Below are 55,462 nucleotides of genomic sequence, written 5' to 3'. Positions count from 1 at the left end.
GGCTGGTGCGAAGCAGCCTGACCTCCGCGCCCGAAGCGGCCAGCGCTTCCCGCGCCTGCGCCAGCTGGCGGCTGCTCGAATCCTCCACCCGATCGCGTGCCTGGACGGCGGCTTCGAGCCTGCGCTTCAGGTCTGCCGCTTCGTTGCGCGCGGCGAGAAGCTGCTGGAGCAATGCAAGTTCGCCGGGGGACTCGATCGTCATCGCGCCCGCCCCGCGGCAAGCTCGGCGACGCGGCCCGCCAGGTGGCGCCAGGTGAAAGGTGCCAGCACCTCCGGTGCTACCCGGGGAGCGGGCAACCGTCCCAACCGGCGTTTGTCATCCAGCCATGATTGAAGCCGTTGCCGCAAGGGTTCGAACGCATCCGGCGAACACACGCCCACCTCGGTATCCCGCAGCAGTCGGGCGGCCGCATCGTCGTCGTGGCCGCCCACGTGCAGGACGGGCACGCCTGCGCCGAGGTATTCATAAAGTTTTCCCGGCACCTGCACCGGATCGTCGTTGGCCAGGTTCACCAGGATGTCGCAGCGACGCTGCAGCAGCAGCGCGCGCCGGTGCGCAAGGAAGCCGAGCAAGCGGACGCTGCCGGGATGCTTGCGGGAGGCCTGCACCAGCTCCGGGGGCACGGCAATGCTGGCCACGTTGAGGCGAGCGCCAGGCACCGCCAGCACGGCATCAAGCAAGTGGCCAACCCGGCGGAAGCTGTAGAAGCTGCCCGTGTAGAGCAGTTCGAGGCGATCGGCATCGAAGTCGTCTCCGGGGTCGCCCTCGCCCGCCTCGTCGAAACTGTCGTCGAAACCCTGGGTCACCAATACACATCGATCCACCGACAGTCCGTGGCGTTCGGAAAGGATGCGACCAGCCGCCAGGCTCGTAACCGTCACGACGTCGGCCTTCTCACAGACGGCCCGTTCCATCCCGTGCGCCCGCTTCAGCCAGCGCCGGGGAGTGTACGGAGCCAACACCGGGTCGCCCAGGTCGGCGATCCAGCGGAATCCACGCTTGCGGGCACGCAGGCCCAGTTCGATCGAATTTGCGGGTTCGTGGGATGTGACCACCGCGTCCGGGTTCACGTCCTTGAGCAGCCGGTCGAGGGACCGGCGGGCCCACGGCATCCATTCGGCGCGTGCATCCGGGAAAAGCCATAGGCCGAGCACGCGCTTTATCGCGTCCGCCAGCTCACCCTTCCAGTTGAGTCCCCTGCCGGAAAACAACAATCGCTCGCGCAGCCTGCCTTTCCAGTTCAGAACAGGGGCAGCGCCTCCCGGGGGCACCGACGACTTGTCGCAGGACTCCGCCAACCCGGCCTGGGCCGGCGCACCGGAGCCTTCGGACGCAAGGGTGCCGGCGGCGATCCGCCGACGTTGCCAGGCCGCGAGCAGCCCCATGAACGGACCGGGAAAGACGCGGTGGATCCGGACGCTGTCGGGCACCTGCGGCAAGCCGCCAGGCCCGTAACCGGGCACGTCGGGTGCCAGCACGTGCACTTGGTGCCCGGCGCGGGCAAGTTCGCGCACCAGGTAGGCCCATCGAAGGGACTGGGGCGACGGAACCGGCGGGAAGTCGTACGCGATCAGCAGCAGGCGCATGCCTAGCCCCCACTCGTACTGGCGCCCGCTTCCGCGCTTTGCCCTGCCTGCATCGCGGAGTGCGCCTTGAGCAGATCTTCGTAGGCCTTGAGTGTCTCCTTGATCGGGCCGGCCTGGACAAGGCGGCCCTGGTCGAGCAGGAGGCCCTTGTTGCACACGTCCTTCATCAGGCCGAAGTTGTGGCTGGCGAGAATGACGATCTTCGCTCCATTGACCCTCGATCGCATGCGATCGCGTGCCTTCTGGATGAATCCCGCATCGCCGGCGCCGATCCACTCGTCCATCACCATGATGTCGTGCTGAACCGCGGTGGCGATGGCGAAGCCCAGGCGCATGCGCTGGCCGGAGCTGAGGGTACGCAGGCGGTGGTTGGATTTGTCGGCAAGTTCGGCGAAGTCCAGCACCGGCTCCACGAGATCGTTCAGCTGTGCAGTCCGCAGCCCCATTGCCATGCCACGCAGGTAGATGTTCTCCCGGACCGTCGCCTCGCCGTTGAAACCGAGCGAAATGTTGAGCAGGGCTTGTTTGCTCCCGACCTCGTCCATCCAGCCGCTGGTGGGGCAATAGGCCCCGGTGAGGACGCGAAGGAGTGTCGATTTGCCGGCACCGTTCCGGCCGACGATTCCGATCCGGTCGCCCTCGTTTGCCTCGAAACTGATGTCATCCAGGACCCGGCGGAATTCCCTTCTCGGCGGATCGAACGCCGCACTGAAAAGGGAAGACAGCCAGGATCGTCCCCCCCGGTCTTCCTGCAGGAACAGCGGCAGGTCAAGCGTGATGTGGTGGGCTGCAAGTCGCGCGGTCGTCTTCATCGGCTCAGACCCACAGCGGCACGAATCGGGCATAGCGCCGGTACAACCACCAGGCCAGGCTCCAGCCCGCCACCGTCATGATTCCCAGGTACCAGTAGGTCGAAGCGAACACCTGCTCGCCCAACACAGGTGCGCGGATGGCCTCGATCATGTGGAACAGCGGATTGATCCGCATCAGCACGCTTCGCATCGACCCCTCCGGCACCAGCGTCGCCTGCCAAAGGATCGGGGTGAGAATGAAGGCGAAGACGAACGTGCTGCCCATCAGTTCGTGCATGTCGGGGAAACGGGCACCGAGCAATGAAACCACCACGCCGATCCAGGCGACGTTCAACAACGCAACCAACAGCAAGGGCAGCACCGCCAACAGGCCACTGGGAACGAAGTTGGGTGCCATCGCCAGGGCGATGGCGAGTAGCGGCAGGGCCGTCAGGAAATAGAAGGCCGCCTTTGCGACGACCCGCATCACGAAGTCGGTGAGCCGGGTATGCCCATCGAGCACGAAGCTCGAGTGGTTCGGGAGCACGCTCGTGGATTCGTTGATCACGGTGGAAAGCAACCTGAACAGTACGAAGCCGATGCCCAGGTGCGGGATGAACGCGTATGGGTCATTGCCGGTCAGGTGGGCGAAGAACCAGCCCACGCCAAAGGTGTAGAGGGCAACGGGAACGAGCAGCCAGAACAGACCCAGCCGCGACCTCCGGTATTTGGTGACGATGTCCAGCCAGCTTGAGTAAGCCCAGAACTCCGGCTCTCGCAAACTACCGCGGAAGTGTTTGAAAAGCATCAGGCCAGCGCCTCGTCCAGCTCCGCCCGCAGGTCCTGCACGTCCTCCACCCCCACGCTCAGCCGCACCAGGTTGTCGGTGATGCCCAGCGCCGCGCGGCGGTCGGCCGGCACCGAGGCGTGGGTCATGATTGCCGGGTGGTTGACCAGGCTTTCGACGCCGCCCAGCGACTCGGCCAGGGCGAACAGCTTGCAGCGCTCCATGAACCGGCGCGCGGCGTCGCCGCCGCCCTTGACGTAGATCGAGATCATGCCGCCGAAGCCATGCATCTGGCGCCTGGCCAGGTCGTGCTGCGGGTGCGAGGCCAGGCCCGGGTAGATCACCTTGTCGATGGCCGGGTGGGTTTCAAGCCACGACGCCAGCTCCAGGGCATTGGCGCAGTGCGCCTTCATGCGCAGGTGCAGGGTCTTGAGGCCGCGCAGGGCCAGGAAGCTGTCGAACGGGCCCTGGATGCCGCCGACCGAGTTTTGCAGGAAGGTCATCTGCTCGGCCAGGCCGGCGTCGTCGCCGACCACCACCATGCCGCCGACCATGTCGGAGTGGCCGTTGAGGTACTTGGTGGCCGAATGCATGACCAGGTGCGCGCCCAGCTCCAGCGGCCGCTGCAGCACCGGCGAGCTGAAGGTGTTGTCCACCGCCAGCCACAGGCCCCGCTTGCGCGCGAACTCGGCCAGGCGCGGGATGTCCACCAGCTTGAGCATCGGGTTGGTCGGCGTCTCGCACCAGATCAGCTTCGTCTTCGGGGTGACCGCCGCTTCCACCGCGGCCATGTCGTTGAGGTCGACGAAACTGAAGTCCAGGCCGGCGCTGCGCCGGCGCACGCGCTCGAACAGGCGGTAGGTGCCGCCGTAGACGTCGTCCATGCAGACCACGTGGTCGCCGCTGTCGAGCATCTCGAGCACGGTGGACGTGGCCGCCAGGCCCGAGGCGAAGGCGTAACCGCGGCTGCCGCCCTCGAGCTCGGCGACGCAGCGCTCGTAGGCGAAGCGGGTCGGGTTGTGGCTGCGCGAATACTCGAAGCCCTGGTGCTGGCCGGGGCTGGCCTGCACGTAGGTCGAGGTGGCGTAAATAGGCGTCATCACCGCCCCGGTGCTGGGGTCGGGTGACTGGCCGGCGTGGATGGCTCGGGTACCGATGCCGTGGGTCTTGCTCATTCTTCTTGCCTCTGGGCCGGCTTACCGGCCTCGGACTGTGGATTATCGGGGAAGGCGCGGGCGCGGCGGGCGGCGAATTATTCGCAGCCGCGCCGGCGCGCCGTCACGGAACGCGCCGGCGCAGGTAGTTGAGCAGGTCGATGCGCGTGATCAGGCCCAGGAACTTCTTGCCGTCCACGACGATCGCCACCTGGCCGCGGTCGAACACCGGCAGCAGCGATTCCATCGGTTCGGTGACCTGCAGCAGCGTCAGCTGGGTGACCATGGCGCTGGCGACGCTGTCCTTGAAACGTTCTTCCTTGCCGTACACGTGCATCAGCACGTCCGATTCGTCGACGATGCCGACGATCGCGTCCCCGTCCATGACCGGAAGCTGGGACACGTCGTACATCTTCATGCGCTGGTAGGCCACGTGCAGCGTATCGTCCGGCCCCACCACCACGGTGTCGCGGTGGGCATAGGGGCGCAGGATCAGGTCGCGCAGGTCGCCGTGGTGTTCACGTTCCAGGAAGCCGTTGTCGAGCATCCAGTAGTCGTTGTACATCTTCGACAGGTACTTGTTGCCGGTGTCGCAGACGAACACGACCACCTTTTTGGGTTCGGTCTGTTCCTTGCAGTACTTCAGCGCGGCGGCCAGCAGGGTGCCGCTGGAGCTACCGCCCAGCACGCCTTCCTTGACCAGCAGTTCGCGCCCGGCCAGGAAACTTTCCTTGTCCGAGATGGCGTAGGCCTTCTTGACGCGCGAGAAGTCGGAGATGTCGGGCAGGAAGTCCTCGCCGATGCCCTCGACCAGCCAGCTGCCGGACTTGGTGCTCAGCACGCCCTCGTTGATGTACTGGGTGAGGATGGACCCGACCGGATCGGCCAGCACCAGCTCGACGTGCGGCGCCACCTTGGCGAAGTAGCGCGACAGGCCGGTCATGGTGCCCGAACTGCCGCAGCCGAAGACGATGGCGTCCATGTCGCCGTCCATCTGCGCCCAGATCTCCGGGCCGGTGCCCTCTTCGTGGGCCGCCGGGTTGTCCGGGTTGCCGAACTGGTTGATGAAATAGGCGCCCGGGGTTTCGCTGGCGATGCGGGCGGCCATGTCCTGGTAGTAGTCGGGATGGCCCTTGGCCACGTCCGAGCGGGTCAGCACGACCTCGGCGCCCATGGCCCGCAGGTTGAAGATCTTCTCGCGGCTCATCTTGTCGGGCACGACCAGCAGCAGCCGGTAGCCCTTCTGCTGGGCCACCAGGGCCAGGCCGATGCCGGTGTTGCCGGCGGTGCCCTCGACGATCAGCGCGCCCGGCTTCAGGTCGCCGCGGGCTTCGGCCGCCTCGATCATCTTCAGGCCGATGCGGTCCTTGATCGAGCCCCCCGGGTTCATGCACTCGAGCTTCAGGAACAGCTCGCAGGGGCCGGTATCAAGATGGCTGGCCTTGACTATCGGGGTATTGCCTACCAACTGGAGGACGCTGGACTGAACCGTCATGGGAATGGGGGGAATCGGGCAGGATCGCAGGGCGGGGATTCTAGCAGCCCGGGCCCATCACCCGCCCGGAGCCGGCCAGCACAGGGTGGCCCGGCCCAGGGGCTGCGACGGCGACCCGACGAGGTGGGCCGCCGCCGCAGCGGTGACTCAGTGTCGGTGTTGGTCGAACATTCGGGTCAGCCGGTCCTTGGCGTTGAGCTTTTCTTTCTTCATGCGCCCCAGCGTGGTGTCGTCCAGCGGCAGGACGCCCAGTTCGGCGTCCAGGACCTTTTTGTCGAGTTCCCGGTGATGGTGGTAGAGCTGCCGGAATTCCGGGTCGCTCTTCATCAGCGCTTCGAGTTCCTGTTGCGGTTGCCCTTCAAACATCGGAATGACCTCCTCCATAAAACGCGAACGCCCCGGCTGGGTAGACCGGGGCGTTGCGGATCGAGACAGGGGTCAGGTCGCTTTCGCGGGCGGCGCCTCCACGCGACGCGCGCACATCCGGAAGGAAGGCGGCACGGTCGGCGGTGGCGTGGTCTGCTTTCATCGGCCTGGCTCGTGGTCCCGGAGGCATCGGGCCCCCGGGAATTTGAACCTACTCCCCCTCCCCGGGGGTCGCAACCACTTTCGTAAGCCTTTGTTTTTAAATCAGTTGATGATTATCTCGACGCGCCGGTTGCGGGACCGGCCGGCCGCGCTGCCGTTGTCGGCCACCGGGCTGGATTCGCCCTTGCCAACGGCCTGCAGGCGACCGCTGTCGACGCCGGCTTCGACCAGGACCCGCATCACCGCCTCGGCCCGGCGCTGGGACAGGGCCTGGTTGGCGGCCTGCCCGCCCTGGCTGTCGGTATGGCCTTCGATGCGCACGCTGCCGCCGCCGCCAAGCAGGCCCGCCAGGGCCCTGAGGCTGGCCTGGGCCGGTGCGGTGAGGCTGGCGCTGCCGCTGCCGAAGGCGTCGCCGCCGAGGGTATAGACCTCGCGGCCGCCCTCCCGGCTCAGCGGCGGCGGGCTGGCGTCGGTGATGTCATCGGCGGCGATGGCGGCCGCCAGCTCGGCTTCCTGGCGGGCCAGCTCCGCCTCGCGGGCCCGGGCGGCGGCCAGCTTGCGGGCCTGGGCGGTTTCGGCCTCGGCGGCCTCCAGTTCGGCCAGGCGCATGGTTTCGGCCTGCTCGAGCTCGCGCTCGATGGCTTCTTCCCGGGCCAGGGCCTGCAGGCGCAGGCGCTCGGATTCACGGCGGGCCCGTTCGGCCTCGCGGCGGCTGGCCTCGAGCATGATCTGGTCGCGCTCGCGGTCGAGCTGTTCGGCCTGGCCGACCAGCAGCTCGGCTTCGGCGGCCAGGCGGGCGGTTTCCAGGCGCACGCCGGCCAGGCCGAGCTTGTGCTCGCGGTCGCGGCGGCGGGCATCGCGGGCATCGGCGATGGCCTGGCGCGCCTGCAGGCGCTCAAGCCGGGCCAGGCCGCCCAGGGACGGGTCGGCTTCCAGGGCCTGCAGTTCGGCGGCCAGGCGCGCCACGGCCTCTTCGTGGTCGCTGGCGGCGGTGGCCGGACCGGACAGGGCAAGGCCGGCGGCCAGCAGCAGGGTCAGCAGTCGGACGGACATGGTCAGCCTCCCCCGTTCATGAGCAGGCGACGGCGCAGGTCGGCATTGCGCGCGGCGGCGCTTTCGACCGCCTGGCGGGCCGTGTCCAGCCGCGCCTTGGCATGGGCCAGGTCGGCATTGGCGGCGGCGGCTTCGGCCAGCCGCAGCTTGTCGGTCTTGCGCCGGGCCTCGCGGGCCGCCAACCACTGGCCACGCGCCTGTTCCAGCGCCTGGGCGGCGTCGCCGCGCGGCTGGGCGGACTCGGCGGCGATCACCGCGCGCTCGGCCGCGGCCAGCGCCGCGTCGATCTCGTCGGCGGCCGCGTTGTTCGCGCAAAACAGCGAAACGGCCAGCAGGATTGGCAGTGCACGATGGATTTTTAACGGCATTAGTGTCATAAGGCGAACTCGCAGGTGAGCGTTTCGGCGAAGCCATTGTAGCCACGCCGGGCCACCCACCGGGACCGAACCAGGGGATGCAAGGATACTGACATGGACATCGGCTACTTCCTGAAGCTGATGACGGAAAAGAACGCGTCGGACATGTTCCTGACTACCGGCGCGCCCGTCTATATCAAGGTCGAAGGCAAACTCTATCCGCTTGGCAATACCGGGCTTCCGGCCGGCATGGTCAAGAAGATCGCGTATTCGCTGATGGACGAGGGCCAGGTACCCGCCTTCGAGCGCGACCTGGAGTTCAACATGGCCATCGCCGTGAAGGACACCGGCCGCTTCCGCGTGAACGTGTTCAAGCAGCGCGGCGAAGTGGGCATGGTCATCCGTGCGATCAAGTCCGAGATTCCGGGCATCGACCAGCTCAAGCTGCCGGCGGTCCTGAAGGACATCGTCATGGAGCAGCGCGGGCTGGTGCTGGTGGTCGGTTCGACCGGCTCGGGCAAGTCCACCACCCTGGCGGCCATGATCGACCACCGCAACGCCAGCACCACCGGCCACATCCTCACCATCGAGGACCCGATCGAGTTCCTGCACAAGCACAAGAAATCGATCGTGAACCAGCGCGAAGTCGGCCTGGACACCCACGCCTTCCACAATGCGCTCAAGAACGCCATGCGCGAGGCGCCGGACGTCATCCTGATCGGCGAGATCCTCGACGCCATCACCATGGAATCGGCCATCGCCTTCGCCGAAACCGGCCACCTGTGCATGGCCACCCTGCACTCGAACAACGCCGACCAGACCCTGGACCGCATCCTGAACTTCTTCCCGGAGTCGGCCCACAAGAACGTGCTGATGAACCTCTCGCTCAACCTCAAGGCGATCATCAGCCAGCGCCTGGTGGTGGGCAAGGACGGCAAGCGCCTGCCGGCCGCCGAGATCCTGATCAACACCCCGATGATCCGCGACCTCATCCGCCGCGGCGAGGTGCACGAAATCAAGGACGCGATGGACAAGTCGCTCCAGGAAGGCATGCAGACCTTCGACCAGTCGCTGTTCCGGATGTACAAGGAAGGCAAGGTCGAACTCGAGGAAGCCCTGCGCAAGGCCGATTCGCGCGACGGCCTGGCCCTGAAGATCCGCCTGTCCGAGGGCGCCACCGGCGAACACGACCCCTACGGCGACATGTACGGCGGCGGCGGCCCGGGCAGCGAAACCCAAGCCTACTGAACCGGCTCAGCTGCCGGCGGGCGCGTCCGGCTGCTTTTCCGGCCGGGCGGCGTCGAATTCATCCAGCGCCAGGCATTCGGCGGTGATGCGGCGGATGGTCCGGTACGGCGCCATGTCCACCCCGAAGCGTTCGGCGTTGTAGACCTGCGGGACCAGGCAGCAGTCGGCCATGGTCGGTACGTCGCCGTCGCAGAAGGCGCCGGTGGACGGGTTGTCGCACAGGGTGTCCTCGAGCGCGTCGAAGCCCACCTTCACCCAGTGCCGCACCCAGGCCTCGCGCTCGGCCTGGGGCACGTTCCAGGTGTTTTCGAAGAACTGCAGCACCCGCAGGTTGTTGAGCGGGTGCATGTCGCTGGCGATCAGCTGGGCGATGGCGCGCACGCGCTGGCGGTCGCGGGCCGTGGCCGGCATCAGCGGCGGCGTCGGCCAGGTTTCGTCCAGGTATTCCATGATCGCCAGGGACTGGCGCAGGATGCGGTTGCCGTGCAGCAGCACCGGCACCAGTTCCTGGGGGTTGAGGTCGCTGAAGGGCGCCTTGTGCTGCTCGCCGCCGTCGCGCACCAGGTGCACGGCCGCGGTCTCGTAGGGCAGGCCCTTGAGGTTGAGCGCAATGCGCACCCGGTAGGCGGCGCTGGAGCGCCAATACGAATACAGCCGGATCGAGCCCGCGTTCATCTGGCTTGCCCCTTGCCTGCCCTGTCTGGGCCAAGCATACGCCGGGCCCCGCGATTTGTGGCAACCCCGGCCCTCAGGCCTTCTGGATGCGCTGCTCGATGGCGCCGAAGATGCTGTGGCCGGCCTTGTCGATCATCTCGATGCGTACGGTGTCGCCAAAGGCCATGAACGGCGTGCTCGGCTTGCCGTCGCGCAGGGCCTCGACCGTGCGCAGTTCGGCGAAGCAGCTGGCGCCCAGCGAGGTGTCCTCGTTGGCGACCGTGCCGGAGCCGACGAGGGTGCCGGCCGACAGCGGGCGGGTCTTCGCCGCATGCGCGACCAGCTGGGAGAAGTCGAACTGCATGTCCACGCCGGCTTCGGGCGCGCCGAACCACTTGCCGTTGACGTGGGTGAGCAGCGGCAGGTGCAGCTTGTTGCCCCGCCAGGCGTCGCCGAGCTCGTCGGGCGTGACGAACACCGGGCTCAGGGCCGAACGCGGCTTGGACTGCAGGAAACCGAAGCCCTTGGCCAGCTCGCCCGGGATCAGGTTGCGCAGCGAAACATCGTTGACCAGGCCGACCAGCTGGATGTGGCCGGCGGCCTCCGCCGGCGACGCGCCCAGCGGCACGTCGTCGGTGACCACGACGATCTCGGCCTCAAGGTCGATGCCGTGGGCCTCGTCGGGCACCAGCACCGGGTCGCGCGGACCCAGGAAGCCGGCGCTGACCGCCTGGTACATCAGCGGGTCGGTGTAGAAACTTTCCGGCACCTCGGCGCCACGCGCCTTGCGCACCCGGGCCACGTGCGGCAGGTAGGCGCTGCCGTCGACGAACTCGTAGGCGCGCGGCAGCGGCGAGGCCAGCTGGGTGACGTCCAGGGCGAAGACCGGCTCGCCGTTCACCGTGTCCGGCGTTCCCGCCTCCAGCGCCTCGTAGACGGCGTTCAGGCGCGGCGCCAGGTTCGACCAGTCTTCCAGGGCCCACTGCATCGTCGGCGCGATGCCGGTGGCCTTGACGGCGCGCGCCAGGTCGCGGGAGACAACGATCAGCGTGCCGTCGCGGCCGCCTTCCTTGAGTGATCCGAGTTTCATGTCAGTTCCGTTGTTGTTGGCGGGGCCGCGGCGTCAGCTGCAGCCCTCGACGTAAAAAACCTGCGGCGGCACGCCGACGCGCCACTGCGTGACCAGGCCGTCCTGGTCGACTTCGAAGACGACCCGTCCCGGCTCGCCGAACTCCGGCGACAGCACCAGGTAGCGGCCGCCTTCGATGTATTTGTGCGGCTGCACTTCCACCCGGCTGCCGAAGGCTTCCAGGATGTCGTCGGCGCGGGCGCCGACGGTGAAGCCACCCGGCGCGGCCGACACGCCCGCCGGGGTCCCGAACACGTCGTAGCGCACGAACTGCGCACCTTCGAACATGAAGGCGATGCCGCCACCGGCGGGACGCGGGTCCTGTTCGATGTAGTAGCACAGGGTGCTGCCGGCCAGGCTTTCCGGCACCAGGCGGTCGCGCCAGGCCTGGCGGACCGCGGCCTCGTCGGCCCCGAACCGGGCCGCACCGAAGCCGGTGAAGTTGACCTGTTCACGGTCGTAGTCGCCCAGCGGCGCCGCCGGGCCGGGTGCCGGTGCGGACCCGGCCGCCGGCGCGTCCGGGGCGGCGGCAGTCACCGCGGCCTGGTTCGCCTCCGGGCCGGATGGCGTGGCCGTCGCGGGATCTTCCTTGCCACCCCCACAGCCCGCCAGGGCCAGGCAGGCGGCGAGCACGGCGCAGTGCGGGAGTCGGCGCATCAGGGAGCCTCCGGGGAGAAATGCTTGCGCAGGCCCTGCCAGCAGGCCTGGTAGTCACGTTGGCGGTGGCCGGCGTCCAGGGCCTGGGCCGCGGGCCGGATGACGCTGCGCGATTCGAACATGAAGGCCATGGTGCCGGTGATCACGTCGGGCTTGGACAGGTCGGCGCTGGACGCCTTCTCGAACGTCGCCGCGTCCGGCCCGTGGCCGGTCATCGCGTTGTGCAGCGAACAACCACCGGGCACGAAACCTTCGGCCTTGGCGTCGTAGGCGCCGTGCACCAGGCCCATGAACTCGCTGGCGATGTTGCGGTGGAACCAGGGCGGCCGGAAGGTGTCCTGGGCCACCAGCCAGCGCGGCGGGAAGATCACGAAGTCGATGTTGCTGGTGCCTTCGGTGTCGCTGGGCGAATGCAGCACCAGGAAGATCGACGGGTCCGGGTGGTCGTAGCTGATCGAACCGATGGTGTTGAAGCGGCGCAGGTCGTATTTGCTCGGCGCGTAGTTGCCGTGCCAGGCCACCACGTCCAGCGGGCTGTGGCCGATGTGTGCGCGCCACAGGCTGCCCTGGAACTTGGCCACCAGCTCGAAGTCGCCCTCGCGGTCTTCCCAGGCCGCCACCGGCGCCAGGAAATCACGCGGGTTGGCCAGGCCGTTGCTGCCGATCGGGCCCAGGTCGGGCAGCCGGAACATGGCGCCGAAGTTTTCGCACACGTAGCCCCGGGCCTCGCCGTCGGGCAGCGAAATGCTGAAACGCAGGCCGCGCGGGATCAGCGCGATTTCCTGCGGCTCGACCTCCAGCACGCCCAGCTCGGTGGCGATGCGCAGCCGCCCCTGTTGGGGAACGATCAGCAGCTCGCCGTCGGCATCGTAGAAATAGCGCCCGTCCATGTCCTTGTTGGCCGTGTACAGATGCACGCCCATGCCGGTGCCGGCCCAGGAGCCGCCGTTGCCGGCCATGGTGAACAGGCCGTCGAGCCAGTCGGTCGGCGCCGACGGCATCGGCAGCGGGTTCCAGCGCAGCTGGTCCGGCGTCACCGGACCGTGGCCGAAATCATTGTGGAAACCCGCATGGGCCAGTTCCGAGAACGGCCCGTGCATGGCCGCCGGCCGGATGCGGTACAGCCAGCTGCGCCGGTTGCTGGCGCGCGGCGCGGTGAAGGCCGTGCCGCTTACCTGCTCGGCGTAGAGGCCGTAGGCCACCTTCTGCGGCGAATTGCGCCCCACCGGCAGCGCACCGGGCAGCGCCTCGGTCGCGAACTCGTTTCCAAAACCACTCTGGTAATCCAGGCTCATGCCGGGCTCCGGTCAGAGCACGCCGCGGCGCATCTGGTCGCGTTCGATGGATTCGAACAGGGCCTGGAAGTTGCCCTCGCCGAAGCCTTCGTTGCCCTTGCGCTGGATAATCTCGAAGAAGATCGGGCCGAACGCGTTCTGGGTGAAGATCTGCAGCAGCTTGCGCTGCTTGGTTTCCGGGTCGGCGTCGATCAGGATGCTGTTCTTGCGCAGGCGGGCGACGTCTTCGCCGTGCTCGGGGATGCGCTGGTCGATGACGTCGAAGTAGGTGTCGGGGGTGTCCAGGAACTTCACGCCGGCCTGGTGCATGGCCTCCACCGAGCTGTAGATGTCGTCGGTGAACAGCGCGATGTGCTGGATGCCCTCGCCCTTGTACTCACGCAGGTATTCGTTGATCTGGCTCTTCTCGTCGCTCGACTCGTTGAGCGGGATGCGCACCACGCCGTCGGGCGCGGTCATGGCCTTCGACAGCAGGCCGGTCTTGGCGCCCTTGATGTCGAAGTAGCGGATCTCGCGGAAGTTGAACAGCTTCTCGTAGTAGTCCGACCACTTCTGCATGTTGCCCATGAACAGGTTGTGGGTCAGGTGGTCGATGAAGGTCAGGCCAAAACCCTTGGGGTGCTGGTCCACGCCCGGGATCGGCGCGAAGTCGGCGTACAGGTCGTCGCGGCCGTCGTCGACCAGGTACAGCATGCAGTCGCCGATGCCCTTGACCACCGGCGCGTCCACGGCGCGGGTGTCGGCGCGGTGGTCCTGGCGCTCGCCGCCGTTGGCCAGCACGTGCTTGAGCACCTCGCCCGAGGGCTGCTTGAAGCGGATGGCGAAGCCGCAGGCCGAGGGGCCGTGCTGGGCCGCGAAATCCGAGGCGAAGGAATCAGGCGATTCGTTGAGCAGGAAGTTGATGGTGCCCTGGCGATACAGGGTGATCGGACGGCTCGTGTGCTTCGCAATGGCGGTGAAGCCCAGGTTGCGCAGGTATTGCGCCATCGCTTCGCCACGATCGGCCGGGGCGGCGAACTCGACGAATTCGAAGCCGTTGATGCCCATCGGGTTTTCGAAGGTGGTGGGCTGCATGCCCAGGTTGGGTTGTGCGCTCATAGGAACCTCCGGCTTGCCGCTTGCATGGGGAAGGCGTCCGTTATAGTTTCATCTGAAACCATTTGCAAGGTGCGCCGCCGCAATGCCTGAACGCGACATCCTGGACCTGGAGCATTTCCTGCCCTACCGGCTGTCGGTGCTGTCGAACCGCATCAGCCAGGACATCGCCCGGCTCTACGCCGACCGCTTCGGCCTGGGCATCACCGAATGGCGGGTGCTGGCCGTGCTGGGCCGGCGCGACGACCTGTCGGCCCGGGAAGTGGCCGAACGCACGGCCATGGACAAGGTCGCCGTCAGCCGCGCCGTGGCCAGCCTGCAGGCCGCGGGCCGGATCGAACGCGACACCCACGGCGGCGACCGCCGCCGGTCCGTGCTGCGGCTCAGCCCGGCCGGCCGGGCCATCTACGAGGACGTGGCGCCGATGGCCCTGGCCTACCAGCGCCGGCTGCTCGAAGGCCTGGACACCGACGAACGCGCCACCCTCGACCGCCTGCTCACCCGCGTCGAAGAGCGCGAAGCCGCCACCCGCGACTAGCCCGACGCCGGAAAGAAAACGGGGCCCGAAGGCCCCGTCTTTCCAATCCGCGTCCGTGGTTCAGCCCTTCGGATGCGTACCACCCGCCTGCGGCTCGCCGATCTCGGCCTGGCCCGGCACGTCGTCCTCGAAATCCTTCAGCGTATCGAGGTGCATCAGCTTCTTGACCAGCGGTGCGATCACCACCATGAACACGCCCACGCCCACGGCGACCCAACCGACCGTCGTGTAGACCTCGAGCACGCGCTCGGGACCGGCGTTGTCCACGCCTTCCGCGCCCGTCGCCGCGGAAATCAGGCCGGCGACGAAGTTGCCCGAGGCCGAGGCGAAGAACCAGGTGCCCATGATCAGGCTGGCCAGGTGCGCCGGCGACAGCCGGTTCATCGCCGACAGGCCCACCGGCGACAGGCACAGTTCGCCGGTCGTGTGCAGCAGGTAGATCAGGAAGATGAACAGCACGGGCGTCATGCCACCCTCGTAGATCGCGGCGGAGCCGGCGACCAGCACCAGAAAGCCCGCGCCGAGCTGGATGACGCCCAGGCCGAACTTGGCCGGCGACGAGGGCTCCAGGCCACGACGGCCCAGGAACAGCCAAAGACCCGCGAAGACCGGGCCCAGCAGCACGATGTAGATCGCGTTGATGGACTGGAACATCGAGGCCGGCACTTCGTAGCCCAGCAGGTTGCGGTCGACCGAGCTGTCGGTGAACAGGTTCAGCGACGAACCCGCCTGTTCGAACAGGGCCCAGAACAGGACCGAGCCGAAGATCAGGTACATGGCCGCGAAGATGCGGTCACGGTCGTGTGCCGGCAGCTTGAACACCGCGGTGAACAGCACGTAGGCCACCAGGATCGCGCCGGCTCCCATCAGCAGGAAACCCACCAGGTGCTGGTACTGGATAAGCACCCAGACCAGGCCGACGCCGCCGATGCCCACCAGGTACAGCCACCATTCCATGCTCAGGCCGGCGGTGCGATTGGCCAGGCGCACGGGGTCCGGGGCTTCGCCCTTGCCCATCAGGGCCGGCTTGCCGATCACGAACACGATCAGGCCCAGCAGCATGCCCAGGCCGGCGGCGCCGAAGCCGTAGGCCCAGCCGTAGGTTTCACCCAGCCAGCCGGCGATGATCGCGCCCAGGGCGGCACCCAGGTTGATGCCCATGTAGAAGATCGTGTACGCCGAATCGCGGCGCAGGTCGGTGCGCGGGTACAGCTGGCCGACGATCACCGAGATGTTGGCCTTGAGGAAACCCGAGCCGACGATGATGAAGCTCAGCGCCAGCCAGAACCAGTTGATGGCCCAGCTGTCCTGGCCACCGCTGCCTTCGATGGCCATCAGGCTGTGGCCGATGGTCAGCAGCACGGCGCCGTAGAGCACGGCCTTGCGCTGGCCCAGGTAACGGTCGGCCAGGTAACCACCCAGCACCGGCGTGATGTACACCAGCGCGGTGTAGGCGCCATAGATGATCGAAGATTCTTCCTCGCTGTAAAGCCAGTGCTTGACGAGGTAGAAGATCAGCAGCGCGCGCATGCCGTAGTAGGAGAAGCGCTCCCACATTTCGGCGAAGAACAGGACGTACAGTCCGCGCGGGTGGCCGAGGAAGGTTTTCCCTTCGGCGGTAGTCGGATGGGTGGCCACTTGGTTGCTTACTCCCCTGGGTAATCAAAGTGAAACAAGGCGCGAAGGTGTAACCGGTGGCGGCGGCCGGCGTCAAACGCCGGCGCCGCCGTTCAGTTTCAGCCGCCTGCGGGGTAGGTGAAGCTCGAGCCCACGCCCAGCGGGATGCCCAGGGCCCAGAAGCCGATCAGGAAGGCGGTCCAGACCACCAGCAGGGTGATCGAATACGGCAGCATCATCGCCAGCAGGGTGCCGACGCCGGCGCCCTTCACGTACTTCTGGCAGAACACCACGATCAGCGGGAAATACGGCAGCAGCGGCGTGATGATGTTGGTCGAGCTGTCGCCGACGCGGTAGGCGGCCTGGGTCAGGTCCGGGGACACGCCAAGCTGCATCAGCATCGGCACCATGATCGCGCCGATCAGCGCCCACTTGGCCGAGGCCGAGCCGACCATCAGATTGACGAAACCCGACAGCAGCACGATGCCCACCAGGGTAAGCGCCATCGGCAGGCCCATGGCCTGCAGCAGGTTGGCGCCCTTGATCGCCATCAGCACGCCCAGGTTCGACTGGCCGAAGGCGTAGATGAACTGCGCGGCGAAAAACGCCATCACGATGTAATAGCCCATGCCCGACATCGCCTTGGCCATGCCGGCGATGACGTCGCGGTGGGTCTTCACCGTGCCCGAGACATAGCCGTAAACGACGCCCGGGATAAGGAAGAAGATGAAGATCAGGCCGACGATCGAGCGCATCAGCGGCGCGGTGAAGGCCAGCAGCGGGTGCGTGCCCGGGGCCAGGGTGGCCGGGTCGGCGCCCCAGGGCGTGCCGGCCGGCAGCAGGGTCAGCACGAACAGCGCGATGGCGATGGCCATCGCCACCATCGCCCAGACCAGGCCCTTGCGTTCCTCCGGCTTGAGCGGGCTCATGGTCGGCATTTCGCTGACGTCGCCGTCCACCGGCGTGGCCTTGAGCCGCGGTTCAATCACCTTGTCGGTGAGGAACCAGCCGACCAGCATGATCAGCACCGTCGAGCTGGTGGTGAAGACGTAGTTGTTGAGCGGGTTGACCTCGTAGGCCGGGTCGATCAGCTGCGCGGCCGCCTGGGTCAGGCCGGCCAGCAGCGGGTCGAGGCTGGAGGGCACGATGAAGGTGGCCGAGAAGCCGCCGGACACGCCGGCGAAGGCCGCCGCGATGCCCGCCAGCGGATGCCGGCCGGCGGCGTAGAAGATCACCGCGCCCAGCGGGATCACCAGCACGTAGCCGGCGTCCACCGCCACGTGGCTGAGCACGCCGACGCCGATCAGGGCCGGGGTCAGCAGCATCTTCGGGGTCACGCCCAGCATCGCCCGCAGCGCCGCGTTGATGAAGCCGGTGTGCTCGGCCACGCCCAGGCCCAGCATCGCCACCAGCACCACGCCCAGGGGCGCGAAGGTGACGAAGGTATTGACCATGCTGGCCATGAAGGCGGTCAGGCTGGTGCCGCTGAGCAGGTTGACGATCTGCACCGGGTCGCCGCTGCGCGGGTCGATCTCGGAAAAGGCCATGTTCGACATCAGCGCCGACACCGCCCAGGTGACCAGCATCAGGATCAGGAACAGCACCGCCGGGTCGGGCAGCTTGTTGCCCAGGCGTTCGACCAGGTCGAGGCTGCGGGTGATCCAGCCGCGCTTGGCGAGATCGGGCGGGTTGGCTTCGTTCATGGTGGCTCCGGGCGGTCGTCGGACAAGGCCCGAAGACTAGCAGCCCGCCCGGCCGGATGCCTCAGCCCGGCTGGCCCAGCACGGTGCGCACCTCGAACAGCTCCGGGAAGAAGGTTAGTTCAAGCGCTTGCTTGAGAAAGCCCACCCCGGAACTGCCGCCGGTGCCCCGCCGGTAGCCGATGATGCGCTCGACCGTCTTCATGTGCCGGAAGCGCCAGAACTGGAAGCTGGCCTCCACGTCCACCAGCTGTTCGCAGGTGGCATAGGCCTCCCAGTGGGTGTCGGTGTCCTCGTAGATGGCCTTGAACACCGGCACCAGGCCGGGCTCGCGCTCGTGCGGCTTCGACCAGTCGCGCTCGACGCAGCCGGCCGGGATGGCGTAGCCCTTGCGGTGCAGGTGGCGCAGGAACTCGTCGTAGAGGCTGGGCGCGTTGAGCACGGCCTCCAGCTGCGCGGTGGCGTCGGGGTCGTGCGAGAACACCTTCACCATGTCGGCGTTCTTGTTGCCCAGCAGGAACTCCACCAGCCGGTACTGCAGCGACTGGAAGCCCGAGGCCGGGCCCAGGATGTCGCGGAACTGCAGGTAGTCGGCCGGGGTCAGGGTCTCGAGCACCGACCACATCTCGGTCAGCTGGCGCTGCACCTGCTTCACCCGGGCCAGGATCTTCTGCATCGGGCCCAGTTCGTCGTTCTGCAGGCAGGCCAGGGCCGCCCGCAGTTCGTGGATCAGCAGCTTCAGCCACAGCTCGGACACGTGGTGCTGGACGATGAACAGCATCTCGTCGTGGTGGGGCGGGTCCGACAGGGGCTTCTGTGCCGACAGCAGGGTATCGAGCTGCAGGTAGCCGCCGTAGGTCAGGCGGTCACGCAGGTCGGTGGTGATGCCCTGCTCCAGGGCTCGTTGGTTGGGGGGCTGGGTCATGGCGGGGTCCGGCGGCGAAAGGGGAAGTCTGTCATGCGATCGCAGCATTTTCCGATATAAACTGCGGCTTCTGTCACAGTTCGGCAGGGGACCCCCCAGGGGGTAGCCCGGACTGGCCGGCAGCTCCGACCCACCTCCGAGGCTCCATACCATGCGCCATCATCCGCGCCTGCACGCCCTTTGTGCGCTGCTCTTCCTGCCGCTGGCCGCCCAGGCGGCCACCGCCGACCTGCTGATCTCCGAAGTCATCGAAGGCAGCAGCAACAACAAGGCCGTCGAGATCCACAACGGCACCGGCGCCCCGGTGGACCTGTCCGCCGGCGGCTACACGCTGCAGTTCTACTTCAACGGCAATACCAGCCCCGGAACCACGCTGGCCCTGTCGGGCACGCTGGCCGACGGCGACGTCTACGTGCTGGCGCCCGCGTCCGCGACGGCCGCCATCCTGGCGCAGGCCGACCAGACCGGCGGCACCTGGTTCAACGGCGACGACGCCATCGTGCTGCGCCGAGGCGGCAGCGCCGGCCCGGTGGTCGACTCGCTGGGCCAGGTCGGGGTCGACCCCGGCAGCCAGTGGGGCAGCGGCCTGGTTTCCACCGCCGACAACACCCTGCGCCGCCTGGCCACGGTCTGCGCCGGCGACACCACGCCCGACGATGCCTTCGACCCGGCCCTGGAATGGGAAGGCTACGCCCAGGACACCTTCGACGGCCTGGGCAGCCACGCCACGAATTGCGGCGGCACGCCCCAGCCCACCGACCCGACCGCCACCGGCAGCGCCAGCCCGGCCAGCCTGGCCGCCGGCGACGACACGGTGCTGACCGTGCAGGTGACGCCCGGCGCCAACCCGGCCAGCACCGGCCTGGTGGTCAGCGCCGACCTTGAAGCCATCGGCGGCAGCGCCGGCCAGGCCTTCCGCGACGACGGACTGAGCGGCGACCTCGTGGCCAACGACCTTGAATTCACCTGGGCCGGCACCGTCGCGCCAGGCACTTCGCCCGGCCCGAAGTCCCTGCCGGTGCAGGTCGCCGACGACCAGGGCCGCAGCGGCGCCGGCACGATCAACCTGTCGGTCGCCATCCGCGTCGGCATCGCCGGCATCCAGGGCCAGGGCATCGGCTCGCCGCTGCCGGTGGGCACCGAGGTGGTGACCGAAGGCATCGTCACCGCGCGCCGCGGCAACGGCTACTTCATCCAGAGCGCGCCGGGCGAAGACGACGGCGACCCGGCCACCGCCGAAGGCGTGTTCGTGTTCACCTCCGCCCCGCCGCCGGCCGACGCCGCCGTGGGCAACCGGGTGCGCGTGGCGGGCCGGGTGAGCGAGTTCTCCCGCACGCCGCATGGCTACCCGTTGACCCAGCTCAATTGGGCCAGCCTGACCGTGCTGGCCACCGGCCAGGCGCTGCCGGCGCCGGTGGTGATCGACGACACCGTGCTGGCGCCGACCGTCGCGCTGGACGCCCTGGGCCGTTACCAGGGCATGCGCGTGGTGCTGCCGGCCGCGACCGTGGTCGGTCCGACCAACGGCTTCGGCGACTTCCACGTCACCCTGCCCGGCGTGCCGCGCCCGGTGCGCGAGCCCGGCATCGCCGCGCTCGACGCCGTGCCGCTGCCCCCGGGCAACGCCATCCCGGTGTTCGACCGCAACCCCGAGCGCCTGCGCGTCGAAAGCCTGGGCCTGGAAGGCGGCAGCGCCTTCAACCTCGATGCCGGCGCGTCGGTGCAGGGCATGGAAGGCATCCTGTACTACGACCGCGGCGACTTCACCCTGCTGCTGGGCCAGCGCGATGCGACCACCAGCGCCGGCGGCGCCCTGGTCGCCGCGGTGCCCGCCGTCGAGGAAGGCGCGGTGCGCATCGCCAGCTACAACATCCAGAACCTCAGCGGCGGTGAATCGGTGCCGCTCGACCGCCTGGCCAAGCTGACGGACGTGTTCTGCCAGTACCTGCGCACGCCGGACGTGGTCGGCCTGGTCGAGATCGGCAACCTCGAAACCGCCCGCCGCCTGGCGCGCGCCATCAACGAGGACGAGTTCGACAACTGCCCGGACAACCCGGCCTACGAGGCCTACCTGCTGTCCACCAGCGGCAGCCAGCGCCTGGGCTACCTGGTGAAGACGGCGCCGGTGGCCGACGGCCAGCCGCGGGTCGAGGTGCGTGGCGTGGTCGAACACTTCGTGGGTGAGCCGCTGGTCGCGCCCGACGGCAGCATCAACCCCAGCCTGCGCCTGTTCGACCGCCCGCCGCTGCAGCTCGACGCCCGGGTCAACGACGGCAACGGCCGCCAGTTCCCGGTGCAGGTGCTGCTCAACCACAACCTGTCGCTGCTCGACACCAACAACCTCTCGTCCAACGCCCAGTGGGGCACGGTCGGCAACCGCTCGCGCGAGAAGCGCAAGCAGCAGGCCGAACGCCTGTCGCAGCTGGTCGAATCGATCCAGCAGGCCGACCCGGCCATGCCGCTGGTGCTGGTCGGCGATTTCAACGCCTTCGAGTTCAGCGACGGCTACGTGGACGTGATGGGCATCATCGCCGGCACGCCGGCGCCCGCCGACGAAGTGCTGCTGGCCGGCCAGAGCGCGGTCACCCGCCCGCTGGTGAACCTGATCGGCACCCGCCCGGTGGACCAGCGTTATTCCTACGTGTTCGAGGGCAATGCCCAGAACCTGGACCACGCGCTGGTGAACCAGGCCGTGCTCGAAGCCACTGAAGCCACGCTCTACCACGCCCGCGTCAACAGCGACTTCGCCGCCGACCTGGCCGCGGACCCGACCGTGCCGGTGCGCAGTTCCGACCACGATCCGCTGGTGGCCGACCTGGTGGTGCCGGCCTTCCTCGACGCCGACCTGGCGGTGCTGGTGGCTGGCCCGTTCGTGCCGGTACACGATGGCCAGCGTGCGCCCTTCCTGGCGCTGGTGGGCAACCTGGGCCAGTCCCGCGCCCTGCGACCGGAACTGGTCGTCCACCTCGACGCGCGTCCGGACCAGCTGCTGGCGGTGCACGCCGAAGGCTGGCTGTGCGATGCGCCGGTCGCCGACGGCGACGGCAGCCGCCTGGCCTGTGGCCGCGAAGAAGCCCTGGCACCGGGCGGTTTCGACCTGCTGCGTTTCGACCTGCAGGCACGCCGCGAAACCGTGCAGGACCAGGTTGGTCTTCACATCCAGGCGCGCACGCGCAGCAACGACACCTACGCCGGCAATGATTCCGACGGCGCCAGCGTGAAGGTGGTCGGCCGGCCGCGGAGTCGCGGCGGCCACTGAGCCTCGCACGACCCTACGCCAGCGAACGGGCGCCTTCGGGCGCCCGTTTCGCTTTCGACCCGGGGGCTGGCTATCATCGGGAAGGTTTCCCACGGAAGGACACGATGTCCCGGATCGCCACCTTCGAGATCGAATACCTCCAGTACCTCGGCCCGGATGGCCGGCTGGTCCGCGAGGACCTGCCCGAGTTCGCCAAGGACCGCCGCAACCTGGTCGAGCTGTTCAAGCACATGCTGATGGTGCGCACCTTCGACACCAAGTCGGTGGCGCTGCAGCGCACCGGCAAGCTGGGCACCTACGCCAGCTGCCTGGGCCATGAGGCCGCGCACATCGGCATCGGCAGCGCCATGCAGTACGACGACGTGCTGGCGCCCAGCTACCGCGAGTACGGCGCCCAGTTCATGCGCGGCGTGAAACCGCGCGACGTGCTGATGTACTGGGGCGGCGACGAACGCGGCAACGACTTCTCGGGCCCGCCCCACGACTACCCCTGGTGCGTGCCCATCGCCACCCAGTGCCTGCATGCGGCCGGGGCCGCGCTGGCGTTCAAGCTGCGCGGCGAACCGCGGGTGGCGGTCACCTGCGTCGGCGACGGCGGCAGCTCCAAGACCGACACCTACGCCGCCATCAATTCGGCCGGCGCCTACACCCTGCCCTTCGTGCTTTGCATCATCAACAACGGCTGGGCGATCTCGGTGCCGCGCAAGGCCCAGACCGGCGCCAAGACCCTGGCCCAGAAGGGCATCGCCGGCGGCCTGGACTGCGTGCAGGTGGACGGCAACGACATCATCGCCGTGCGCGCCGCCATGGACCACGCGCTCAAGCGCGCCCGCAACGGCCACGGCGGCAGCGTGCTGGAACTGGTCACCTACCGCCTGTCCGACCACACCACTGCCGACGACGCCCGCCGCTACCGCGACGACGCCGAGGTCAAGGCCGCCTGGGAACGCGAACCGATGTCGCGCCTGCGCACCTTCCTGATTTCCGAAGGCGTCTGGAGCGAAGCCGAAGAAGCCGCGTGGAAGGAAGAATGCGGAAAGCTGGTGGACATCGAGGTCAACGCCTACCTGGAAACCAAGGTGCAGCCGGTGGAAGCGATGTTCGACTACCTCTACGCCGAACTGCCGGCCGACCTGGAAGCCCAGCGCGCCGACGCGATCAAGTGGGAGGGCCGCTGAGATGGCCGCCATCACCCTGATCGAAGCGATCACCCAGGCCCTGGCCTGGGAAATGAAGGCCGACGACACCGTGCTGGTGATCGGCGAGGACGTCGGCGTCAACGGCGGCGTCTTCCGCGCCACCGCCGGCCTGCAGCAGACCTTCGGCGACCAGCGCGTCATCGACACGCCGCTGGACGAAACCACCATCGCCGGGCTCACCGTCGGCCTGGCCTCGCAGGGCATGAAGCCCGTCGCCGAGGCGCAGTTCGACGGCTTCATGTACCCGATGGTGGACCACATCGTCTGCCACGCCGCGCGCTTCCGCTACCGCACCCGCGGCCGGCTGACCTGCCCGATGGTGCTGCGCGTGCCCTGGGGCGGCGGCATCCGCGCGCCGGAACACCACAGCGAGGCCAACGAGTCGATCTTCACCAACGTGCCGGGCCTGCGCGTGGTGATGCCCAGTTCGCCGCAGCGTGCCTACGGCCTGCTGCTGGCGGCGATCCGCGACCCGGACCCGGTCATCTTCATGGAGCCCAAGCGCATCTACCGCCAGTACAAGGAAGAGGTGCCCGACGACGGCGAGGCGCTGCCGCTGGACGTGTGCTTCCAGCTGCGTGACGGCGACGACCTCACCCTGGTCACCTGGGGCGCGCAGGTGAAGGAAACCCTGGAGGCCGCCGACGAACTGGCCAAACAGGGCATCAGCGCCGAAGTCATCGACGTGGCCACGCTCAAGCCGCTGGACTTCGACACCATCCGCGAATCGGTGGCCAAGACCGGCCGCTGCGTCATCGTGCACGAAGCCGCCAAGACCGCGGGTTTCGGCGCCGAGATCGCCGCGCGCCTGGCCGAGGAATCCATGTACGACCTGCTGGCCCCGGTCGAGCGCGTCACCGGCTACGACACCCATATCCCCCTGTTCCGCCTCGAGATGAAGTACCTGCCGAGCGTGGACAAGATCGTCGCCGCCGCCAAGCGCGCGCTGGCGGCGGGCTGAGGAAACACACATGAGCGACAAGAAGCTGTTCAAGCTGCCCGACCTGGGCGAAGGCCTTCCCGACGCCGAGATCGTCGAGTGGCTGGTCAAGGAAGGCGACGTCATCCGGCTCGACGAGCCGCTGGTGTCGATGGAAACCGCCAAGGCCGTGGTCGAGGTGCCCTCGCCGTTTTCCGGCAAGGTCACGCGCCTGGCCGGCAAGGCCGGCGACGTCATCGAAACCGGCAGCTGGCTGGTCGAGATCGAACTCGACCCGTCCCTGCCCCAGCGCGCCGATGCCCAGGACACCGGGCATTCGCATGGCCACAAGGGCGCCGGCAATCCGGTGCCCAACGAAGAATCCCGCGACGACGGCGACGACCTGACGGTGGTCGCCTCCGACATCGGCGGCGAGATCCGCGAGGAGCCGCAGGACGAAGCTGAAGAATCGGCCGACGCCGGCACCGTCGTCGGCGCCATGCAAAGTTCCAACGCCGTGCGCAGCGAGCAGGCGTCCGTCGTCGGCGGCGTGCGCGCCATGCCGGCCGTGCGTGCGCTTGCGCGCAAGCTCAAGGTCGACCTTTCGCGCGTGAAGGCCACCGGCACCGACGGCGTGGTCACGGCCGCGGACGTCAAGAAGGCGGCGGCGGAGGGCAGCGCCCCCGCCGGTGCCGCAGGCGGGCGCCCGGCGGCCGCTGCCGCCAAACCGGCGCCGTCGCGGGCCGAGGCGCCGTCGCCGGGTCGTGCGGCGCCGGCCCGGTCCGACGCAGCGCTGGACGTCGACGAACCCATCCGCGGCGTGCGCCGCAACATGGTGCGCACGATGTCCCAGGCCCACGCCGAGGTCGTGCCGACCTCGCTGATGGACGACGCCGACATCAATGCCTGGGCGCCTGGCGAGGACATCATGGCGCGCATGATCCGCGCGATCGCCGTGGCCGCCGAAGCCGAGCCGGCGATGAACGCCTGGCTCAACGCCAAGGAAGGCACGCTGCGCCGGCATGCGCGCGTGGACGTGGGCATCGCGGTGGATTCACCCGAAGGCCTGTTCGTGGCCAACCTGCGCAACGCCGAGCGGCTCGAACCCTACCAGGTGCGCCAGGCCATCAACCGCATCCGCGACGGCGTCAAGAACCGCTCGCTGCCACCGGAAGAGCTGCGCGACTACACCATCATGCTGTCGAACTTCGGCGTCTTCGCCGGCAAGTACGCCACGCCCGTGGTGGTGCCGCCCTGCGTGGCCATCATCGGCGCCGGCCGCCTGCACCACGCCGTGGTGCCGGTGCTGGGCGGGCTTGAAACGCACCGCATCATGCCGCTCTCGCTCACCTTCGACCACCGCGCCGCCACCGGCGGCGAGGCCGCACGTTTCCTGCGCGCCCTGATCGACGACCTGCAGAAAGCCCGCTGATGGCCCACCGCAGTCGGCTGGCGGGTTTCATCATCGACTGCGAGGGCGGCTCGCTGGGCCAGGCCGCCGGTTTCTGGAGCCAGGCCCTGGGCCTGCCCGTCACCGATCCCGACGAGGGCGGCCAGGACAAATACGCATGCCTCGATGGCAGCGCGCTGGGCCTGCACATCGAGGTCCAGAAGGTCGCGCATCCGTCGCGCGTGCACCTGGACGTGGAAACCGACGACATCGAAGCCGAAGCCCGGCGGCTGGTGGCGCTGGGCGCGAAGGAGATCTCGCGTCCGCACGACGGCCGCTGGATCGTGCTCGAAGCGCCCACCGGACACCGCTTCTGCGTGGTGCGCGCGCGCAAGCGCCTGACCCGCGCCAACGCCAACGTCCATCCCTGACCGCCGCGCGGCCCGGCCGTCGCGCTAGTCGTCGGCAACCTCGATCCGGTCGCGCCCGCGCCGCTTGGCCTGGTACAGGGCCTGGTCGGCGCGTTCGAACACGGATTCGGTCGCATCGCGCCCGGCCTGGCCGCTGGCGATGCCGGCCGACAGGGTTACCGGCACCGGCAGGTCCGGGTGGCTTGCCACGGTCTGGCGGATGCGTTCGATCACGGTGATCGCGCCGTCCGGCGGCGTCGCCGGCATCAGCACCAGGAATTCCTCGCCGCCATAGCGCACCGCCACGTCGCCGCCGCGGACCGCCTGCAGGATCTGTTCGCCGACCAGGCGCAGCACGTCGTCACCGGTGGCGTGGCCGTGGTTGTCGTTGATGCGCTTGAAGTGGTCGATGTCGAGCACGGCCACGGTGAACTGGCCGCCGCCGGCCCAGAAACCACCCATCGTGGCCTGCTCCAGCCCGCCCCGGTTGAGCAGGCCGGTCAGCGAGTCGCGCCGGGCCTCTTCGGCCAGGGCGGTGTTGCGCGCCTCGAGGCTGCGCTGGTAGTCCTGCAGCTCGCGCGTGGCCAGTTCGCGCTCGGCCAGCAGGCGCTGGGCCTCGAGTTCGCGCTGGCGCAGTTCCAGCAGGGCCACGGCCATGCGCGCCAGCGCGCGCAATGACTCGACCTGTTCCAGGCTCAGGTCGCGCGGCACCACGTCCACCACGCAGACCGAACCCAGCGCGAAGCCGTCGGGCGTGACCATGGGCGCACCGGCGTAGAAGCGCAGGTGGTCTTCACCGGTGACCTGCGGGTAGTTCCGGAACACGGGGTGCTGCGAGGCGTCCCGGACGATGGTGACTTCGTCCGGCCTGCGGATCGCGATGTCGCAGAAGGCGATGCCACGCTCGGTTTCTTCGCCCTTGATGCCGCGGCTGGCCTTGAACCACTGCCGGTCTTCATCAATGAAGGTCACCACTGCCTGCGGCGTGCCGCAAATGGTGGTCGCCAGCTGCACCACGTCTTCGAAGGCCTGTTCGGGCAGGCTGTCGAGGATGCGGTAGCGGCGCAGGGCCTGCAGCCGGCGCTGGTCGTCCGGCGGCGGGCTCCAGCCGGTGGACGGGCCAAGGTTCGCGGTCATCGCACTTCCTCGCTCGCGGAGTCGGTGCAGTCTAGGCCAGGCAACCCCAACGCAATCAAACCGCCCGGCGGAACCGCTGCCCGCGCAGGGCCCAGGCCGCACCCACGACCAGCAGGAAGGCCTTGTAGGCCAGCAGGCTGGCCAGCACCTGCCGCCAGATCGGCCCCGCCTCGATGCCGGTGGCCGCCGTGGCATAGCCCCAGCGCCCGGCGAGGAAGGCCGCCAGGAAGGCCAGGACCAGGGCGGTGACGTCGAAGCGCCGGCGCGCGGCGGTCTTTTCAAGCGTGCGCGGGTAGACCCAGTACAGCACGCCCAGGATCGCGAACCAGGGCAGGAACAGGATCAGGGCGAGGTCGGCGACGTCGGCCATCAGGCACCCTCCTCGACGAAGGCCTGCAGTGCGGATTTCGCCGCATCCAGCGACACCCCCGACGCCAGCGTGCCTATCCGCAGGTCGCCCAGCCACAGGCCGCCGTCCTCTTCGCGCAGGTCGCTGGCACCTTCAAGCTTCAGGCGCGCGACCCGGACCCCGGCGTCACGCGGCGAATCGAAGCCACCGCCGCCCAGCAGTTCCTGGCCGTCGCCATCCACGAGCTTGAAGTGGAAGCGACCGTCCTTTTCCCGGTACTGCTTGAACTGGGGTCGCGCCTGCTTCCCGCCGCCCGCCGACTTCGCACCAGCCTGCTCGCGCAGGTCGCGCAGGCCCACGGCCCGGCGCAGCTCGGCCATCAGGGGCCTGGCGATGCGGCGGGCCTTTTCGCCGCCGGCGCGCAGCACGTCCTCGATATGGTCCGGACGGGCCATCAGCGCCTCGTACTTGTCGCGCAGCGGGGCCAGTTCCTCGTCCAGCCGTTCGTACAGGGCCTGCTTGGCGTCGCCCCAGCCGATGCCGTCGGCGAAGGCCCGGGCGAAGTCGGCCGACTGCGCCGGCGTCGAGAAGGCCTGGTGCAGCTGGAACAGCGCCGAGCCTTCGGTGTCCTTGGCCTCGCCGGGCGCCCGCGAGTCGGTGACGATAGAGAACACCAGCTTCCTGAGCGTGTCGCGCGGCGCGAACAGCGGGATGGTGTTGTCGTAGCTCTTGCTCATCTTGCGGCCGTCCAGGCCCGGCAGGGTGGCGACGTTTTCTTCCACCGCCGCTTCGGGCAGCACGAAGTGCTCGCCGTAGAGATGGTTGAAGCGGGCGCCGAAATCGCGCGCCATCTCGATGTGCTGCACCTGGTCGCGGCCCACCGGCACCGAGTGCGCCTTGAACATCAGGATGTCGGCGGCCATCAGCACCGGATACATGAACAGGCCGGCGCTGACGCCGGCGTCGGGGTCTTCGCCGGCGGCGGTGTTCTTGTCCACCGCCGCCTTGTAGGCATGGGCGCGGTTGAGCAGGCCCTTGCCGGCCACGCAGGTCAGCAGCCAGGTCAGCTCCGGGATCTCGGGGATGTCGGACTGGCGGTAGAACCAGACCTGGTCCGGGTCCAGGCCGCAGGCCAGCCAGCTGGCAGCGATTTCCAGGGTCGAACGCTGCACCCGGGCCGGGTCCTGCACCTTGATCAGGGCGTGGTAGTCGGCCAGGAAAAAGAAGCTTTCCACGCGCGGCTGGCGGCTGGCGGCCACCGCCGGGCGGATGGCGCCGGCGTAGTTGCCCAGGTGCGGGGTGCCGGAGGTGGTGATGCCGGTGAGTACGCGGGTAACGGTCATGGAGTCATCGGGCGAAGGAACCCCGCGAGTTTACCGCGTCGGCGGACCAACCCCGTTCCGGCCGCCGGAACGTTGCATTGCCTACCCCGAACGAGGAGCCCGCCGTGAAGACACCGATCGCCCTGATGATGCTCGCCCTGGCCGCCCTGGCCAGCCCGCCCGCCTGCGCCCGCCAGGCGCCCCTGGTCGACCTGCAGGTGCAGGACCTCGACCTGGGCCACACCCTGCCCTGGCACCCGCACCGCGGCCGCCACTACGTCGAAGGCCGCCCCGGCCACCGCTACAGCCTGGTGCTGCACAACACCACCGGCGAACGGGTCCTGGCGGTGGTGTCGGTGGACGGCGTCAACGCCATCAGCGGCGAGACCGCCGGCACCGGCCAGTCCGGCTACGTGCTGGGGCCCTGGCAGCGGCTTGAGGTGCGCGGCTGGCGCAAGAACCTGTCCGAGGTCGCGCAGTTCCACTTCACCGCCCTGCCCGACAGCTACGCCGCCCGCACCGGCCGGCCCGGCAACGTCGGCGTGATCGGCGTGGCGGTGTTCCGCGAACGCCAGGCGCCGGCCTACCCGTCGTATCCGGCGCCGATCGCACGCCAGGAATCACGCGGATCGGGCAAACCCGGACACGCCAGCGACGCCGCCGCACCGTCGGCGGAATCGAGCCGCATGGACCAAGGCCTGGCCCGCCAGCAGGTCGGCACCGGCCACGGCGAGCGTCGCTGGGACGCCGCCACCACCACCCGCTTCGAACGCGCCAGCCGCTGGCCGGCGCAAACCCTGCAGCTGCACTACGACGGCACCGAAGCCCTGCTGGCCCGCGGCGTGCTGCCGCGCCGCTGGCCGCATTACCGCGACGCGCCGGAAGCCTTCCCGATCGGCTTCGCCCCGGACCCCTGAAGCCCGCGCAAAGAAGAAGGCCAGGCATTCCTGCCTGGCCTCTTCGTGTCGATCTGTCGACAAAGATGCCGATCAGTTCTTGGCCTTTTCCGCCGCTTCCTCGAGCTCGTCGCCGGCCTTGGAGACATCCTTGCCGAAACCTTCGACGGTGTTGCAGCCAGAGAGCGCGAACGCGGCAAGCATGGCCGCCAGCATCAGACGGGTACGGGTCATGGGTAACTCCTGTGGGTGGGTTGCTGCTTGAGTCTAGACCTCGCGGGGGGGCTGTCAATCATTCCCCGCACGTGTTTCACGGATGATTCACGCCCCGGTTCAGTCGCGCATCAGGGTCGACTTGCCGAACAGGCTTTCCACCAGGTCCACGGCCAGCTTGCCGGTGCGGTTGTGGTCGTCATAGGCCGGGTTGAGTTCCATGATGTCCAGCGAACCCAGGCGGCCGGTGTCGGCGATCATCTCCATCACCAGCTGCGCCTCCCGGTAGTTCGGGCCGCCCGGAACGGTCGTGCCCACGCCGGGGGCGATCGACGGGTCCAGGAAATCCACGTCGAAGCTGACGTGCACGTGGGTCTGGTCGTCGATGCCTTCCAGGGCTTCCTCCATCACCCGCTTCATGCCGATTTCGTCGATGTAGCGCATGTCGTAGATGTCGACGCCGTATTCCTTCACCAGGCGCTTTTCGCCCTGGTCCACCGAACGGATGCCGATCTGGCGCAGCACGCCCGGATCGATCGCCGGGGAATCGCCGCCCAGGTGCGTCAGCGACTTCGGGCCCACGCCGCACAGGCAGGCCACGGGCATGCCGTGCACGTTGCCCGAAGGCGTCACGTCGCTGGTGTTGAAGTCGGCATGGGCGTCGAGCCAGAGGATGCGCAGCTTCTTGCCGGTGTCCCTGCAGTGGCGCGCGACGGCCTTGATGCTGCCCAGGGCCAGGCAATGGTCGCCGCCCAGCAGCACCGGCAGGCGGCCCTTGCCAAGTTCGGCCTGCACGGCCTCCATGACCAGGCGGTTCCACTCCACGACCTGTTCGAGATGGCGGTAGCCCTCGGTCGGCGGCAGCCAGGGATTGGCCGGGCCGGCGAGGTTGCCGGTGTCGATGACCTCCAGGCCGCGCTCGTGCAGGGCTTCGCCCAGTCCGGCCACGCGCAGGGCTTCGGGCCCCATGACGGCGCCGCGATGGCCGGCGCCGATGTCGGTGGGGGCGCCGATCAGCGCCAGGGTGCGGGAAAGGCTCATTCGGCGGCCTCCGCCTTGGCCGGCGCCTGCACCGGGCGGCCTTCTTCCTGCCAGCGCAGCCAGCTGCCCTCGACCTGGCGCACCTCGATGCCGGCCTCTTCCAGGATGTCCTGGGCGGTGCCGGCGCGCTTGCCGCTGCGGCAATACACCAGCACCCAGCGGTCGCGGTCGATTTCATCCAGGCGCGCGGCCAGCTGGTCGTGCGGGATCAGCACGGCGCCGGGCAGGTGGCCCTGGGCGAATTCTTCCGGGGTGCGCACGTCGAGCAGCAGGGGCGCGTCTTCGCGCGCGGTGATCTCGGCGACGGCGGCCGGCGACACCGCCGGGCGGCCGGCCAGGGCGGTCATCGGCATCACGAGCAACAGCAGGGAAAGCGGTATGAGGCGACGCATGGCGACGGCTCCTTTGAAACGGGGCCTTACAGGATATTCCTCGCGGTGGCCGGCTGGCCACCCGGCCTCGTTCAGTCGCGCGGGAAGCGCGCTTCGATCTCGGCCGCCGGGGCCGGGCGGCCAAAGTGGTAGCCCTGCAGCTCGTCGCAGCCCATCTCACGCAGGAAGTCGGCCTGGGCCTGGGTTTCCACGCCCTCGGCCGCCACCACCATGTGCAGCTCGTGGCCGACCGCGACGATGGTGCGGGCGATGGCGGCGTCGGCGGCGTTGTCGGGCAGTTCGGTCACGAAACTCCGGTCGATCTTGAGCTTGTCGAGCGAGAACTGCTTGAGGTAGGCCAGGCTGGAATAGCCGGTGCCGAAGTCGTCGAGGGAAAGCGACACGCCCAGGGCCTTTATCTCGGCCAGCCGGCCCTTCACCCGGTCCACGTTTTCCATCAGCGAACTTTCGGTCAGCTCGATTTCGAGCATCCCGCGCGGCACGGCGTGGCGCTCGAGCGCTTCCTGCACGCGCTGCACGATGTCCGGGCGCTGCAGCTGGTGGGCCGAGAAGTTCACCGCCACGGTGAAACCCTCCCTGCCCTGGTCGCGCCAGGCCCGCAGCTGCCGGCAGGCTTCGTCCAGCACCCACAGGCCCAGCTCCGGCATCAGCCCCAGGGATTCGGCGATGGGGATGAAACGACCCGGCGGCACCGGACCCAGGTCGTGGCTGTTCCAGCGCAGCAGGGCCTCGAAACCGGTGATGCGCCGGCTGGTGGCGTCGAGCTGGGGCTGGTAGTGCAGCTGCAGTTCGTCCCGCGTCACCGCTTCGCGCAGGCGCGCACCCAGCACCAGGCGGTCTTCGAGTTCCTGCATCTGCAGGGTGGAGAATTCGCAGACGACGTCCCGGCCTTCGCGCTTGGCGCGGCTCATCGCGGCCTCGGCGCGACGCAGCAGGTCGGTGCCGCTGTCGCCATGCAGCGGCGAACGGGCGATGCCGATGCTGGCCGTCAGGTAGAGGCTGTAGCCATCGCCTTCGATGGGCTGGGCCACGGCCTGGCGCAGCGATTCGGCGACCTCGAGCACTTTTTCACGCGGCGCGTCCGGCACCAGGGCGACGAACTCGTCGCCGGCGAAACGCGCCAGGTAGTCCGGCCCGCCCAGGACGTCGCGCAGGCGTTCGGACACCAGGCGCAGCGCCTCGTCGCCAATGATGTGGCCCATGGATTCATTGATGGCGTGGAAGTGGTCGATGTCGATGAACAGCACCGACAGTTCGGCTTCTTCGTTTTCAAGCAGGCGGCCGATGGCCGTTTCCAGCATCGGGTAGCGCGGCAGCGCGGTCACCGGATCGTGGTTGGCCGCGTAGGCCAGCTCGGCTTCGACCTGGCGACGCTCGGTCAGGTCGTTCTGGATGCCGACGAAGTGGGTGATGCTGCCGCCGTCGTCGCGTACCGGCGAGATGAACAGGTGGTTCCAGAACAGCTCGCCGTCCTTGCGGACGTTGTGCAGGATGACGTTGCAGTCGTTGCCTTCGGCCAGCGCGCGACGAAGGATTTCCAGTTCCGGCTGGCGGGTTTCCCCGCCCTGCAGGAAGCGGCAGTTGCGGCCGATCACTTCGTCCGATTCGTAGCCGGTGAGTGCCTCGAAAGCCGGGTTGACGTAGATGATGGGCAGGTCGCCGGACTGGGCGTCGGCGATGACGATGCCGTTCATGCTCGACTCGACCGCGCGCTGCAGCAACAGCAGGCGCTCCTGGGCCTCGCGCTGCCCGGTGATGTCGTGGGCGATGACCATGCGGCAGGTCCTGCCGTCGAGTTCGACCGGATGGAAGGTGATGTCGGCCCAGAGAAAGCTGCCGTCCTTGCGCCGGTGCCGCCAGACGCCGGCATGGCCCGACCGGCCGCCCTGTTCGCCCAGGAAGGATTCCAGCCGCGCCGCTTCGTCGGGGGCACGGATGTCGAAGATGGTCATGTCCCGCAGTTCTTCGCGGCTGTAGCCGTAATTGGCCACCATCGCGTCGTTGACCGCGACGAAGCGGAAGTCGTCCGCGTCGTAGACCCAGATCGGGAAGGGGTTGAGCTCGAACAACTGGCGGTAGCGCTGCTTTCCGTCTTCGATCTCGGCGATCTGACGGGCGCGTTCGGCTGCGTAGCGCAGCGAGCGCGCCAGCTTCTCGGAGTCGATGTGTCCCTTGACCAGGTAATCGGACGCGCCCGCGGCCAGCGCCTCGCGGTCCACGTCCGGGTTGCCCTGGCCGGTGAGCATGATCACCGGGCGATGGGCGCTGCCTTCGGCCACCGCCATGCGCACCAGGTCCATGCCGTTGTCGGGACCCAGGTGGTAATCGACCAGGTACACGTCATGGCGGGACGCGCGCAGGGCTTCGACGCCTTCCGCCAGCGTGCCCACCCATTCAAGCTCGAACCGACCCTGCGGATAGTCCGCCAGCAGGTCGCGCAGGATCAGGAAGTCTTCTTCGTCGTCGTCGACGACCAGAACCCGGAGCACCCCGTCGTTCAAGAGGCGTCCTCCCCGGCGTCGGGTGGCAGGTCGACAACCTGCAGCCAGTACTTGCCAAGGGTCTGCACGACATCGATCAGGGCCGTGAACGTGACCGGTTTGGAGATGAAGGAATTGACGCCGTCCCGGTAGCTGCGGATCACGTCCTCTTCGGCCTTGGACGTGGTGAGGATGACCACCGGGATCGAGCGCAGCTTCGGGTCGGCCTTGATCTCGCGCAGGACCTCGCGGCCATCCTTGCGCGGCATGTTCAGGTCCAGCAGCACCAGGCCCGGCATCGGATAGGCAATGTCGTCCCCGTACTGGCCGCGGCGGTGCAGGTAGTCCAGCAGTTCCTCGCCGTCGGTGACGAAGTGAAGCGGATTGCTCAGCCGGCATTCGGCGAAGGCCTCCTGGGTCATCAGGCGGTCATCGGGATCGTCATCCGCCATCAGGATCGTGATGGGCTGGCGCGGGCTGTTCATCGCGGGACGGGGTCCTTGGTCAGGCTCGCTCGACTCTACGGTTCCGAGAGCGGAACCGCCAGCCCGTCCGTTCCGGCGGGCTGGCGCGCGGGCAGGCGAATGACGAAGCTCGCCCCCTCGCCCGGCCGACCCTGGGCCTGGATGGCGCCGCGATGCCGCTCCACGATCCTGCGCACGATCGCCAGGCCGATGCCGGTGCCCTCGTAGGCCTGGCGGGCATGCAGGCGCTGGAACGGCGCGAACATCTTGTCGGCGTGGCGGGGCTCGAAACCGATGCCATTGTCGGTAAAACGCAGGATCCAGCCCGGACCGTCCACCCCGTCGTCCACCTCAGCACTCACACGTACCACCGGCGGCCGGTCGGGCGACCGGAACTTCAGGGCGTTCGAGAGCAGGTTCTGGAACAGCTGGCGCATCTGGGTGGCGTCGGCTTCGATTTCGGGCAGTGGTCCGGCCTCGACCCGGCCGCCGCTGGTCTCGAGGCTGGTTTCGAGGTCGTCGAGCACCCCGGCCAGCACCGCGTCGAGCTTCACCTGAGTGAAGGGCTTGCCGCGCGCGGCTACGCGTGAATAGGCCAGCAGGTCGCTGATCAGAACCTGCATGCGGTTGGCCGCTTGGCTGGTCCGGTCCAGGTACTCCCGGGCCTCCGGCGCCAGGGAGCCGGCGTGCTTTTGCTGCAGGCGGTCGGCAAAGGCGCGGATCTTGCGCAGCGGTTCCTGCAGGTCGTGCGAGGCGATGAAGGCGAAGTCCTGCAGTTCCCGGTTGCGCGCATTGAGATCGGCCAGGGTCTGGCGCAGGGTCGCCTCGGCCTGCAGCCGCTGGGTGATGTCGCGTCCGACCGCATAGACCAGGCCGTCGCTCGATGGCGCCGACATCCATTCCATCCAGCGCACGCCCCCGTCGCGGCGCACGTAGCGGTTCACGAACCGGGTGTTCACCGGCTGGCGCCGGCCGTGGTTGCGCGAGCGTTCGCTGGTGGGCTCGGCATCGTCGGGATGGATGAACTCCAGGATCGGGCGCGAGACCAGTTCCTCGCGGCTATAGCCGGTGATGTCGGCCAGCATCTGGTTCACCTGCACCCAGCGCCCGGTCGCGGGGTCGTAGACCACGAAGACTTCCAGTGACATTTCGAAGAAGCGGTCGCGCACCTGCAGCTTGGCCAGCAGCCGCGCGCGCTCGATGGCGATCACGGCCATCTGCGAGAACTGCAGCGCGACCTGCTCGTCGTCCTCGTTGAACTCGCCGCGCAGCTTGTCGCTCAGCTGCAGGATGCCCAGGGTCTTGCCGTCGCTGCCGACCATCGGCACGGCCAGCCAGCCGCGCATCGGCGGATGCCGGTCCGATTCGGGGCCGAAATTCCGCCAGCGCGGATGCGCTTCCAGTTCGGCCTGGGTCATGCGCATCGGCTGTTGACGCTCACCGACCAGGGCGTAGATACCGCTTCCGTCGATGGGCACGTCGTACTCGCGCCACTGCGCGTACTTGTCCGACAGCGACACCGCATTGAGCAACTGGCCGCGGCCATCGGCGGTTTCCACGCTGACCACCGCCTGGTGCGCGCCGATGATCTCCCTCGCCCGGTCCACCAACTGCTGGTATAGCGTGTCTTCGTCGAGGTCGCGGTTGACCGCGATCGAGGCTTCGCTAAGGCGGTGCAGCTGCTGGCTTAGCGTTTCCGCGCCGTCGAGCGCGTCCGACAGTTCGCGCTGGTGCTTGCGCAGCAGGCTGATGTCCTGGGCGATGCCGAACACGCCGGTCACCCGGCCATCGACGATGATCGGCAGGTTGCTCACCCGCATCTCGACCCGGCGGCCGTCGGCCGCGACCCCGGTCATTTCGTAGCTGCGCGCCTCGCCGTGGGTGGCGGCGACGAAGTGCGCACGGACCACGTCGCGCTCCGAGTCCAGCACGTGTTCGTCGAACGGCCGCCCCAGCACGTCTTCGGGGCGCACGCCCGCCACCCGCTGGAACTGTTCGTTGACCTCGGTGAAGCGGCCGTCGAGGTCGAGCGAATAGACCACGTCCGGATGTTCGTCGAACAGCGACCGGAACCGCTGCTGGCCGGCGTTGATCGACTGGAACGCCGCGTCGTGCTCGATCGCCACCGCACACAGCGCCGCAAGGCCATCGATCAGTTCGAGCTCGGCGTCGCGGGGTTCGCGCGCGTCGAGATAGTAAGTGGCGAACGTGGCCACTACGCGGCCGTCCGAGGCCTTGACCGGCGTGGACCAGCAGGCCTTGAGCCCGTGTGGCTGCACCAGGGGCAGGTAGTCGGCCCAGAGCGGGTCGCTGTCGATGTCCGACACCACCACGCGCTCGCCGCGGAACGCCGCCGTGCCGCAGGAGCCGGCGTTGGGACCGATCGCCAGGCCATGGATCGCGGCGTTGTATTCGGACGGCAGGTTGGGCGCGGCACCGACCCGGACATGTTCACCGGCCTCGTCAAGCAGCAGCACCGAACTCAGCGCGCCCGGCATCTGGCGCTCGGCCAGGCGGACCAGTGCCATCAGGTTCTCGCCCAGCGGCCGCCGGGCGGCGATGGCGGCCAGGATGCGGCGCTGGCCGTCTTCCAGCGCCTGCGCGCGCTTGCGTTCGGTGATGTCCTGGACGCTGCCGGCCAGCTTCCAGGGCCGCCCCTGGTCGTCGCGAAGCAGCTGCGCGCGCTCGTGCACGTAGCCGATGCCGCCACCGGGCAGCAGGATGCGGTGCTCGACGTCGAGGTCGCCCTTGCCGGCCACCGTGCGCGCCTGGGCCTTTTGCAGCATGGCCAGGTCGTCGGGATGCACGCGCGCGGCGAAGGCCTCGAAATTGCCGGCGAACTCCTCCGGGCGCACTTCGAAGAGCCGGTAGACCTCTTCCGACCAGTGCAGCTCATTGGCGGGAATATCGAACTCCCAGGCCCCCATGCGCGCGATCTTCTGTGCACGCTGCAGGCTGGCCTTGGCCTGCTGCAGGGCCTCGGACTGGCGACTGGCCTCGGTGACGTCGCGGGCGATGGCGAACATCATCCGGTCGCGCGCCGACCACACCGCCGACCACTGCATGGACACCACCCGCCCGTCCTTGCGCACCACCCGGTTGCGGAAGTCCACCGTGGGCCGGCCGGCCAGGACAGCGGCACCCTCGCGCAGGGTGTGGGCGCGGTCATCCGGATGCGCCAGGTCGAAATGCGCCCGCCCGACCAGCTCGCCCGGCGAAAAACCCCAGACCGACTCCGAGGCCGTCGATACCTGGGTGAAGCGGCCGTTGGCATCGAGCACGCAGATGACATCCAGCGAGTTCTCCAGCACCAGGCGGTTCATCACCAGCGATTGTTCGAGCCGCCGGGAAAGTTCGCGCAGGGCGTTTTCCGCATGCTGCTGGTCCGTGGTGTCCTGGATGGCGCCCGAGGCCGCCACCGGCTCGCCGGCGGAATTGCGCACCAGCATGCCCAGCTCCCGCACCTGCCGGGTTTCGCCGTCGGGATGCAGGATGCGGTATTCGATTTCCAGGTCGGTGGCTTCGCCCGTCTGCAGGCGGTGCCTGGCTTCTCCGAGGCGCTTGCGGTCCTCGAAGTGCACGTGCTTGAGCAGCTCCGGGAAACTCCGGATGGCCTGGCCCGGACCCAGGCCGAAGATCGACTCCGCTTCCTGGGAAAGGTGCAGTTCGCCAGTCGCCAGGTCCTGTTCCCAGCTGCCCAGGCGCGCCATGCGCTGGGCGCGCTCGGAGGCCGCCGTGGCCTGCTGGGCCGATGCCTCGGCGCGCTTGCGGGCGGAAATGTCCTGGAAATAGACCGCCAGGCCCTGAGGGTGCGGATAGCAGCGGGCGACAAACCAGCTTTCGAGCGGCGGGAAATAGACCTCGAACTCGCCGGCGACGCCTTCGCTGACCGCCGCCCGGAAGCGCTGCTCGATGATCGTCCCGACGGCCTCCGGGAAGGCGTCCCAGACGCTCTCGCCGAGCAGTTGCTCGCGCGCACGCTGCATCAGCTGTTCGGCGCGCGGATTGACGAACACGAAGCGCCAGTCGCGGTCGAGTGTGTAGAAAGCGTCGCTGATGCTTTCGAAGACCGAGGACAGTTCCTGCTCGGCTTCGTCCAGGGCGGCGCGGGCGCGCTCGGCTTCGTCCACCTGCGCCGCCAGTTCGCGGCCCCGGCGCTCGGCCACCTCGGCGCGCTCGCGGGCCAGGCCCGCCAGCCGCAGCGCCAGCGCCACCAGGCCGCCGGTGATCAGGCCGGTGAACAGCAGCACGTTGGCCAGCGGCGACGGCCTGGTCGAGTCGGGCCAGAGGCTCAGTTCCAAGGTGGCGCCCGCGCCCTGGATGGACCTGACCAGCGGCGCGGCACCGGCCGGCGGCGTGCCGCGCGCGTACAGAACCTGGCTGCCGTGGCGAAGCAGCAGGGCGTTCTCCGGCGCTGTGTTCTCGAGGACGCGTGCGAACAAGGCCTCGTACTTGACCACCGCGACCAGGAAGCCTTCCAACTCCCCGTTGTGCCGCAGCGGCGCCACCAGCAGCTCGCCGACGCTGCCGTCGAGCAGGCCCATGGGCGGCGACTCCCGCACCCCGCCTTCGCGCCGCACCTGGTCGAACAGGCGTTCGCGCATGGGGTCGAAGTCGAGCCCGCGGCCGACCACGTCCACGCCCTCGCCCGGCCGCGTGCGCTGGCGCAGGACGGTGGCGTCGGCATCGGTCCAGATCAGGGTCACGAAGGCCGGGAAGTCCTGCAGGTAGATTTCCGCGTCGAGTTCGAACAGTTCCCCGCGTCCCGTTTCCTCGCCGGCGTCGGCCATGCGCAGGGCCATGCGCCGCAGCGCGTTGCTGCGATCCCGGACGCCGCTTTGCACCACCTGCTCGACCAGGTCGGACTGGCGCTGCAGCACGGCCTCGCGGCGTGCGGCCTGGTCCCGGTCGATCGCGAACCAGACCAGCAGCGAAACACCGATCGCCGACCCGGCGACCACCAGCGGCAGCCAGCCGGCCCGCTGCGACATCATCCTGCGGTATTCGGAGCCACCCGCGCCCAGCCCGATGCCGATGAGCAGCAGCGCCAGCGAGGTCATCAGCGCCATCGGCGTGGACCCGCCCCAGCCACGCAGCACCGGCACGTGCATCAGGTAACCCGCCAGCACGATCAGCGCGATCATCGCGGTGACGAAGCCACAGGCCCAGGTGGCCGACCAGCGGGTCGGGCTGCCCTTGCCGCCCGACGGGGCCAGGGCGATGCCCAGGCAGGCCAGCAGGAAGGCGATCGCGGTGTTGGGCGCCATGCTTCCGGGGACCACGCCTTCGGCGACGATGCCGTGCCGGACCAGCCATTCGCCGGTTCCCAGCACCAGACCGGTGTATTCCTCCAGCAAGCTGGCGACGCAGAAGATGATCACCGGCGCCAGCGGCAGCAGCGCCAGGTTCCGGCGGCCGGCCGCGAGCAGGCGCAGGGCGGCGGCGATCAACAGCGCGCTCATCGCCGTGTTGAACTGCATCGGCACGTAGTCGGTGCCGCCCTGCACGATATAGGGCACGTGCAGCCACCAGCCGGTCATCACCAGCAGGGCCAGGCCAGCCAGCAGGGCAGTGCAGATGCGCAACGTGCGCAGGGGGCCGGCCTCGAGGTCGCGTGCCATCAGCCAGGCCCCCAGGGCCACGTACGCAAGCGCCGGACCCAGGCCCAGCGCGAGGGGGCCGGACGGCGTGTCGTCGAAGACCGAGAGGATCGACAGCGTGCCCAGGGTAACCAGGAGCCCGCCGAGCGAACGCGCCACCAGCCCCACCGCCGGCGCATTGCCGCCGACTTTGGCGCCGATGCCGATCGCCGCGGCCATGGCCGCCAGCCAGGGCGCGACCGTGCGCGGGCCCTGCCCGGCCGGGGCCGGCCAGGCCAGCCACAGCACGGCCAGGCTGGCGAAACCCAGCCCCCAGGCGAGCAGCATCCAGCTGCGGCGGTCGGCCCGGAAATGCACGCCCGCGCCGGCCAGCAGCGGCGCCAGCAAGGACAGGCCGCCAGGCCAGCCGCCCGGAAGCGCGGCATCCCAGGCCAGCCATTCGACCAGCGCGACAAGCAGGGGCAGGAAAGCCATCGCGAGCACGGCGCGTTCGCCGCCGGGAACGGCGGTTGGCCTGGCCTGGTTCCCGATGCGATCACTCCCCATGCGTGATGCGGGCCTCCCTGGTGCCGGCTCCCGGAATCGAACCGGGGACCTACCGCTTACAAGGCGGTTGCTCTGCCTGCTGAGCTAAGCCGGCTTGCCGGGGATTCTAGCGGGTTGCGCGCGCTGCTAGTCGCAATCGGCGACGCGGGACTCGACGCCGCGGGGCTGGCCCAGGGCCGCCGACCAGTCCAGGCCCGGTTCGGACACCAGGTCGATCCACCACTGCGTGGCCTGTTCGGTGCGCGGTTCGAGCCGCGGGTTGAAGCCCTGGGCGGTGATCTCCTCGCGCCGCTTCTCGGCATTGGCCAGTTCGTTGAACAGGCCCAGGGACACCGTGTTTTCCTGGTCGCCGGCGGTGACGACGTAATAATCGCGCACGCCGCGGGCGGCCAGCTGGCGGGCGGCCGCCAGCGCCTCCTCGCGACTGGCCGCGGCAGGGAGGAACACGCGGTAGCCGCGCACTTCGGTGGCCGGCACTTCCCGGTACTGGATGCGCGCCGCCAGAGGCGTAAGCGCGTTCATCGCGGCGCGCAGCTCCGCGGGCGTGCCGAATGGACCCAGGCTCATGCAGGCCGGGCGCTCGGGCATGGGCAGCGGCACGCTGGCCAGGTCGGCGGCATCGGGCGCCGCGGGAAGTTCGGCCTCGCCCAGCAGCACCAGGCCACCGACGCCGGTTTCAAGCGACGGCGGCGGCGTTTCCACCGGTGCCTGGTGCACCCACCACCACAGGCCCACCGCCAGGTTCATGCAGGCCAGCAGCACCACGATGCTCCGGGTGATCATCGTTCGCTTGCTCCGACCGTGGCGGCGTATACCGCCAGCCCTTCAAGCACCAGCGCCGGCGCCGGCACGACCTCGATTTCCAGCGCGGCGGCGAGGCGTTCGCCGCCGCCGCCACCCATCAGCACCGTCGGCGCCTGCCCCAGCAGGCGCGTGGCTTCGCGCTGGCAACGTTCGACCAGGCCGGCGGCCGCGCCCAGGCTGCCGCCGGCCAGGGCGTCGGCGGTATCGGTGGCGAAGGCATGGGCTTCCCCGCCGGCGAAGGCCAGGGCCGGAAAGCGCGCCGCCAGCGCCGCGCGCATGTGTTCGGGGCTGGGCGCGATGACGCCGCCGCGATGCTGGCCGGCGGCATCGAGCAGGTCGACGGTGAGCGCGCTGCCCGCCGACACCAGCAGCCACGGACCCGGCCCGCGCGCATGGGCGCCAAGCAGCGCCAGGAAGCGGTCCACGCCCAGGCGCGAAGGTTCGGCGTAGGCGATGCGCACGCCGGCTGCTTCGGGCAGGGTGCGCACGCGCTGGGCCGGGCAACCCTGCCGGGCCAGCTGTTCGGCGACGACGGCCGTGGTTTCCGAGCTGGCGACCGAGGCCAGCCAGCAGGTGTCGCCAGGGCGCAGCTGGTCCAGCCAGGGCTGCAGCGTGGCCGGGAAGTCGGTGGCCCCGTGCGACCAGGCCTGCACCGGGCCCAGTTCGCCGGGCCGCGGCCAGGCGGCCACCTTCAGGCGCGAGTTGCCGAGGTCGAGCAGCCAGTTCATGCGGCGCGCAGGCTGGTTTCGCCGGCGTGGCAGCGGCGTTCGCCGTCGGCGGTGCGCAGGCGCAGGGCGCCTTCGGCGTCGATGCCCAGCGCGATGCCGTCGACCGGTCTGCCGCCTTCGTCCAGTCGCACCGCGCGCCCGGCCAGCAGGTCCAGGCGCGCCCAGGTCGCCTGCCAGGGCGCCAGGCCTTCGGTTTCAAAGTTCGCCAGCAGCGGCACCAGCGCGTCGAGCAGGGCGATGCAGAGTTCGCCGCGGCCTGGCGGGTTTGCCGACAGCGAAGCCAGGTCGCACCAGGGCTGGTCGATGCCCGCGCCGGCCGGGGCCGGCATGGCCACGTTCAGGCCCAGGCCAACGACCACCTGCAGCGGCCCGGCGGCGTCGCCACGCAGTTCCACCAGGATGCCGCCGAGCTTGCGGCCGTCGGCCAGCAGGTCGTTGGGCCATTTCAGGCCGACCTGTTCGAAACCCATTGCGTGCAACACCTGGGCGGTGGCGGCGCCCACGGCCAGGCTCAGGCCCTGCAGCGCGCCGATGCCGGCGTCGAAGCGCCGCGACAGGCTGAGGTAAACATGTGCCGCAAGGGGTGACGCCCAGGCGCGGCCGCGCCGGCCGCGGCCGGCGGTCTGGCGTTCGGCCAGCCAGGCCTGCACCCCGGACGGCGGCGCCGGATGGCGCAGCGCTTCGGCGTTGGTCGAATCGATTTCAAAGCGCAGTTCGAGCCCGGCCAGCAGGTCGCGGGTGGCCGGCGCCAGGCCGGCCTGGATGGCCGCGGCATCGAGCAGGTCGGGCGCATGCGCCAGCGCGTAACCGCGTCCCGGCAGGGCCAGCACGTCCACGCCGGCCGCACGCAGGGTTTCGATGCGCTTCCAGACCGCGCTGCGGGTGATGCCCAGTTCGGCCGCCAGCGCCGCCCCGGAAGCCGGGCCCCGGGCCAGGCGCGCCAGCAGCGCCCGGTCGCTCATGCCCGGCCCCGGCGCAGCAGGCGCGCGCGTTCAAAGCGGGGTTCGACCCCGGCGCGCAAGCGCGCGAGGTTGCTGCGATGGGTGAACACCAGGAACAGCGCGATCGCCAGCGCGAACACCAGGCGTTCGGGTCCGGCGTCGGTCGCCAGGGCCAGCGGCACCAGCATCGCACCGGCCAGGATCGTGGAGAGGCCCACGTAACCGCTGGCCACCAGCACCAGCAGCCAGGCACTGATCATCACCACCACCGCCAGCGGCCACAGCACCAGCAGCACGCCGACCAGCGTGCCCGCCCCCTTGCCGCCGCGGAACCCGTGGAAGACCGGATAGACGTGCCCCAGCACGGCCGCGCCGGCCGCGGCATACGGCAGCCAGGCGAGACCGCCGCCAAGCCGAAGCGCCAGCCAGGCCGCGAGGGCCCCCTTGCCGACGTCGACAAGCACGGTGCCCAGGGCGAACTTCCAGCCCTGGGTGCGCAGGGCATTGGTGCCGCCGGCGTTGCCGCTGCCGAGCTGGCGGATGTCGACGCCGCGCAGCTTGCCCAGCAGCAGGCTGCCGGACAGCGAACCGAGCAGGTAGGCGACGAGGAGAAGGATCAGGACGAGCATGCCGGCATTATGGGCCACGCCCTGCGTGATCGTCAGGCACGATCGGTCAGGCCGGCTGCACGGACACCACCAGCGCCCCGGGGCCGGCGTGCGCGCCGACGGCCGAACCGGTTTCGACCAGCCAGGATTGTTCCGGCGACAGGCGCTCGCGCAGCGCGTCGAGCACCCGCTGGCCATCTTCCGCGGCGTCGCAGTGGCCGACCATCAGGCGCAGCTTGCCGGCGGGAACCCGTCGGGCGACATAGGCCGCGTATCGCTCCGGCACGCGGTCCTTGCCAAACAGGCCGCCGACCACGCCCAGCCGTCCGCTTGGCTTGACCCTGGCAATCGGCGTCAGGCCCAGCCACTGCACCGGCGCCTTGGCCCAGGCGGGAATGCGACCGCCGCGCACCGCGTGGCTTATGTCGCGTGCCAGCGCCCAGGTGAGCGTCAGCGGCTTGAGCCGCGCCAGTTCGGCCAGGATCCGTTCCGCGCCGGCGCCTTCGGCGGCCAGTTCAGCCGCACTCAGCACCAGCAGGCCTTCACCGGCCGAAGCATTGCCCGTGTCGAAGACGTGGGTGCGGTCCGGGTGGCCGCGCTGCGCGGCCGTTTCCGCCGACTGCAGGGTGCCGGAAACCGCGCGCGACAGGCCGACGTAAACCAGTTCGCGATGGTGGGAGAGCAGGAATTCGAACTGCCGGCGGAAATCGCCCGGCGGTGGCTGGCTGGTGCGCGGCAGGACCATTTCGCTGCGCATCTTGCGGTAGAACTCCGCGGTGGAAAGGCCAACCTTGTCCAGGTAGTCCTGGTCACCGAAGTTCACCCGCGCCGGCACCATGTGTACGTTCAGCCGGCTCATTTCCTGCTCCGGCAGGTCGGCGGCGCTGTCGGTGATCACCGCCACGCCGGCGGCGCCGGCGGCGGTGCGCGCCTGGGCGTGCATGTCGTCGGCCTTGGTGCTTTCCACGCGCCCGAACCGGGCCGCGGCTTCGAACAACTGGCTGGGTGCGGCCACGTGCGCATGCAGGCGCAGGCGCGAGCTGCTGCCGGCGATCACCACGCAGGAGGCGCCCAGGTCGCCCACCGCCGCGCGCAGCGCGGCCCGGTCCAGGCCTTCGCCCACCACCAGGCATTCGCTGCACCAGCGGTGTTCGGGGTCGGCATCGGCCAGTTCGCCGTGGGCTTGCGCCGCCTCGAGGTCGCCGGGCAGGTCTTCGGCAACCCCGCTGGCGTCCACGGCGCCGGAGGCGATGAAGTCGTGGATGCCCTCGAGCAGGTCCACGAACCCCTGCGCGCCCGCGTCCACCACACCGGCCCTGGCCAGCACCGCCAGCTGGGTGGGCGTGGCGGCCAGGGCCTGGCGGCTGCGCTCGAGCGCGCGCCGGAACCAGTCGCCGAGATCATCGTCGGCCGCCGGCTCCAGGCCATCGGCAAAGGCGCTGATGACGCTCAGGATCGTGCCTTCCTTCGGGTCGGAAAGCGCCTGCCTCGCCGAGGTCGCGCCGGCCCGCACGGCCCGGGCCAGGGCGGCGGCCTCCAGCGCACGGGCATCGCCCGCCGCTTCGGCCACGCCGGTGAGGAACTGGGCCAGGATGGCGCCCGAATTGCCCCGGGCCCCGTCCACCGCGTCTTCGCCGACCCGGCGCAGCAGGTCGCCGGCACCCTGCCCGCGACGGCTCAGCGCGCCGGTCAGCACGCCGCCGAGGGTGAAGGCCAGGTTGCTGCCGGTGTCGCCGTCGGGCACCGGGAAGACGTTGATCTTGTTGAGCAACTCGCGCTGGGCGATGACCCGCCGGGCACCGGCGATCAGGGCGCGACGCAGGGCCGGGCCGCGGATCAGGGGTTGCGGGAAAGACAGGGTCGCGGCGTTCATGTGCCGCGGGAGTCTGCCCGAAGCGGCGGACTTGTCCATGCTGCAATGCGGCAAAAGCGGTACTGGCGGCTGGCCGCCCGGGGAGTAGAATCGGCGGCAACCATCCGGCACCCCCGCGCATCCATGGGGGTGTCCCGTCCTGCAGGTGTCGCCCATGCTCCGGTTCGTGCTCAGCCTCAGCCTCGTCTTCGCCACCGCCCTGGTCCAGGCCTCCGAACCCGCGCCTGCCGCTGCGGAACCGGGCACCTGCGCCAAGGCCGCCGGTCCCGCCGAAAAGCCGGCCGAAGCGACGGTCGCCGAACCGGCGGCCACGCCCGGCGCCACCTCGCCGGTGCGTCCGCGTAGCAGCGGCGCCTCCGGCCGCCCGGCACCACGCTGGAACTCGCTGCTGCCCGGCATGATCCGCTGACCCCGGACCCCTTGCCCGGCGCCCGCCGCGCCCGCAGTCTGCGGGCATGAAATCCCTGTTCCGCCGCCTCCGTGCCGCCACCGCGCCGCCGAAACTTTCGGACGCACAGCGTGACGAGCTGACCCGCGCCCTGCCCTTCCTGGTCCGGCTGCCTCCTCTCCGCCTCGAACGACTGCATGGCCTGGTGGCGCGCTTCCTTGACGAAAAAACCATCACGCCGCTGCAGGGCCTGGCGCTGGATGACGGGCAGCGCCTGCAGCTGGCCGGACTCGCCTGCCTGCCCCTGCTGGAGTTCGGCGCCGAAGGCCTGCACGGCTGGCGCCAGGTGCTGGTGTACCCGGGGGCGTTCCGCGTGCAGCGCCGGCACCACGACGAAGCCACCGGCGTGGTCGCGGAATGGGTGGACGAACTGTCCGGCGAAGCCTGGGACCAGGGTCCGCTGGTGCTGAGCTGGGACGACATCCAGGCCGAACTGGCCGAGCCCGAGGATGGCTACCAGCTGGTGGTGCACGAGATGGCGCACAAGATAGACATCCTCGACGGCGCCATGGACGGCACGCCGCCGCTGCCGGCGGCCTGGCAGCGCGAATGGGCGCGCGATTTCCAGGCCGCGTACGAAGCGTTCTGCCGGCGCGTGGACGACGGCGAGGAGACGCCGATCGACCCGTATGCGGCGGAAGCGCCGGAAGAGTTCTTCGCCGTGGCCAGCGAATACCACTTCAGTTCACCGGCGCTTCTTGCGCGGGAAATGCCCGCGGTGGCCGCGCACCTGCAGCGTTTTTACGGCCAGTCGCCGATCCCGGGCTGACCCTTTCGAGGGTTCCTAGAACGCCGGCGGGATGCGCACCGAGAAGCGGGCGCCGCCGAGCTCCGCGGACCGCGTGACCCGCAGTTCGCCGTGGTAGGCGGTGACGATGTCCTGCACGATCGCCAGGCCGATGCCATGGCCATGCACGCGTTCGTCGCCGCGCACGCCGCGCTGAAGCAGTCGCTCGACTTTTTCGGTCGGGATGCCCGGGCCGTCGTCGTCCACCGTGAAGTTGACGCCGGCGCGGCGATCCGGCGGCGCCGCTTCGACCGACACGATCAGCAGCACGCGCTTGTCGGCCCACTTGAACGCATTCTCCAGCAGGTTGCCCAGCAGTTCCTGCAGGTCGCCCAGTTCGCCGTGGAAACGGGCGGCGGGGTCGATCTCGAATTCGCACAGCACGCCGCGGCCGGCGTACACCTTTTCCAGGCCCGCGACGATCTCCTCGGCGCGCGGCTCGATCTCGATCGGCGCCGAATACAGCGCATGGCCGGTGCGTGCGGCGCGGGTGAGCTGGTAGGACACGATCTCGTTCATGCGCTGCACCTGGGCGGCGACTTCTTCGCGCAGCTGCTCGTGGCTGGCGTCGGCATCGAGCCGTGAGCGCAGCACCGCCAGCGGCGTCTTGAGGCTGTGCGCCAGGTCCGAAAGCGTGTTGCGGCTGCGGTCCAGGTGCATGCGTTCGCTTTCGATAAGTGAATTGATCGACCGGGTGATCGATTCGAGTTCGCGTGGATGGATTTCCGAAAGCCGCTGCGATTCACCCTGGCGCACGCGACCCAGTTCACGCTCGACGTTGCGCAGCGGCAGCAGGCTCCAGCGCAGCACCAGCAGCTGCACCATCATCAGCACGAACGCGGCCAGCAGCAGGTTGCTCCACAGCGCGCGCCGGTAGATCCGAACCTGGTCTTCGATCTGCTGGGCGTCTTCGAACACGCTCAGGGTCAGCGGGATGTCGCCCGACGCGGATTCCCAGATGATGCCGAACGAATAGGCGAAGACCGAATTCTCCATGCCATCGGAATCGACGATCGTCAGCGGCCCTTCGAAGCGCCGCTCGTTCATTTCAAGCAGCTCCACCGGCGGCATCGATCGACCCAGCGTGGACGCGGAGTCCCAGGTGACGCCTTCGCCGCGAATATTGGCGTACAGGCCGCTGCCGGGCGACAGCAGGCGCATGTCGGGCGGGATTTCAGGGGAAATGAAGCCGCCGATGCGGTCCACCTCGCCTTCCTGGATATAGGCGTTGGCGAGGTTGGCCAGGCGTTCGCGCAGGCCGTACTGGGCGGTGGCCGCGAAGGCACGGTCGAGCGCCAGGCCCGTCAGGCCAAGGAAGGCGACCAGCGCAAGGCTGGCCGCCAGCATCTGCCGGGCCTGCAGCGACAGCGTGCGCCAGATGCGCACGCCGGTTTACTCGTCGCGCGGGATGGCGAAACGATAGCCGCGGCCGCGAACGGTCTCGATCGGCTTGATCTCGCCTTCCGGGTCGAGCTTCTTGCGCAGTCGGCCGATGAAGACTTCGAGCACGTTCGAATCGCGGTCGAAGTCCTGCTGGTAGATGTGCTCGGTGAGGTCGGCCTTGGAGACCAGTTCCCCGGCGTGCAACATCAGGTATTCGAGCACCTTGTATTCGTAGCTGGTCAGGTCGACGCCGGAGCCGTTGACGCTGACGGTCTGGGCCGAGAGGTCCAGGCGCACGGGACCGCAGTCGAGCGTGGGCTTGGACCAGCCGGCCGCGCGGCGCAGCAGGGCGTTCATGCGGGCCAGCAGCTCTTCGACGTGGAAGGGCTTGACCAGGTAGTCGTCGGCACCGGACTTGAGGCCCTCGACCTTGTCCTGCCAGCTCGAACGTGCGGTCAGGATGAGGATCGGGAACTTCTGGCCCGCCTCGCGCAGCGCCTTGACCAGGTCCATGCCCGACATCTTGGGCAGGCCCAGGTCGATCACGGCGATGTCGAAAGGCACTTCCTTGCCGTGGTAGAGACCTTCTTCGCCGTCACCGGCGGTATCCACGGCGAAACCTTCGCGCTTGAGTCGCGCGGCAAGGGTCTCGCGCAGCGGGGCTTCATCCTCGACCAGCAGAACGCGCATGGCGTCTCCTTCAACAGGGGAACGACCCGGGGGGGGTCAGGACAGGGTTTATTCGTCGCGACGGCGCGAAGCCTGGGTATCGGGCTCGCGGACTTCAACTTCGGGGGTTCGCGCGCGCGGAGCGGGCTGGGCGGCACGGTCGCGCAGCATCAGGCTGCGGCGGTCGGTGCGCGGGGGCGTACGGTCTTCGGTCGGCCGGCGGTCGTGCAGCACCCGCACGCGGCCTTCGGGGGTCAGTACCTTGATCCGGTAGACGTCCTGGCCGCCGCGCTGGATGCGCTCGGCGCGCAGCACCCGGCCGCCGTCACGTTCCACTTCGCGGATGCGTTCGCCCACCTCGGTGCGCTGCGCACGGGCTTCTTCGGCCCAGGCGGGCAGCGCCAGCGCGACGATGGCGATCAGCAGCAGGGGGCGAAGGGCGTTCAGCATCGGCGGGAGGATAGCTCCGAGTGGGGTGACCGGCTAGCCGGACGACGGGGCAGAGTCTGGTCGCCGGGCGGTGAATCCGGTATGAACCCTAATTACGTCAATAACTTGTACCTGAACAATCCGGCCCTGTCAGTAAATTTCGGCGACGCAGCAGCGCAGCGAGCCGCCGGCCTTCTCGATCTCGTCCAGCGGCACCGGGGCCAGCTCGAAGCCCGCCGCGGCCAGCACGGCCTTCTGGTCTGCCGTCAGCGCGGCGGCCCCGGCCAGGCTCATCCGCACCCGGTCATCGCGCAAGGCGATGCAATTGCCGGCGAAAGCCGCCTTCTGGTCCGGCGACAGCAGCAGGACGTGGGGGGCGTACAGCGCCGCCAGGACCTGGACCACCGCCGGTTCGGCGAAGCCCGAGGGCGCGATGACCAGGGCGCGCCCCGCCAGCACGCTCATCACCACGTTGGCGTGGTATTCGCCCGCGGCCAGGTCGAACAGCAAGGTGCCGCGCAGGCCCAGCGCCGCGTGCAGCGCGCGGGCGCCGGCTTCGTCGCAGCGCTCGCCCAGGCCGGCGTAGGCCAGGCCGCGGGCGCGGTCGATCACCACCGAGCCGGTCAGCTCGCACACCCCGGGCTGCTGGCGCAGGTCGGCCTGTTCGTAGCCAAGCAGGTCGGTGAAGAAACCGCGGATATCGGGCCGTTCGGCCTCGCGCTGGCGCACCGGATGGCGCATGCGCCCGACCAGCAGCCGGCCCGGAGCGGTGGCGAAGGCGTTGTTCGGGAACAGGCCATCGGGCGCGGCCGGGTCACCGGGGAAACACAGCACCGGCAGGTCCCGGGCCAGCGCCGCCTGCAGCGCCCGGTGCTGGGCCGAGGCCCGCGCCGGGTCCACCGCCACCGACAGGTCCATGTACGCATTGTCGCTGGCCGACTGTTCGGCCAGGGCGAACCCGTCGGGCGCCACCAGGAAGGCGGCGCGCGCGCAGGCCGGCCCGAAGTCGGGCGCGAGGCCGCGGGCGAAATCCAGGAAGGCCCGCGGGTCGCGCGTGATCATCCCTGGCCCCGGTTTTCGTAGGTCGCGGTGATCGAAGCCTTGGCCAGGGTGTGGAAATGCAGGTTGAAGCCGAACACGGCGCCGGAGTCTTGCGGCCCCACGTCCAGTCGTTCGGTGTCCACCGCGAACACGGTGAAGATGTAGCGGTGTTTGCCATGGCCGGGCGGCGGCGCGGCGCCGCCATAGCCGGGGCGACCGAAATCGGTGCGGCCCTGCACGGCGCCGGCGGGCAGGTCATGGCCTTCGGGCGCACCCGCGCCGGCGGGCAGTTCCCGGGTGTCGGCCGGCAGGTTGGCGACCGTCCAGTGCCAGAACCCCGACCCCGTGGGCGCGTCCGGGTCGAAGCAGGTGATCGCGAAACTTTTCGTGCCTTCCGGTGCGCCGGTCCAGCGCAGCTGCGGCGAGGTGTCGCCCATGGCCTTGACGTGCAGGTCCGGCAGGGTGTCGCCGTCCTGGAAACTGGCCGAGCTGAGTTTGAATGCCATGTCGGGATCCTCCGTGTGGCTGCGTGGGACGCCCATGCTAGCCGGTGCGGGTGGCCTCGAGCGCGCGCTCGACCAGCGACCAGCCGGCGCCGGCGCGCGGCGCGCCTTCGCTGAGCACCTGCCGGAACAGCCTGCCGCCCGGCTGGCCGTGGAACAGGCCCAGCCAGTGCCGAGACTGGTGTTTGAGCGCGATGCCGCGCGACAGGCAGTCCTCGACGTAGGGGCGCATGGATTCGAGCAATTGCGCGCGCGTCCGTGGCGGCAGCGTCGACGCGAACAGGGCGCGATCCATCAGGTGCAGGCGATAGGGCTCGTGGTAAGCGGCGCGGCCGATCATCACCCCGTCCACCTCGGGCATCACCGCCTGCACCTGCTCGAGCGTTGCCAGGCCACCGTTGATCTCGATGCGCAGATCGGCGCGCTCGCGCTTGAGGCGGTAGACCCAGTCGTAGCGCAGTGGCGGGATCTCGCGGTTTTCCTTCGGGCTCAGGCCCTGCAGCCAGGCCTTGCGCGCGTGCACCACGAAATGCGTGCAGCCAGCCGCGGCGACGCCATCGACGAAGGCGCGGAAGACCTCGTAGTCCTCCATCTCGTCCACGCCCAGCCGGCACTTCACCGTCACCGGCACATGCGCGGGCGCGGCGGCGATCATCGCGGCCACGGCGTCGGCGACCAGGGCCGGCTCCTTCATCAGGCAGGCACCGAAGCGCCCGGCCTGCACGCGGTCGGACGGGCAGCCGACGTTGAGGTTGACCTCGTCGTAGCCCCAGTCGGCGCCGATGCGGGTGGCTTGCGCCAGGTGGCCGGGATCGGAGCCACCGAGCTGCAGCGCAACCGGGTGTTCGACCGGGTCAAAGCCCAGCAGGCGCTCGCGGTCGCCGTGGATCACCGCCTGGGCGTGCACCATTTCGGTGTACAGGCGCGCATGCGGCGCCAGCAGCCGGTGGAAGACGCGGCAATGCCGGTCGGTCCAGTCCATCATCGGAGCGACGGACAGGCCGTGCGTGGCGGGATCGTAAGGCTGGCGCGACATGGCGGCTCGGGTTTCGTGGCGCCGCGAAGGATACACGCCCGGCGCTATGATCGCGGCAGGGCCGGCAGCGGCCAGGGAGCCGTGATGATCGAAGGCATCGGTATCGGCGTGTTGTTCGGTGGCATCGGGCTCTTCCTGCTCGGCATGCTGCTGATGACCGACGGCCTCAAGCAGGTGGCCGGCCCCGCGCTGGGACGGGTGCTCACCTCTTCCACGCAGACCCGGTTCCGGGGCCTGGCGTCGGGAATGATGGTGACCGCCGCCGTGCAGTCGTCCAGCGCCGTCACGGTGGCCGCGATCGGCTTCGTCAATGCCGGACTGCTGACCTTCTCGCAGTCACTGTGGGTGCTGTTCGGCGCCAACGTCGGCACCACGATGACCGGCTGGCTGGTCGCGCTGGTGGGTTTCCAGATCAAGGTCGAAGCGGCGGCACTGCCCTTGATCGGGCTTGGCATGGCCTTGCGGCTGACGGGCGCGGGAACGCGTCGTGCGGCCGTTGGCACGGCGCTCACCGGCTTCGGCGTGTTGTTCCTGGGCATTGGCTTCCTGCAGCAGGCGTTCGCGCTTGATGGCGATGCGCTCGATCTGTCCGGCCTGGGCGGCGGCCTGCTGTCGGTGCCGGCCTACCTGCTCGCCGGCATGCTGCTGACGGTGCTGATGCAATCCTCCAGCGCCTCGCTGGCGGTCACCCTGACCCTGGCCCACTCCGGGGTGGTCACGCTCAACGAAGCGGCCGCGATGGTGATCGGCGCCAACATCGGCACCAGCGTCACGGCGATCCTGGCTGCCATCGGCGCCACGCCCAACGCCAAACGCGCCGCCAGCGCCCACGTGCTTTTCAACCTGCTGACCGCAGTCGCGGCGCTCGGCCTGCTGCCGTGGTTGCTCAAGGGCGTTGACCTGCTGGGCGGACTGTTCGACCTGGAAGGGTCGCCGGCCATCAGCCTCGCCCTGTTCCACACCGTCTTCAACGTCCTTGGCGTGATGCTGATGTGGCCCCTGGCCGACCGCATGGCCGCGCAGCTCAAGCGGCGCTTCCGCAGCCACGACGAATCCCGGGGTGAACCGCGCTACCTCGACCAAAACGTCGCCTCGGTGCCGTCGCTGGCAGTGGATGCGCTGCGCCGCGAGATTTTCCGGCTCGGCCGCAAGGCCCTGTCGGCGGCCCATGCCGGCATCGCCCGCCTTGCCGGCCAGCCCCCGGCCGACGTGGACGGCGGCTACGAACGCCTGGGCCGCGCGATCCAGGACTTCGTCGCCGGGTTGGGCCGCTCCTCGATGTCCGGCAGCAGCGCCGGGGCGCTGGCCACCCTGCTGCGGGTGCAGCACTACTACGACAACTGCCGCGAACAGGCGGAGGGGATCGCCGGGGGCCGGCAAGCGGTCACCGCCCTGGCCGATCCGGCCCTGAAGCAGCAGCTGCTGGCGCTGGTGGCCGAGGCCGACGAACTGCTCGTGCAGCTCGATCCCGCGCACGCCCCGTTCGCGCCCCTGGCCCAACACCAGGCAGCACGTTTCGAATCCCACTACGAAGCGCTCAAGGCGAACCTGCTCGCCGCAGGCGCGGACGGCCGCCTCGGCATCGAAGCCATGGACGCGCTGCTGCGCAGCTTCAGCGCCTTGCGCCGGACGGTGCAGCAGGCCGCCAAGGCCGCCCGCCTGCTCGACCAGCTTTCGCCCGGCTGATCCCTCGGGCCCGAAGCCCGGCCCGCCGCCGTGTCAGCCGCCGCCGGCCGCATCCACCACGGGCTGGCCGCCGGCGTCGGTGACCAGGCGGAAGCGCTGCTTGCCAAAGTAGAAGGTGAACCGGAAAAGGCCCGCATCGTCGCCGGTGCCGCGTTCGCACAGGGTGGCGATGCGGCGGTCGGCGACCATGGCCGGCACCTGTTCCGGCTCCAGGCCCAGGCCCTGGGCGATCAGCCGGGCATCCACCTCCACAAGGCCGGGTGCCGGCGCCGTTTCGGCGGCGTATCCAGGCGCCGCCGTGTCCACGCCGGCGGCGTCCAGCGCCTCGCCCACGCCGCTGAGCGCGTGGGAGTCGAAGTCGTTCCATTCGATGGTGGTCATGGCGGCCCTCCTGGCATGGGGCCCATCCTGGCGCCCGCGAACCGCGGTTTCCCTGACCTGGGTCAGCCGCGGGACAGGGCCCGCCGCTGCGCGGCCGGTACCATGGCGGCATGCATCGTGCGCAAACCCTGGATGAAAGCTCGCTGGCCGGCCTGGTTGACCGCTTCTACGACAAGGTCCGCGCCGACCCCGCCCTGGGTCCGGTCTTCAACGCCGCCGTGCACGACTGGCCGGCGCACAAGCACCTGCTGACCTCGTTCTGGTCGTCGGTGGCGCTGGGAACCCGCAGCTTCCGCGGCAACCCGATGGCCGCCCACCGCGCCCAGCCGGGCATCACCGCGGCCCATTTCACCCGCTGGCTGCAGCTGTGGCGCGAAACCACCGCCGAACTCTTCGAACCCGGCCCCGCCCAGGCGCTGCAGTCTCATGCCCAGCGCATCGGCGAAAGCCTGCAGTACGGCCTTGGCATCAGGCCGGGCGTGCACGACCTGGGCCTGCCGATGCGCGCGGACTGACTTGCGTCAAAATCCTGCCGCCGAATCGGGGCACACTGGACCCTCCAAGCCACGGAGCAAGACCATGGACCGCGTGAAAGGCAAAACCTGCATCGTCACCGGCGCCGCGCTGGGCATTGGCCGCGCCTGCGCCGAACGCCTGGCCGAAGAAGGCGGCGCGGTGGCCGTGTTCGACCTGCACGACGCCGAAGGCGAGGCCGTCGCCGCGAGCATCCGCGAACGTGGTGGTCGCGCCCGCTACTGGCATGTTGATGTCAGCGACGAGGCGGCGGTGAAAAAGGCCGTGGACGAAGCGGCCGCGGAATTCGGCGGCGTGCACGTGCTGGTCAACAACGCCGGCATCTCCGGCTCGACCAAGCTCACCCACGAAATCTCCGAAGCCGAGTGGGACAAGGTGCAGGCGGTGAACGTCAAGGGCGTGCTGTTTTGCTGCAAACACGCCATCCCGCACCTCAAGGCCGCCGGCGGCGGCAGCATCGTCAATCTTTCATCCATCTACGGCCTGGTCGGCGCCCCGGACGTGCCCGCCTACCACGCGTCCAAGGGCGCGGTGCGGCTGATGAGCAAGACCGACGCCCTGTGTTACGCGGCCGACCGCATCCGGGTCAATTCGGTGCATCCGGGCTACATCTGGACCCCGATGGTGGAAGGCCACCTCAAGGCCAGCGGCGCCACCGACCTCGAGGCTGCCCGCAAGGAGGTGGGCGCCCTGCATCCGCTGGGCCACATGGGCGACGTGGACGACATCGCCTGGGGCGTGGTCTACCTGGCCTCGGACGAATCGAAGTTCGTCACGGGCGCCGAACTGGCGATCGACGGCGGTTACACCGCGCGCTGAAATCGCGCCGGTCAGCGGCCCTTGCCGTTGCCCTTGCCCTCGTTGCCCTTGCCCTTGTTGCCCTTGTCGGGCTTGCCGCCACCCTGGTCGCGGGCCTGCGGCGGACCGGCGTCACGACCGCCCTTGGGGCCGCCGGACGCCTTCGGGCCACCGCGACCGTGCAGGCGCTCGTGGCCCTTGCCGACCCGGCCCTTGAGCGCATGGAAGGCGGACGAGCCGGGCTTGATGCCCAGTCGCTGCGCCACCACGCCCCAGCCCTGGCCACGGTTGCGGTCGTAATAGTCGACGACTTCCAGGCACGGCCGGCCCAGCTGGCTGGCCAGCGCGCAGGCGAAGTAGATGTCACCCGGCGCCCAGCCGCGGTCGTAGTACAGCTCGCGCACCAGCGGGCGGGGCGCGCCGAAGCCGCCGACGACGTCGTCGATGAAGCCGTTGGGATTACCGCGCCCGTAGGTGTTGATGTCGCCCAGCCGGGTGTCCACCCAGACATCCCCGGTGCGCGGGCTGAAGCCGATGGTGACGGCCTGCGCGCCGGCCGCGGCGACCAGGCCGAACAGGAACAGGGT

At 69.3% G+C, this 55,462-nt stretch carries 51 protein-coding genes, 1 tRNA gene and 1 pseudogene (2 of these 53 cut by a window edge); 13 read left to right on the top strand and 40 right to left on the bottom strand.

The annotated features are described in order from the left end of the window. The 9 genes from IEX13_RS00540 to IEX13_RS00500 all read right to left on the bottom strand — a co-directional run. A protein-coding gene (locus IEX13_RS00540) for a glycosyltransferase family protein (protein ID WP_188659893.1) crosses the window boundary here: on the bottom strand, positions 1 to 202 show its start. The gene continues 3,413 nt to the left of window position 1, outside the view; 202 of the gene's 3,615 nt are visible here — the first part of the coding sequence; it begins with the start codon at positions 200 to 202; its stop codon lies off the left edge, out of view. After that, positions 199 to 1,587: a glycosyltransferase gene (locus tag IEX13_RS00535; RefSeq protein WP_188659891.1), complete on the bottom strand. Its 1,389-nt coding sequence runs from the start codon at positions 1,585 to 1,587 to the stop codon at positions 199 to 201. The genes IEX13_RS00540 and IEX13_RS00535 overlap by 4 nt, the downstream gene beginning before the upstream one ends. Positions 1,588 to 1,589: 2 nt before the next feature. Further along, positions 1,590 to 2,399 carry an ABC transporter ATP-binding protein gene (locus IEX13_RS00530; protein WP_188659888.1) on the bottom strand — a complete coding sequence of 270 codons (810 nt, stop codon included), beginning with the start codon at positions 2,397 to 2,399 and terminating at the stop codon, positions 1,590 to 1,592. Between the two features lie 4 nt (positions 2,400 to 2,403). Continuing rightward, positions 2,404 to 3,186 (bottom strand): ABC transporter permease, encoded by a 783-nt coding sequence (locus IEX13_RS00525; RefSeq protein WP_188659887.1) that lies wholly within the window; start codon positions 3,184 to 3,186, stop codon positions 2,404 to 2,406. After that, positions 3,186 to 4,340, bottom strand: a complete 1,155-nt coding sequence (locus IEX13_RS00520) for a cystathionine gamma-synthase (RefSeq protein ID WP_188659886.1) — start codon at positions 4,338 to 4,340, stop codon at positions 3,186 to 3,188. The genes IEX13_RS00525 and IEX13_RS00520 overlap by 1 nt, the downstream gene beginning before the upstream one ends. A gap of 103 nt (positions 4,341 to 4,443) precedes the next feature. After that, a complete protein-coding gene (locus IEX13_RS00515) occupies positions 4,444 to 5,814 on the bottom strand; it encodes a pyridoxal-phosphate dependent enzyme (RefSeq protein WP_188659885.1) in 1,371 nt (456 codons plus the stop codon). Positions 5,815 to 5,961: 147 nt separating this feature from the next. Continuing rightward, a complete protein-coding gene (locus tag IEX13_RS00510; protein WP_188659884.1) occupies positions 5,962 to 6,180 on the bottom strand; it encodes an HP1242/YdcH family protein in 219 nt (72 codons plus the stop codon). Positions 6,181 to 6,444: 264 nt separating this feature from the next. Then, a complete protein-coding gene (locus IEX13_RS14360; protein WP_188659883.1) occupies positions 6,445 to 7,395 on the bottom strand; it encodes an OmpA family protein in 951 nt (316 codons plus the stop codon). A 2-nt stretch (positions 7,396 to 7,397) separates the two neighbouring features. Next, positions 7,398 to 7,763: a hypothetical protein gene (locus IEX13_RS00500; RefSeq protein ID WP_188659882.1), complete on the bottom strand. Its 366-nt coding sequence runs from the start codon at positions 7,761 to 7,763 to the stop codon at positions 7,398 to 7,400. Between the two features lie 102 nt (positions 7,764 to 7,865). Here IEX13_RS00500 and IEX13_RS00495 point away from each other — a divergent pair, with 102 nt between their 5' ends. Then, the gene (locus tag IEX13_RS00495; protein ID WP_188659881.1) at positions 7,866 to 8,999 is read left to right on the top strand and encodes a PilT/PilU family type 4a pilus ATPase; all 1,134 of its coding nucleotides are present in this window, start codon (positions 7,866 to 7,868) and stop codon (positions 8,997 to 8,999) included. Positions 9,000 to 9,005: 6 nt separating this feature from the next. On the opposite strand, the gene maiA is transcribed toward IEX13_RS00495, so the two are convergent. The 5 genes from maiA to hppD form a co-directional block, all read right to left on the bottom strand. Further along, on the bottom strand, positions 9,006 to 9,674 hold the full coding sequence (maiA, locus tag IEX13_RS00490; protein ID WP_188659880.1) for a maleylacetoacetate isomerase: 669 nt from the start codon (positions 9,672 to 9,674) through the stop codon (positions 9,006 to 9,008). A gap of 73 nt (positions 9,675 to 9,747) precedes the next feature. Continuing rightward, complete coding sequence (locus IEX13_RS00485) at positions 9,748 to 10,743, bottom strand: fumarylacetoacetate hydrolase family protein (protein ID WP_188659879.1); 996 nt, start codon at positions 10,741 to 10,743, stop codon at positions 9,748 to 9,750. Between the two features lie 33 nt (positions 10,744 to 10,776). Then, positions 10,777 to 11,439 (bottom strand): lectin, encoded by a 663-nt coding sequence (locus IEX13_RS14355; protein WP_308423877.1) that lies wholly within the window; start codon positions 11,437 to 11,439, stop codon positions 10,777 to 10,779. Further along, positions 11,439 to 12,734 (bottom strand): homogentisate 1,2-dioxygenase, encoded by a 1,296-nt coding sequence (gene hmgA / locus IEX13_RS00475; protein WP_188659877.1) that lies wholly within the window; start codon positions 12,732 to 12,734, stop codon positions 11,439 to 11,441. Before hmgA ends, IEX13_RS14355 begins: the two co-directional genes overlap by 1 nt. Before the next feature lie 12 nt (positions 12,735 to 12,746). Then, complete coding sequence (gene hppD, locus IEX13_RS00470; RefSeq protein ID WP_188659874.1) at positions 12,747 to 13,832, bottom strand: 4-hydroxyphenylpyruvate dioxygenase; 1,086 nt, start codon at positions 13,830 to 13,832, stop codon at positions 12,747 to 12,749. An 82-nt stretch (positions 13,833 to 13,914) separates the two neighbouring features. On the opposite strand from hppD, the gene IEX13_RS00465 reads away from it, so the two are divergent. Next, positions 13,915 to 14,367, top strand: coding sequence for a MarR family winged helix-turn-helix transcriptional regulator (locus IEX13_RS00465; RefSeq protein ID WP_188659871.1), 453 nt, complete (start codon positions 13,915 to 13,917; stop codon positions 14,365 to 14,367). Between the two features lie 60 nt (positions 14,368 to 14,427). Here the strand turns inward: IEX13_RS00465 and IEX13_RS00460 are convergent, their stop codons facing one another. From IEX13_RS00460 to IEX13_RS00450, 3 genes are all read right to left on the bottom strand, one after another. After that, complete coding sequence (locus tag IEX13_RS00460) at positions 14,428 to 16,005, bottom strand: peptide MFS transporter (RefSeq protein ID WP_188659868.1); 1,578 nt, start codon at positions 16,003 to 16,005, stop codon at positions 14,428 to 14,430. A 98-nt stretch (positions 16,006 to 16,103) separates the two neighbouring features. Further along, on the bottom strand, positions 16,104 to 17,687 hold the full coding sequence (locus IEX13_RS00455) for an AbgT family transporter (protein WP_188659865.1): 1,584 nt from the start codon (positions 17,685 to 17,687) through the stop codon (positions 16,104 to 16,106). Positions 17,688 to 17,748: 61 nt separating this feature from the next. Continuing rightward, positions 17,749 to 18,609, bottom strand: a complete 861-nt coding sequence (locus IEX13_RS00450) for a tryptophan 2,3-dioxygenase (RefSeq protein WP_188659863.1) — start codon at positions 18,607 to 18,609, stop codon at positions 17,749 to 17,751. Positions 18,610 to 18,760: 151 nt separating this feature from the next. On the opposite strand from IEX13_RS00450, the gene IEX13_RS00445 reads away from it, so the two are divergent. From IEX13_RS00445 to IEX13_RS00425, 5 genes are all read left to right on the top strand, one after another. Beyond that, a complete protein-coding gene (locus IEX13_RS00445) occupies positions 18,761 to 21,868 on the top strand; it encodes a lamin tail domain-containing protein (protein WP_188659860.1) in 3,108 nt (1,035 codons plus the stop codon). Between the two features lie 104 nt (positions 21,869 to 21,972). Further along, positions 21,973 to 23,046, top strand: a complete 1,074-nt coding sequence (pdhA, locus tag IEX13_RS00440; RefSeq protein ID WP_188659857.1) for a pyruvate dehydrogenase (acetyl-transferring) E1 component subunit alpha — start codon at positions 21,973 to 21,975, stop codon at positions 23,044 to 23,046. A 1-nt stretch (position 23,047) separates the two neighbouring features. Beyond that, entirely contained in the window at positions 23,048 to 24,028 is a 981-nt protein-coding gene (locus tag IEX13_RS00435; protein ID WP_188659854.1) for an alpha-ketoacid dehydrogenase subunit beta, read from the top strand. A gap of 10 nt (positions 24,029 to 24,038) precedes the next feature. Then, the gene (locus IEX13_RS00430) at positions 24,039 to 25,418 is read left to right on the top strand and encodes a dihydrolipoamide acetyltransferase family protein (protein ID WP_188659852.1); all 1,380 of its coding nucleotides are present in this window, start codon (positions 24,039 to 24,041) and stop codon (positions 25,416 to 25,418) included. After that, positions 25,418 to 25,807, top strand: a complete 390-nt coding sequence (locus IEX13_RS00425; RefSeq protein WP_188659850.1) for a VOC family protein — start codon at positions 25,418 to 25,420, stop codon at positions 25,805 to 25,807. The genes IEX13_RS00430 and IEX13_RS00425 overlap by 1 nt, the downstream gene beginning before the upstream one ends. A 24-nt stretch (positions 25,808 to 25,831) precedes the next feature. On the opposite strand, the gene IEX13_RS00420 is transcribed toward IEX13_RS00425, so the two are convergent. From IEX13_RS00420 to IEX13_RS00410, 3 genes and pseudogenes are all read right to left on the bottom strand, one after another. Continuing rightward, complete coding sequence (locus IEX13_RS00420) at positions 25,832 to 26,923, bottom strand: sensor domain-containing diguanylate cyclase (protein WP_188659848.1); 1,092 nt, start codon at positions 26,921 to 26,923, stop codon at positions 25,832 to 25,834. Between the two features lie 55 nt (positions 26,924 to 26,978). Continuing rightward, positions 26,979 to 27,293: a hypothetical protein gene (locus tag IEX13_RS00415; RefSeq protein ID WP_188659846.1), complete on the bottom strand. Its 315-nt coding sequence runs from the start codon at positions 27,291 to 27,293 to the stop codon at positions 26,979 to 26,981. Between the two features lie 113 nt (positions 27,294 to 27,406). Then, positions 27,407 to 28,615: pseudogene (locus tag IEX13_RS00410) on the bottom strand (tryptophan--tRNA ligase); the annotation flags it as partial. Between the two features lie 104 nt (positions 28,616 to 28,719). On the opposite strand from IEX13_RS00410, the gene IEX13_RS00405 reads away from it, so the two are divergent. After that, positions 28,720 to 29,511 carry a hypothetical protein gene (locus IEX13_RS00405; protein WP_229668403.1) on the top strand — a complete coding sequence of 264 codons (792 nt, stop codon included), beginning with the start codon at positions 28,720 to 28,722 and terminating at the stop codon, positions 29,509 to 29,511. Positions 29,512 to 29,583: 72 nt separating this feature from the next. Here IEX13_RS00405 and IEX13_RS00400 read toward each other — a convergent pair whose 3' ends face one another. From IEX13_RS00400 to IEX13_RS00345, 12 genes are all read right to left on the bottom strand, one after another. Further along, the gene (locus tag IEX13_RS00400; protein WP_188659841.1) at positions 29,584 to 29,724 is read right to left on the bottom strand and encodes an entericidin A/B family lipoprotein; all 141 of its coding nucleotides are present in this window, start codon (positions 29,722 to 29,724) and stop codon (positions 29,584 to 29,586) included. A gap of 99 nt (positions 29,725 to 29,823) precedes the next feature. Next, the gene (gene rocF / locus IEX13_RS00395; protein WP_188659838.1) at positions 29,824 to 30,744 is read right to left on the bottom strand and encodes an arginase; all 921 of its coding nucleotides are present in this window, start codon (positions 30,742 to 30,744) and stop codon (positions 29,824 to 29,826) included. Continuing rightward, positions 30,741 to 31,136 carry a rhodanese-like domain-containing protein gene (locus IEX13_RS00390; RefSeq protein WP_188659836.1) on the bottom strand — a complete coding sequence of 132 codons (396 nt, stop codon included), beginning with the start codon at positions 31,134 to 31,136 and terminating at the stop codon, positions 30,741 to 30,743. The genes rocF and IEX13_RS00390 overlap by 4 nt, the downstream gene beginning before the upstream one ends. A gap of 71 nt (positions 31,137 to 31,207) precedes the next feature. After that, positions 31,208 to 33,625, bottom strand: coding sequence for an EAL domain-containing protein (locus IEX13_RS00385; protein ID WP_229668402.1), 2,418 nt, complete (start codon positions 33,623 to 33,625; stop codon positions 31,208 to 31,210). 8 nt (positions 33,626 to 33,633) lie between these two features. Continuing rightward, a complete protein-coding gene (locus IEX13_RS00380; protein ID WP_229668401.1) occupies positions 33,634 to 34,101 on the bottom strand; it encodes a response regulator in 468 nt (155 codons plus the stop codon). A 35-nt stretch (positions 34,102 to 34,136) separates the two neighbouring features. Then, positions 34,137 to 40,226, bottom strand: coding sequence for a PAS domain S-box protein (locus tag IEX13_RS00375; protein WP_188659832.1), 6,090 nt, complete (start codon positions 40,224 to 40,226; stop codon positions 34,137 to 34,139). Positions 40,227 to 40,244: 18 nt separating this feature from the next. After that, positions 40,245 to 40,320, bottom strand: a tRNA-Thr gene (locus tag IEX13_RS00370). Between the two features lie 32 nt (positions 40,321 to 40,352). Then, positions 40,353 to 41,009, bottom strand: coding sequence for an SPOR domain-containing protein (locus IEX13_RS00365; RefSeq protein ID WP_188659830.1), 657 nt, complete (start codon positions 41,007 to 41,009; stop codon positions 40,353 to 40,355). Beyond that, positions 41,006 to 41,758 carry a type III pantothenate kinase gene (locus tag IEX13_RS00360; protein ID WP_188659829.1) on the bottom strand — a complete coding sequence of 251 codons (753 nt, stop codon included), beginning with the start codon at positions 41,756 to 41,758 and terminating at the stop codon, positions 41,006 to 41,008. The genes IEX13_RS00365 and IEX13_RS00360 overlap by 4 nt, the downstream gene beginning before the upstream one ends. Further along, positions 41,755 to 42,720 carry a bifunctional biotin--[acetyl-CoA-carboxylase] ligase/biotin operon repressor BirA gene (gene birA, locus IEX13_RS00355; RefSeq protein ID WP_188659826.1) on the bottom strand — a complete coding sequence of 322 codons (966 nt, stop codon included), beginning with the start codon at positions 42,718 to 42,720 and terminating at the stop codon, positions 41,755 to 41,757. The genes IEX13_RS00360 and birA overlap by 4 nt, the downstream gene beginning before the upstream one ends. Beyond that, a complete protein-coding gene (gene plsY, locus IEX13_RS00350; protein ID WP_188659824.1) occupies positions 42,717 to 43,328 on the bottom strand; it encodes a glycerol-3-phosphate 1-O-acyltransferase PlsY in 612 nt (203 codons plus the stop codon). The genes birA and plsY overlap by 4 nt, the downstream gene beginning before the upstream one ends. Before the next feature lie 46 nt (positions 43,329 to 43,374). Continuing rightward, positions 43,375 to 45,180, bottom strand: a complete 1,806-nt coding sequence (locus tag IEX13_RS00345) for a DegV family protein (protein ID WP_188659822.1) — start codon at positions 45,178 to 45,180, stop codon at positions 43,375 to 43,377. Positions 45,181 to 45,334: 154 nt separating this feature from the next. Between IEX13_RS00345 and IEX13_RS00340 the strand changes: the two genes are divergently transcribed. Further along, on the top strand, positions 45,335 to 45,589 hold the full coding sequence (locus IEX13_RS00340; RefSeq protein WP_188659820.1) for a hypothetical protein: 255 nt from the start codon (positions 45,335 to 45,337) through the stop codon (positions 45,587 to 45,589). Positions 45,590 to 45,635: 46 nt separating this feature from the next. Next, entirely contained in the window at positions 45,636 to 46,397 is a 762-nt protein-coding gene (locus IEX13_RS00335) for a M90 family metallopeptidase (RefSeq protein ID WP_188659818.1), read from the top strand. Between the two features lie 15 nt (positions 46,398 to 46,412). Here IEX13_RS00335 and IEX13_RS00330 read toward each other — a convergent pair whose 3' ends face one another. The 6 genes from IEX13_RS00330 to dusA form a co-directional block, all read right to left on the bottom strand. Beyond that, the gene (locus IEX13_RS00330) at positions 46,413 to 47,762 is read right to left on the bottom strand and encodes an ATP-binding protein (protein ID WP_188662914.1); all 1,350 of its coding nucleotides are present in this window, start codon (positions 47,760 to 47,762) and stop codon (positions 46,413 to 46,415) included. A gap of 45 nt (positions 47,763 to 47,807) precedes the next feature. Continuing rightward, positions 47,808 to 48,488, bottom strand: coding sequence for a response regulator transcription factor (locus tag IEX13_RS00325; RefSeq protein WP_188659815.1), 681 nt, complete (start codon positions 48,486 to 48,488; stop codon positions 47,808 to 47,810). A 48-nt stretch (positions 48,489 to 48,536) separates the two neighbouring features. After that, positions 48,537 to 48,917 (bottom strand): hypothetical protein, encoded by a 381-nt coding sequence (locus IEX13_RS00320; RefSeq protein WP_188659813.1) that lies wholly within the window; start codon positions 48,915 to 48,917, stop codon positions 48,537 to 48,539. A 129-nt stretch (positions 48,918 to 49,046) separates the two neighbouring features. Beyond that, positions 49,047 to 49,958, bottom strand: a complete 912-nt coding sequence (locus tag IEX13_RS00315; protein WP_188659810.1) for an arginine deiminase-related protein — start codon at positions 49,956 to 49,958, stop codon at positions 49,047 to 49,049. Beyond that, positions 49,955 to 50,443 carry a YbhB/YbcL family Raf kinase inhibitor-like protein gene (locus IEX13_RS00310; RefSeq protein ID WP_188659807.1) on the bottom strand — a complete coding sequence of 163 codons (489 nt, stop codon included), beginning with the start codon at positions 50,441 to 50,443 and terminating at the stop codon, positions 49,955 to 49,957. Before IEX13_RS00310 ends, IEX13_RS00315 begins: the two co-directional genes overlap by 4 nt. Positions 50,444 to 50,480: 37 nt before the next feature. Continuing rightward, entirely contained in the window at positions 50,481 to 51,476 is a 996-nt protein-coding gene (gene dusA / locus IEX13_RS00305) for a tRNA dihydrouridine(20/20a) synthase DusA (protein ID WP_188659805.1), read from the bottom strand. A gap of 84 nt (positions 51,477 to 51,560) precedes the next feature. Here dusA and IEX13_RS00300 point away from each other — a divergent pair, with 84 nt between their 5' ends. Further along, on the top strand, positions 51,561 to 53,162 hold the full coding sequence (locus IEX13_RS00300) for a Na/Pi cotransporter family protein (protein ID WP_188659802.1): 1,602 nt from the start codon (positions 51,561 to 51,563) through the stop codon (positions 53,160 to 53,162). Between the two features lie 33 nt (positions 53,163 to 53,195). Here the strand turns inward: IEX13_RS00300 and IEX13_RS00295 are convergent, their stop codons facing one another. After that, the gene (locus IEX13_RS00295; RefSeq protein WP_188659799.1) at positions 53,196 to 53,543 is read right to left on the bottom strand and encodes a DUF6522 family protein; all 348 of its coding nucleotides are present in this window, start codon (positions 53,541 to 53,543) and stop codon (positions 53,196 to 53,198) included. A 110-nt stretch (positions 53,544 to 53,653) separates the two neighbouring features. On the opposite strand from IEX13_RS00295, the gene IEX13_RS00290 reads away from it, so the two are divergent. Then, positions 53,654 to 54,058, top strand: coding sequence for a group III truncated hemoglobin (locus IEX13_RS00290; protein ID WP_188659797.1), 405 nt, complete (start codon positions 53,654 to 53,656; stop codon positions 54,056 to 54,058). A gap of 64 nt (positions 54,059 to 54,122) precedes the next feature. Continuing rightward, a complete protein-coding gene (locus IEX13_RS00285) occupies positions 54,123 to 54,896 on the top strand; it encodes an SDR family NAD(P)-dependent oxidoreductase (RefSeq protein WP_188659794.1) in 774 nt (257 codons plus the stop codon). 11 nt (positions 54,897 to 54,907) lie between these two features. Here IEX13_RS00285 and IEX13_RS00280 read toward each other — a convergent pair whose 3' ends face one another. Continuing rightward, positions 54,908 to 55,462, bottom strand: the 3' portion of a protein-coding gene (locus IEX13_RS00280; RefSeq protein ID WP_188659791.1) for a hypothetical protein. Its footprint extends 21 nt past the window's final position; the window shows 555 of its 576 coding nt (coding positions 22-576); its start codon lies off the right edge, out of view — the gene reads right to left on this strand; the stop codon is at positions 54,908 to 54,910.

The organism is Arenimonas soli (genome assembly GCF_014643775.1).
Lineage (GTDB): Bacteria > Pseudomonadota > Gammaproteobacteria > Xanthomonadales > Xanthomonadaceae > Arenimonas > Arenimonas soli.
The sequence above is the reverse complement of the archived record's forward strand: the minus strand, read 5'-3'. Positions and strand labels throughout refer to the sequence as shown.

Excerpts from the sequence above, each read along its gene's own strand:
- IEX13_RS00535 (WP_188659891.1), bottom strand. The coding sequence starts at position 1,587 with ATGCGCCTGCTGCTGATCGCGTACGACTTCCCGCCGGTTCCGTCGCCC.
- IEX13_RS00530 (WP_188659888.1), bottom strand. The coding sequence starts at position 2,399 with ATGAAGACGACCGCGCGACTTGCAGCCCACCACATCACGCTTGACCTG.
- IEX13_RS00525 (WP_188659887.1), bottom strand. The coding sequence starts at position 3,186 with ATGCTTTTCAAACACTTCCGCGGTAGTTTGCGAGAGCCGGAGTTCTGG.
- IEX13_RS00520 (WP_188659886.1), bottom strand. The coding sequence starts at position 4,340 with ATGAGCAAGACCCACGGCATCGGTACCCGAGCCATCCACGCCGGCCAG.
- IEX13_RS00515 (WP_188659885.1), bottom strand. The coding sequence starts at position 5,814 with ATGACGGTTCAGTCCAGCGTCCTCCAGTTGGTAGGCAATACCCCGATA.
- IEX13_RS00510 (WP_188659884.1), bottom strand. The coding sequence starts at position 6,180 with ATGTTTGAAGGGCAACCGCAACAGGAACTCGAAGCGCTGATGAAGAGC.
- IEX13_RS14360 (WP_188659883.1), bottom strand. The coding sequence starts at position 7,395 with ATGTCCGTCCGACTGCTGACCCTGCTGCTGGCCGCCGGCCTTGCCCTG.
- IEX13_RS00500 (WP_188659882.1), bottom strand. The coding sequence starts at position 7,763 with ATGCCGTTAAAAATCCATCGTGCACTGCCAATCCTGCTGGCCGTTTCG.
- IEX13_RS00495 (WP_188659881.1), top strand. The coding sequence starts at position 7,866 with ATGGACATCGGCTACTTCCTGAAGCTGATGACGGAAAAGAACGCGTCG.
- maiA (WP_188659880.1), bottom strand. The coding sequence starts at position 9,674 with ATGAACGCGGGCTCGATCCGGCTGTATTCGTATTGGCGCTCCAGCGCC.
- IEX13_RS00485 (WP_188659879.1), bottom strand. The coding sequence starts at position 10,743 with ATGAAACTCGGATCACTCAAGGAAGGCGGCCGCGACGGCACGCTGATC.
- IEX13_RS14355 (WP_308423877.1), bottom strand. The coding sequence starts at position 11,439 with ATGCGCCGACTCCCGCACTGCGCCGTGCTCGCCGCCTGCCTGGCCCTG.
- hmgA (WP_188659877.1), bottom strand. The coding sequence starts at position 12,734 with ATGAGCCTGGATTACCAGAGTGGTTTTGGAAACGAGTTCGCGACCGAG.
- hppD (WP_188659874.1), bottom strand. The coding sequence starts at position 13,832 with ATGAGCGCACAACCCAACCTGGGCATGCAGCCCACCACCTTCGAAAAC.
- IEX13_RS00465 (WP_188659871.1), top strand. The coding sequence starts at position 13,915 with ATGCCTGAACGCGACATCCTGGACCTGGAGCATTTCCTGCCCTACCGG.
- IEX13_RS00455 (WP_188659865.1), bottom strand. The coding sequence starts at position 17,687 with ATGAACGAAGCCAACCCGCCCGATCTCGCCAAGCGCGGCTGGATCACC.
- IEX13_RS00450 (WP_188659863.1), bottom strand. The coding sequence starts at position 18,609 with ATGACCCAGCCCCCCAACCAACGAGCCCTGGAGCAGGGCATCACCACC.
- IEX13_RS00445 (WP_188659860.1), top strand. The coding sequence starts at position 18,761 with ATGCGCCATCATCCGCGCCTGCACGCCCTTTGTGCGCTGCTCTTCCTG.
- pdhA (WP_188659857.1), top strand. The coding sequence starts at position 21,973 with ATGTCCCGGATCGCCACCTTCGAGATCGAATACCTCCAGTACCTCGGC.
- IEX13_RS00435 (WP_188659854.1), top strand. The coding sequence starts at position 23,048 with ATGGCCGCCATCACCCTGATCGAAGCGATCACCCAGGCCCTGGCCTGG.
- IEX13_RS00430 (WP_188659852.1), top strand. The coding sequence starts at position 24,039 with ATGAGCGACAAGAAGCTGTTCAAGCTGCCCGACCTGGGCGAAGGCCTT.
- IEX13_RS00425 (WP_188659850.1), top strand. The coding sequence starts at position 25,418 with ATGGCCCACCGCAGTCGGCTGGCGGGTTTCATCATCGACTGCGAGGGC.
- IEX13_RS00420 (WP_188659848.1), bottom strand. The coding sequence starts at position 26,923 with ATGACCGCGAACCTTGGCCCGTCCACCGGCTGGAGCCCGCCGCCGGAC.
- IEX13_RS00415 (WP_188659846.1), bottom strand. The coding sequence starts at position 27,293 with ATGGCCGACGTCGCCGACCTCGCCCTGATCCTGTTCCTGCCCTGGTTC.
- IEX13_RS00400 (WP_188659841.1), bottom strand. The coding sequence starts at position 29,724 with ATGACCCGTACCCGTCTGATGCTGGCGGCCATGCTTGCCGCGTTCGCG.
- rocF (WP_188659838.1), bottom strand. The coding sequence starts at position 30,744 with ATGAGCCTTTCCCGCACCCTGGCGCTGATCGGCGCCCCCACCGACATC.
- IEX13_RS00390 (WP_188659836.1), bottom strand. The coding sequence starts at position 31,136 with ATGCGTCGCCTCATACCGCTTTCCCTGCTGTTGCTCGTGATGCCGATG.
- IEX13_RS00380 (WP_229668401.1), bottom strand. The coding sequence starts at position 34,101 with ATGAACAGCCCGCGCCAGCCCATCACGATCCTGATGGCGGATGACGAT.
- IEX13_RS00375 (WP_188659832.1), bottom strand. The coding sequence starts at position 40,226 with ATGGGGAGTGATCGCATCGGGAACCAGGCCAGGCCAACCGCCGTTCCC.
- IEX13_RS00365 (WP_188659830.1), bottom strand. The coding sequence starts at position 41,009 with ATGATCACCCGGAGCATCGTGGTGCTGCTGGCCTGCATGAACCTGGCG.
- IEX13_RS00360 (WP_188659829.1), bottom strand. The coding sequence starts at position 41,758 with ATGAACTGGCTGCTCGACCTCGGCAACTCGCGCCTGAAGGTGGCCGCC.
- birA (WP_188659826.1), bottom strand. The coding sequence starts at position 42,720 with ATGAGCGACCGGGCGCTGCTGGCGCGCCTGGCCCGGGGCCCGGCTTCC.
- plsY (WP_188659824.1), bottom strand. The coding sequence starts at position 43,328 with ATGCTCGTCCTGATCCTTCTCCTCGTCGCCTACCTGCTCGGTTCGCTG.
- IEX13_RS00345 (WP_188659822.1), bottom strand. The coding sequence starts at position 45,180 with ATGAACGCCGCGACCCTGTCTTTCCCGCAACCCCTGATCCGCGGCCCG.
- IEX13_RS00340 (WP_188659820.1), top strand. The coding sequence starts at position 45,335 with ATGCTCCGGTTCGTGCTCAGCCTCAGCCTCGTCTTCGCCACCGCCCTG.
- IEX13_RS00335 (WP_188659818.1), top strand. The coding sequence starts at position 45,636 with ATGAAATCCCTGTTCCGCCGCCTCCGTGCCGCCACCGCGCCGCCGAAA.
- IEX13_RS00330 (WP_188662914.1), bottom strand. The coding sequence starts at position 47,762 with ATGCTGGCGGCCAGCCTTGCGCTGGTCGCCTTCCTTGGCCTGACGGGC.
- IEX13_RS00325 (WP_188659815.1), bottom strand. The coding sequence starts at position 48,488 with ATGCGCGTTCTGCTGGTCGAGGATGAAGCCCCGCTGCGCGAGACCCTT.
- IEX13_RS00320 (WP_188659813.1), bottom strand. The coding sequence starts at position 48,917 with ATGCTGAACGCCCTTCGCCCCCTGCTGCTGATCGCCATCGTCGCGCTG.
- IEX13_RS00315 (WP_188659810.1), bottom strand. The coding sequence starts at position 49,958 with ATGATCACGCGCGACCCGCGGGCCTTCCTGGATTTCGCCCGCGGCCTC.
- IEX13_RS00310 (WP_188659807.1), bottom strand. The coding sequence starts at position 50,443 with ATGGCATTCAAACTCAGCTCGGCCAGTTTCCAGGACGGCGACACCCTG.
- dusA (WP_188659805.1), bottom strand. The coding sequence starts at position 51,476 with ATGTCGCGCCAGCCTTACGATCCCGCCACGCACGGCCTGTCCGTCGCT.
- IEX13_RS00300 (WP_188659802.1), top strand. The coding sequence starts at position 51,561 with ATGATCGAAGGCATCGGTATCGGCGTGTTGTTCGGTGGCATCGGGCTC.
- IEX13_RS00295 (WP_188659799.1), bottom strand. The coding sequence starts at position 53,543 with ATGACCACCATCGAATGGAACGACTTCGACTCCCACGCGCTCAGCGGC.
- IEX13_RS00290 (WP_188659797.1), top strand. The coding sequence starts at position 53,654 with ATGCATCGTGCGCAAACCCTGGATGAAAGCTCGCTGGCCGGCCTGGTT.
- IEX13_RS00285 (WP_188659794.1), top strand. The coding sequence starts at position 54,123 with ATGGACCGCGTGAAAGGCAAAACCTGCATCGTCACCGGCGCCGCGCTG.